General features: G+C 46.3%; 49 protein-coding genes and 1 riboswitch (2 of these 50 cut by a window edge). Of the genes, 24 read left to right on the top strand and 25 right to left on the bottom strand.

Annotated elements, in window-relative coordinates:
* The 4 genes in view from msbA to kdsB are tightly spaced (each overlapping or abutting the next) and all read left to right on the top strand, a layout consistent with a single transcriptional unit that may run on beyond the window.
* A protein-coding gene (gene msbA, locus EWA64_RS13905) for a lipid A ABC transporter ATP-binding protein/permease MsbA (protein ID WP_061893812.1) crosses the window boundary here: on the top strand, positions 1-982 show its 3' portion. Its footprint begins 770 nt before the window's first position; the window shows 982 of its 1,752 coding nt (coding positions 771-1,752); the start codon falls outside the window, past its left edge; the stop codon is at positions 980-982.
* Entirely contained in the window at positions 982-1,989 is a 1,008-nt protein-coding gene (gene lpxK / locus EWA64_RS13910) for a tetraacyldisaccharide 4'-kinase (RefSeq protein ID WP_061893813.1), read from the top strand. The genes msbA and lpxK overlap by 1 nt, the downstream gene beginning before the upstream one ends.
* Positions 1,970-2,149, top strand: coding sequence for a Trm112 family protein (locus EWA64_RS13915; RefSeq protein WP_039425205.1), 180 nt, complete (start codon positions 1,970-1,972; stop codon positions 2,147-2,149). The genes lpxK and EWA64_RS13915 overlap by 20 nt, the downstream gene beginning before the upstream one ends.
* Entirely contained in the window at positions 2,149-2,907 is a 759-nt protein-coding gene (kdsB, locus tag EWA64_RS13920; protein ID WP_061893814.1) for a 3-deoxy-manno-octulosonate cytidylyltransferase, read from the top strand. The genes EWA64_RS13915 and kdsB overlap by 1 nt, the downstream gene beginning before the upstream one ends.
* Positions 2,908-3,017: 110 nt before the next feature.
* On the opposite strand, the gene EWA64_RS13925 is transcribed toward kdsB, so the two are convergent.
* From EWA64_RS13925 to pflA, 6 genes are all read right to left on the bottom strand, one after another.
* The gene (locus EWA64_RS13925) at positions 3,018-4,532 is read right to left on the bottom strand and encodes a SpoVR family protein (protein WP_061893815.1); all 1,515 of its coding nucleotides are present in this window, start codon (positions 4,530-4,532) and stop codon (positions 3,018-3,020) included.
* An 11-nt stretch (positions 4,533-4,543) separates the two neighbouring features.
* A complete protein-coding gene (locus tag EWA64_RS13930; protein WP_061893816.1) occupies positions 4,544-5,815 on the bottom strand; it encodes a YeaH/YhbH family protein in 1,272 nt (423 codons plus the stop codon).
* 47 nt (positions 5,816-5,862) lie between these two features.
* Positions 5,863-7,797, bottom strand: a complete 1,935-nt coding sequence (locus EWA64_RS13935) for a PrkA family serine protein kinase (RefSeq protein WP_061893817.1) — start codon at positions 7,795-7,797, stop codon at positions 5,863-5,865.
* A gap of 352 nt (positions 7,798-8,149) precedes the next feature.
* Complete coding sequence (locus EWA64_RS13940) at positions 8,150-8,650, bottom strand: YfbU family protein (RefSeq protein ID WP_061893818.1); 501 nt, start codon at positions 8,648-8,650, stop codon at positions 8,150-8,152.
* Between the two features lie 123 nt (positions 8,651-8,773).
* On the bottom strand, positions 8,774-9,442 hold the full coding sequence (locus EWA64_RS13945) for an energy-coupling factor ABC transporter permease (RefSeq protein ID WP_061893819.1): 669 nt from the start codon (positions 9,440-9,442) through the stop codon (positions 8,774-8,776).
* A gap of 37 nt (positions 9,443-9,479) precedes the next feature.
* Positions 9,480-10,220: a pyruvate formate lyase 1-activating protein gene (gene pflA, locus EWA64_RS13950; RefSeq protein ID WP_039433121.1), complete on the bottom strand. Its 741-nt coding sequence runs from the start codon at positions 10,218-10,220 to the stop codon at positions 9,480-9,482.
* A 196-nt stretch (positions 10,221-10,416) separates the two neighbouring features.
* Between pflA and EWA64_RS13955 the strand changes: the two genes are divergently transcribed.
* The gene (locus EWA64_RS13955) at positions 10,417-12,297 is read left to right on the top strand and encodes a methyl-accepting chemotaxis protein (protein WP_061893820.1); all 1,881 of its coding nucleotides are present in this window, start codon (positions 10,417-10,419) and stop codon (positions 12,295-12,297) included.
* A 2-nt stretch (positions 12,298-12,299) separates the two neighbouring features.
* Here the strand turns inward: EWA64_RS13955 and EWA64_RS13960 are convergent, their stop codons facing one another.
* The 3 genes from EWA64_RS13960 to EWA64_RS13970 form a co-directional block, all read right to left on the bottom strand.
* A complete protein-coding gene (locus EWA64_RS13960) occupies positions 12,300-13,280 on the bottom strand; it encodes a lipid A deacylase LpxR family protein (RefSeq protein WP_061893821.1) in 981 nt (326 codons plus the stop codon).
* Positions 13,281-13,419: 139 nt separating this feature from the next.
* Complete coding sequence (gene pflB / locus EWA64_RS13965) at positions 13,420-15,696, bottom strand: formate C-acetyltransferase (RefSeq protein WP_061893822.1); 2,277 nt, start codon at positions 15,694-15,696, stop codon at positions 13,420-13,422.
* 286 nt (positions 15,697-15,982) lie between these two features.
* Positions 15,983-17,530, bottom strand: a complete 1,548-nt coding sequence (locus tag EWA64_RS13970) for a DUF3360 family protein (RefSeq protein ID WP_061893823.1) — start codon at positions 17,528-17,530, stop codon at positions 15,983-15,985.
* Between the two features lie 456 nt (positions 17,531-17,986).
* Between EWA64_RS13970 and EWA64_RS13975 the strand changes: the two genes are divergently transcribed.
* From EWA64_RS13975 to EWA64_RS14000, 6 genes are all read left to right on the top strand, one after another.
* Positions 17,987-19,447 carry a hypothetical protein gene (locus EWA64_RS13975; RefSeq protein WP_061893824.1) on the top strand — a complete coding sequence of 487 codons (1,461 nt, stop codon included), beginning with the start codon at positions 17,987-17,989 and terminating at the stop codon, positions 19,445-19,447.
* 231 nt (positions 19,448-19,678) lie between these two features.
* The gene (locus tag EWA64_RS13980; RefSeq protein ID WP_061893825.1) at positions 19,679-20,449 is read left to right on the top strand and encodes an ABC transporter ATP-binding protein; all 771 of its coding nucleotides are present in this window, start codon (positions 19,679-19,681) and stop codon (positions 20,447-20,449) included.
* 248 nt (positions 20,450-20,697) lie between these two features.
* Positions 20,698-21,468, top strand: coding sequence for an ABC transporter substrate-binding protein (locus EWA64_RS13985; RefSeq protein ID WP_330165273.1), 771 nt, complete (start codon positions 20,698-20,700; stop codon positions 21,466-21,468).
* A gap of 93 nt (positions 21,469-21,561) precedes the next feature.
* Positions 21,562-22,302 (top strand): ABC transporter permease, encoded by a 741-nt coding sequence (locus EWA64_RS13990; protein ID WP_061893827.1) that lies wholly within the window; start codon positions 21,562-21,564, stop codon positions 22,300-22,302.
* A gap of 3 nt (positions 22,303-22,305) precedes the next feature.
* Positions 22,306-22,983, top strand: a complete 678-nt coding sequence (locus tag EWA64_RS13995) for an ABC transporter permease (protein WP_061893828.1) — start codon at positions 22,306-22,308, stop codon at positions 22,981-22,983.
* A 140-nt stretch (positions 22,984-23,123) separates the two neighbouring features.
* Positions 23,124-25,838 carry an ImpA family metalloprotease gene (locus EWA64_RS14000; RefSeq protein ID WP_061893829.1) on the top strand — a complete coding sequence of 905 codons (2,715 nt, stop codon included), beginning with the start codon at positions 23,124-23,126 and terminating at the stop codon, positions 25,836-25,838.
* 65 nt (positions 25,839-25,903) lie between these two features.
* On the opposite strand, the gene xthA is transcribed toward EWA64_RS14000, so the two are convergent.
* Positions 25,904-26,710 carry an exodeoxyribonuclease III gene (gene xthA / locus EWA64_RS14005; protein ID WP_061893830.1) on the bottom strand — a complete coding sequence of 269 codons (807 nt, stop codon included), beginning with the start codon at positions 26,708-26,710 and terminating at the stop codon, positions 25,904-25,906.
* A gap of 210 nt (positions 26,711-26,920) precedes the next feature.
* On the opposite strand from xthA, the gene EWA64_RS14010 reads away from it, so the two are divergent.
* Positions 26,921-29,038 carry a methyl-accepting chemotaxis protein gene (locus EWA64_RS14010; RefSeq protein WP_061893831.1) on the top strand — a complete coding sequence of 706 codons (2,118 nt, stop codon included), beginning with the start codon at positions 26,921-26,923 and terminating at the stop codon, positions 29,036-29,038.
* A gap of 63 nt (positions 29,039-29,101) precedes the next feature.
* Here EWA64_RS14010 and rsmS read toward each other — a convergent pair whose 3' ends face one another.
* The 4 genes from rsmS to dinG are packed head-to-tail and all read right to left on the bottom strand — an operon-like array spanning position 29,102 to position 32,728.
* The gene (rsmS, locus tag EWA64_RS14015; RefSeq protein WP_061893832.1) at positions 29,102-29,269 is read right to left on the bottom strand and encodes a pleiotropic regulatory protein RsmS; all 168 of its coding nucleotides are present in this window, start codon (positions 29,267-29,269) and stop codon (positions 29,102-29,104) included.
* A complete protein-coding gene (locus EWA64_RS14020; protein ID WP_061893833.1) occupies positions 29,266-29,817 on the bottom strand; it encodes a primosomal replication protein in 552 nt (183 codons plus the stop codon). Before EWA64_RS14020 ends, rsmS begins: the two co-directional genes overlap by 4 nt.
* A complete protein-coding gene (locus EWA64_RS14025) occupies positions 29,814-30,596 on the bottom strand; it encodes a TSUP family transporter (RefSeq protein ID WP_061893834.1) in 783 nt (260 codons plus the stop codon). The genes EWA64_RS14020 and EWA64_RS14025 overlap by 4 nt, the downstream gene beginning before the upstream one ends.
* 59 nt (positions 30,597-30,655) lie before the next feature.
* A complete protein-coding gene (dinG, locus tag EWA64_RS14030) occupies positions 30,656-32,728 on the bottom strand; it encodes an ATP-dependent DNA helicase DinG (protein WP_061893835.1) in 2,073 nt (690 codons plus the stop codon).
* A gap of 507 nt (positions 32,729-33,235) precedes the next feature.
* On the opposite strand from dinG, the gene EWA64_RS14035 reads away from it, so the two are divergent.
* Together EWA64_RS14035 and EWA64_RS14040 are read left to right on the top strand one after the other, a co-directional pair.
* On the top strand, positions 33,236-34,249 hold the full coding sequence (locus EWA64_RS14035; RefSeq protein ID WP_061893836.1) for a porin: 1,014 nt from the start codon (positions 33,236-33,238) through the stop codon (positions 34,247-34,249).
* A 62-nt stretch (positions 34,250-34,311) separates the two neighbouring features.
* The gene (locus EWA64_RS14040; protein WP_061893837.1) at positions 34,312-34,977 is read left to right on the top strand and encodes a DUF2057 family protein; all 666 of its coding nucleotides are present in this window, start codon (positions 34,312-34,314) and stop codon (positions 34,975-34,977) included.
* Between the two features lie 4 nt (positions 34,978-34,981).
* Here the strand turns inward: EWA64_RS14040 and EWA64_RS14045 are convergent, their stop codons facing one another.
* Entirely contained in the window at positions 34,982-35,671 is a 690-nt protein-coding gene (locus EWA64_RS14045) for a pseudouridine synthase (protein WP_061893838.1), read from the bottom strand.
* Positions 35,672-35,982: 311 nt separating this feature from the next.
* Between EWA64_RS14045 and EWA64_RS14050 the strand changes: the two genes are divergently transcribed.
* On the top strand, positions 35,983-38,205 hold the full coding sequence (locus EWA64_RS14050) for an NADP-dependent isocitrate dehydrogenase (protein ID WP_061893839.1): 2,223 nt from the start codon (positions 35,983-35,985) through the stop codon (positions 38,203-38,205).
* A 109-nt stretch (positions 38,206-38,314) separates the two neighbouring features.
* Here EWA64_RS14050 and cspD read toward each other — a convergent pair whose 3' ends face one another.
* Complete coding sequence (cspD, locus tag EWA64_RS14055) at positions 38,315-38,536, bottom strand: cold shock domain-containing protein CspD (RefSeq protein ID WP_061893840.1); 222 nt, start codon at positions 38,534-38,536, stop codon at positions 38,315-38,317.
* A 532-nt stretch (positions 38,537-39,068) separates the two neighbouring features.
* On the opposite strand from cspD, the gene clpS reads away from it, so the two are divergent.
* Together clpS and clpA are read left to right on the top strand one after the other, a co-directional pair.
* Positions 39,069-39,389 carry an ATP-dependent Clp protease adapter ClpS gene (clpS, locus tag EWA64_RS14060; RefSeq protein ID WP_061893841.1) on the top strand — a complete coding sequence of 107 codons (321 nt, stop codon included), beginning with the start codon at positions 39,069-39,071 and terminating at the stop codon, positions 39,387-39,389.
* Between the two features lie 47 nt (positions 39,390-39,436).
* Complete coding sequence (clpA, locus tag EWA64_RS14065) at positions 39,437-41,704, top strand: ATP-dependent Clp protease ATP-binding subunit ClpA (RefSeq protein ID WP_061893842.1); 2,268 nt, start codon at positions 39,437-39,439, stop codon at positions 41,702-41,704.
* A 141-nt stretch (positions 41,705-41,845) separates the two neighbouring features.
* Here clpA and infA read toward each other — a convergent pair whose 3' ends face one another.
* The 3 genes from infA to aat form a co-directional block, all read right to left on the bottom strand.
* Entirely contained in the window at positions 41,846-42,064 is a 219-nt protein-coding gene (infA, locus tag EWA64_RS14070) for a translation initiation factor IF-1 (RefSeq protein WP_001040192.1), read from the bottom strand.
* A gap of 81 nt (positions 42,065-42,145) precedes the next feature.
* Complete coding sequence (locus EWA64_RS14075) at positions 42,146-42,844, bottom strand: arginyltransferase (protein ID WP_061893843.1); 699 nt, start codon at positions 42,842-42,844, stop codon at positions 42,146-42,148.
* The gene (gene aat / locus EWA64_RS14080) at positions 42,841-43,554 is read right to left on the bottom strand and encodes a leucyl/phenylalanyl-tRNA--protein transferase (RefSeq protein ID WP_061893844.1); all 714 of its coding nucleotides are present in this window, start codon (positions 43,552-43,554) and stop codon (positions 42,841-42,843) included. Before aat ends, EWA64_RS14075 begins: the two co-directional genes overlap by 4 nt.
* Positions 43,555-43,587: 33 nt before the next feature.
* On the opposite strand from aat, the gene EWA64_RS14085 reads away from it, so the two are divergent.
* On the top strand, positions 43,588-44,043 hold the full coding sequence (locus EWA64_RS14085; protein ID WP_061893845.1) for an outer membrane lipoprotein: 456 nt from the start codon (positions 43,588-43,590) through the stop codon (positions 44,041-44,043).
* Positions 44,044-44,167: 124 nt separating this feature from the next.
* Positions 44,168-45,454 (top strand): 3-phosphoshikimate 1-carboxyvinyltransferase, encoded by a 1,287-nt coding sequence (gene aroA / locus EWA64_RS14090; protein ID WP_061893846.1) that lies wholly within the window; start codon positions 44,168-44,170, stop codon positions 45,452-45,454.
* A 69-nt stretch (positions 45,455-45,523) separates the two neighbouring features.
* On the opposite strand, the gene EWA64_RS14095 is transcribed toward aroA, so the two are convergent.
* The gene (locus EWA64_RS14095; RefSeq protein ID WP_039433146.1) at positions 45,524-45,769 is read right to left on the bottom strand and encodes a YciN family protein; all 246 of its coding nucleotides are present in this window, start codon (positions 45,767-45,769) and stop codon (positions 45,524-45,526) included.
* A gap of 401 nt (positions 45,770-46,170) precedes the next feature.
* Between EWA64_RS14095 and topA the strand changes: the two genes are divergently transcribed.
* From topA to EWA64_RS14115, 4 genes are all read left to right on the top strand, one after another.
* Positions 46,171-48,795 carry a type I DNA topoisomerase gene (gene topA, locus EWA64_RS14100; protein WP_061893847.1) on the top strand — a complete coding sequence of 875 codons (2,625 nt, stop codon included), beginning with the start codon at positions 46,171-46,173 and terminating at the stop codon, positions 48,793-48,795.
* A gap of 507 nt (positions 48,796-49,302) precedes the next feature.
* Positions 49,303-50,520 carry a glucose-1-phosphate adenylyltransferase gene (gene glgC, locus EWA64_RS14105; RefSeq protein WP_061893848.1) on the top strand — a complete coding sequence of 406 codons (1,218 nt, stop codon included), beginning with the start codon at positions 49,303-49,305 and terminating at the stop codon, positions 50,518-50,520.
* Positions 50,510-51,973 carry a glycogen synthase GlgA gene (gene glgA / locus EWA64_RS14110; protein WP_061893849.1) on the top strand — a complete coding sequence of 488 codons (1,464 nt, stop codon included), beginning with the start codon at positions 50,510-50,512 and terminating at the stop codon, positions 51,971-51,973. The genes glgC and glgA overlap by 11 nt, the downstream gene beginning before the upstream one ends.
* Positions 51,974-52,111: 138 nt before the next feature.
* A complete protein-coding gene (locus EWA64_RS14115) occupies positions 52,112-52,912 on the top strand; it encodes an alpha/beta fold hydrolase (protein ID WP_061893850.1) in 801 nt (266 codons plus the stop codon).
* A gap of 7 nt (positions 52,913-52,919) precedes the next feature.
* Here the strand turns inward: EWA64_RS14115 and EWA64_RS14120 are convergent, their stop codons facing one another.
* From EWA64_RS14120 to torD, 5 genes are all read right to left on the bottom strand, one after another.
* Positions 52,920-53,234, bottom strand: a complete 315-nt coding sequence (locus tag EWA64_RS14120) for a putative signal transducing protein (RefSeq protein WP_082796635.1) — start codon at positions 53,232-53,234, stop codon at positions 52,920-52,922.
* Positions 53,235-53,237: 3 nt separating this feature from the next.
* On the bottom strand, positions 53,238-53,927 hold the full coding sequence (locus EWA64_RS14125) for a TVP38/TMEM64 family protein (protein ID WP_061893851.1): 690 nt from the start codon (positions 53,925-53,927) through the stop codon (positions 53,238-53,240).
* Positions 53,928-54,078: 151 nt separating this feature from the next.
* Entirely contained in the window at positions 54,079-54,672 is a 594-nt protein-coding gene (locus tag EWA64_RS14130; protein WP_061893852.1) for a TfoX/Sxy family DNA transformation protein, read from the bottom strand.
* A 118-nt stretch (positions 54,673-54,790) separates the two neighbouring features.
* Positions 54,791-54,880, bottom strand: a riboswitch (cyclic di-GMP riboswitch).
* A 191-nt stretch (positions 54,881-55,071) separates the two neighbouring features.
* Complete coding sequence (purR, locus tag EWA64_RS14135; protein WP_061893853.1) at positions 55,072-56,076, bottom strand: HTH-type transcriptional repressor PurR; 1,005 nt, start codon at positions 56,074-56,076, stop codon at positions 55,072-55,074.
* Positions 56,077-56,380: 304 nt separating this feature from the next.
* Entirely contained in the window at positions 56,381-57,025 is a 645-nt protein-coding gene (torD, locus tag EWA64_RS14140; RefSeq protein WP_061893854.1) for a molecular chaperone TorD, read from the bottom strand.
* 238 nt (positions 57,026-57,263) lie between these two features.
* On the opposite strand from torD, the gene torR reads away from it, so the two are divergent.
* A protein-coding gene (gene torR, locus EWA64_RS14145) for a two-component system response regulator TorR (RefSeq protein ID WP_061893855.1) crosses the window boundary here: on the top strand, positions 57,264-57,671 show its 5' portion. 306 nt of this gene lie beyond the right edge of the window; the window shows 408 of its 714 coding nt (coding positions 1-408); it begins with the start codon at positions 57,264-57,266; its stop codon lies beyond the right edge, outside the window.

Consider the following 57,671-nt stretch of genomic DNA (forward strand, 5'->3'; position numbering starts at 1 on the left):
GATTGCATCGGTTGCCATTGTTGTGGTGCTTTATTTGGCGAGCGTTGACTCAATAAAAGAGCAACTGACCCCTGGGACTTTCACCGTGGTTTTCTCTGCGATGTTTGGTCTCATGCGCCCGTTAAAAGCGCTGACAAGTGTCACTTCGGTGTTTCAACGTGGTATGGCTGCGGCGCAGACGCTGTTTGCGTTGGTGGATATTGAACCGGAGAAAAACCACGGAACTCATACGGTAGAGCGCGCCGAAGGGTTTGTTGCGGTAAAAGATATCTCGTTTACTTATCAAGGCACGGAAAAGCCGGCGCTGCAGCATGTCTCTTTTGATATACCGAAAGGCAAAACGGTAGCGTTGGTGGGCCGATCCGGTTCAGGCAAAAGTACCATAGCGAATCTATTCACCCGTTTTTACGATGTCGATGAAGGCTCTATCGAGTTGGATGGCGTTGATATTCGTGACTACGAACTGAAAAATTTACGTACTCACTTTGCTTTAGTATCACAAAATGTCCACCTATTTAATGATACTTTGGCGAACAATATTGCCTATGCCGCGGAAGAAAAGTATAGCCGTGCCGATATTGAGCGTGCCGCTGAACTGGCCCATGCGATGGAGTTTATCTCCAAAATGGAACATGGGCTCGATACGGTTATCGGTGAAAATGGTGCCAGTTTGTCTGGGGGCCAGCGTCAACGGGTTGCTATCGCACGGGCATTGCTGCGAGATGCGCCAGTACTGATCCTCGATGAAGCGACTTCTGCTTTGGATACCGAATCGGAAAGGGCGATTCAATCTGCATTAGATGAGTTGCAAAAAGACAAAACGGTTTTGGTCATTGCGCACCGTTTGTCAACCATTGAACAAGCAGATCAAATCTTAGTGGTTGATGACGGAACCATTATCGAGCGAGGCTCGCACGCTGAGCTGATCGCCAAAGATGGCGCTTATGCCCAGTTGCATAAGATTCAGTTTGGTGACTCCTAGTGGTCGAAAAAATTTGGTTTGAGAACCACCCGATCAAGTATCTATTGTGGCCGCTGCTGTGGCCACTCTCTTTGTTGTTTGGTGTTATCAGCCGTCGTAAGAAACAGGCTTATCTGCTTGGTAAAAAAACAGCCTATAGAGCACCTGTACCAGTGGTGGTCGTGGGCAACATTACGGCGGGTGGCAATGGTAAGACCCCAGTTGTGGTTTGGCTGGTGGAAGCGTTGCAACAACGAGGCTTTAAACCCGGCGTTGTTTCACGCGGCTATGGTGCTAAAGCGCCAAGCTATCCCTTGCTCGTCGATGAAACGACTTTAACCGCACATTGTGGTGACGAACCCAAGCTGATTTTCCAACGTACAGGCGCTCTTGTGGCGGTTGATCCCAATCGCCCTCAAGCGGTAAAAGCGCTTCTAAGCCAAGGGGTGGATGTCATTATCAGCGATGATGGCTTGCAACATTATGCCTTACAGCGTGACGTCGAATTCGTTGTGGTTGATGGACAGCGACGCTTTGGCTCAGAGCAGTTGATTCCACTTGGCCCACTGCGCGAACCCGTTTCACGCTTGCTTAGTGTCGATTTTGTCATCACCAACGGTGGTAAGGCTAAGCCGGATGAAACTGGTATGACACTAGCGCCGGGAAAAGCTATTAACTTGCTTACAGGAGAGCAGGTAGAAGTGCAATCGCTCGCCGCTCTGGTCGCTTTTGCTGGCATTGGTCATCCGCCGCGTTTTTTTGCCACTTTAGAGCAGTTAGGCGCTAAATTGGTAGCCACCCAAGAGTTTGCTGATCACCAAGATTTTGAGCACAAAGCGTTGGAGAAACTGGTTATTCAGGGTGAAAACGTCATAATGACAGAAAAAGATGCGGTCAAGTGCCGCCAATTTGCCCAGAAGAACTGGTGGTATTTACCGGTATCGGCGCAGTTTGATTTGCACAAAGAACAACAGATTTTACAAAGAATAACAGAGGTTATAAGAAAGTATGGATCACCGTCTGCTTGAGATTGTTGCGTGCCCAGTATGCAAAGGAAAATTAACATTCGATAAAGATAATCAGGAGTTGATCTGTAAGCTCGATCGTCTCGCCTACCCAATTAAAGAGGGTATTCCTGTATTACTTGAGCCAGAGGCTCGCAGTATGGCCATGGACGAGGGGCGCTAATGTCATTCACGGTTGTTATTCCTGCTCGTTACCAGTCTAGTCGTCTGCCGGGCAAGCCACTGGCGGATATTGCGGGTAAACCAATGATTCAGTGGGTTTACGAACAAGCGATCCAAGCAGGTGCGCAAGATGTGATTATTGCGACCGATGATGAGCGTGTTGCTGATGCTGTTGTTGCTTTTGGTGGCAAAGTCTGTATGACGTCACCGAATCATGAGTCGGGTACCGAGCGCCTTGCGGAAGTGGTGAAAAGCATGGGCATTGCCGACGATCACATTATTGTGAATGTGCAGGGTGACGAGCCGCTGATTCCACCAGCGATCATTCGTCAAGTGGCGGATAATTTAGCCGCGAGCACTGCGCCTATGGCGACTCTTGGCGTTGCGATAACCAACGAAGAGGAAGTGTTCAATCCCAATGCGGTGAAGGTCGTAACAGACAAAGAAGGCTATGCGCTTTATTTTAGTCGCGCAACCATTCCCTGGGATCGCGATGCGTATGCGCGCGGTGAAAAACTGCCGCCTCAGACATTGATGCGTCACATTGGTATCTACGCTTACCGCGCAGGTTTTATCAATACGTACGTTAACTGGCAACCAAGTTCATTGGAAAAGATAGAGTGCCTCGAGCAACTTCGCGTGCTCTGGTACGGTGAAAAAATTCACGTTGCACTGGCAAAAGAAGCACCACCAGCGGGCGTGGATACCCCCGCAGATCTTGAGCTTGTAAGGCACATTGTTAGCCAAGCAAATAAGTAAAATTTAAAAAAGCCTAATGTGTAGTACGTTAGGCTTTTGTTTACTCAATCGTGCAGAAAACAGAATCACACAATGAGCGCTTGATTGCTGAATAAATGACTCGTGTGTCTCTACTCCTTGGCAGGGCACGTAGCCAGAACTTCGCGATGTCCGGATTCCTTCACTTCTTCCAAAATCACTTCAAAGCCCCAAATTCGATACAAGTGTTTTAGCACTTCTTCATAGCTTTTATCCAGCGGAATCCGATTGTGCGGCACATATTGCAGTGTCAGCGAACGGTCACCACGCACATCGACATTGAAGACCTGAATGTTGGGCTCTAGGTTAGATAGATTATACTGTGCGGCCAATGCTTCTCTGATTTTTCGATATCCGCTATCGTCATGAATTGCATTCACCTCAATAAAGTTTTTACGGTCGTCATCTTGAATAGCAAACAGTTTAAAATCGCGGATGATTTTAGGTGACAAGTACTGGCTGATAAAACTCTCGTCTTTAAAGTTATGCATAGCGAAATGAACGGCGTCTAGCCAGTTGCTGCCAGCGAGTTCCGGGAACCACTCGCGGTCTTCGTCGGTGGGTTCTTCACAGATACGTTTGATGTCTCTGAACATGGCAAACCCGAGTGCATACGGATTGATACCACTGAAATAGGGGCTGTTATAGGGGGGCTGAGCGACCACACTGGTATGACTGTGCAAAAATTCCAGAATGAACTTATCGGACACTAATCCCTCGTCGTATAGATGATTCAAAATCGTGTAGTGCCAGAAAGTTGCCCAGCCTTCGTTCATCACTTGAGTCTGTTTTTGCGGATAAAAGTATTGGCTGATTTTTCTCACAATACGCACAATTTCACGCTGCCACGGTTCAAGCAATGGCGCATGTTTTTCAATAAAGTAGAGAATATTTTCTTGCGGTTCACTGGGGAAGCGAAGCTGATTGCGTTCTTCTTTGGCTTTTGCTTTTGGCACAGTGCGCCACAATTCATTGACCTGTGATTGCAAGTACGCCTCACGCTCCTCTTGACGAGCTTTTTCTTCATTGATCGAAATCTTCTCTGGCCGTTTGTAGCGATCAACACCAAAATTCATCAGTGCATGGCAGGAATCAAGCAGTTTTTCCACTTCGGTTTCGCCATACTTGATTTCGCACTCAGCAATGTAATTTTTGGCAAAAAGTAGGTAGTCAATGATAGAACTGGCGTCGGTCCAGGTTTGAAACAGATAATTACCCTTAAAGAAGGAGTTATGCCCATAACAAGCGTGTGCCATGACCAAAGCTTGCATGGTGACGGTATTCTCTTCCATCAAGTAGGCGATACAGGGGTTGGAGTTGATCACAATCTCATAGGCTAAGCCCATTTGTCCGTGTTTGTAATTTTGCTCAGTTTGAATAAATTTTTTACCGAACGACCAGTGGTTGTAGTTGATTGGCATACCGATGCTTGAATAGGCATCCATCATCTGCTCTGAAGTGATCACTTCGATCTGGTTAGGATAAGTGTCCAGACGATAGTGCTCTGCCACCCGCTTTATCTCTTGATGGTATTGATCCAGCAAATCGAAAGTCCAGTCAGGGCCATCTGGTAAGGTTTTACGCTTTTGCTTAGTTTTGGTTGTCATGCGCAGTCCTCCTATGCCGTCTCTTTCTGGAACAGCTCTCTAAATACCGGGAAGATATCCTCTACTGAGCGGATATTCTTCATCGCAAAGTTGTCGAAGCTTTCTCCTAATTTTTCATATTCGTGCCAAAGAGTTTGGTGAGAACGTCGCGTAATTTCGATGTAAGCGTAGTACTGGCAGTTAGGCAGCAACTTATTGGTCAACAGTTCACGGCAACGTGGTGAATCGTCAGCCCAGTTATCGCCGTCGGAAGCTTGTGCCGCGTAAACGTTCCATTCACCAACGGGATAGCGTTGCTTGACAATGTCATCCATCAATTTGAGAGCACTGGAAACAATGGTTCCCCCAGTTTCCTGAGAATAGAAAAACTCATGTTCATCCACCTCTTTGGCCTGTGTGTGGTGACGAATAAAGACCACTTCAACATTCTCATAAGTGCGAGTTAAGAACAGATAAAGCAGTACATAAAAGCGCTTTGCGATGTCCTTAGTTGCTTGATCCATTGAGCCTGAAACGTCCATCAGACAGAACATGACGGCCTGGCTCGATGGCACGGGTTTTTTCTCATAATTCTTAAAACGCAGATCAAAGGTGTCAATAAAAGGGACCGCATCGATGCGCTTTCGCAACTCTTCAATTTCTTGTTTAATACGCATCTCTTCCAGTTTTTGAGCCGGCTCCCTATTTTGGATGCGTTCTAGTTCCTCTTCCAATTCTTGCATCAGGCGCTTCTTACCCGCGGTCATCGCGGTGCGACGAGCCAAAGACTGTTGCAGAGAACGAACAACAGAAATGTTGGATGGAATGCCGGCAGTTTGGAAACCTGCTCGGTGTTTTTTCCACTCGGTAATTTTATTGACTTGGTTTTTCTTCAGGTTGGGCAGCGCCAGATCTTCAAACAGGATGTCGAGATACTCGTCTTTTGAAATCTGAAAGACGAAATCATCTTGTCCCTCACCGTCGGCGCTTGCGTCACCTTCACCGGAACCGCCACCGCCTTGTCCTCCTTTTGGCCGTTCGATCTTATCGCCAGTGATAAATTGGTCGTTTCCCGGATGTACACGCTCGCGTAGTCCGCCTTTCCCCTGATGGAAAATAGGTTCTTTGATATCTTTGTGCGGAATGGCAACATCTTCACCGGTCTCGGTATTGGTGATTGAGCGGCGATTTACTGCATCCGCAACAGACTCTTTGATTTGCTCTTTGTAGCGTCTCAAGAAGCGCTGTCTGTTGACAGCGCTCTTATTCTTGCCATTGAGCCTCCGGTCGATAAATTGCGCCATGAAATTCCCCTCTCCATGTTCCACAAGACCTAACTCATTGCTCTGGGTTAGGACGATTTACGTACACGCAGGTACCACTCGGAAAGCAGGCGTACTTGTTTCTCGGTGTAGCCTTTTTCCATCATACGAGCAACGAAGTCGTCGTGTTTCTTCTGATCGTCAGAAGAGGTTTTCGCGTTGAAAGAGATAACCGGAAGCAGATCTTCTGTGTTGGAGAACATTTTCTTCTCGATGACGGTGCGCAGTTTTTCGTAGCTGGTCCAAACCGGGTTTTGCCCATTGTTATTGGCTCGGGCACGCAGAACAAAATTGACAATCTCATTGCGGAAATCTTTTGGATTGGAAATGCCCGCGGTTTTCTCGATTTTTTCTAACTCGCCATTCAGGGCAGAGCGGTCGAATAACTGGCCAGTTTCCGGATCACGGTACTCTTGATCTTGAATCCAGAAATCGGCGTAGGTGACGTATCTGTCAAAGATGTTCTGGCCATATTCAGAGTAAGACTCGAGGTAGGCAGTTTGAATTTCTTTGCCAATGAACTCCACGTAGCGCGGGACGAGGTAGCCTTTGAGAAACTCTAGGTAACGATCCGCCGTGTCTTGTGGGAACTGCTCCCGTTCGACTTGCTGCTCAATCACATAGAAGAGATGGACAGGGTTTGCCGCGACTTCGGTGTGGTCAAAGTTAAACACACGCGAGAGGATCTTAAAGGCGAAACGGGTAGAAAGACCTTTCATCCCTTCATCGACACCCGCGTAGTCGCGGTACTCTTGATAACTCTTCGCTTTTGGATCGGTATCTTTCAAGGTTTCACCGTCATAGACGCGCATTTTTGAGTAAATCGACGAGTTTTCTGGCTCTTTCAAACGAGACAGAATACTGAACTGAGCCAGCAGTTCGAGCGTGCTCGGTGAACAAGGTGCTTTGGACAGTTCGGAGTGCTCAAGGAGTTTCTGGTAGATTTTAACCTCTTCTGAAACACGTAAGCAGTAAGGGACTTTGACGATATACACCCGATCAAGGAACGCTTCATTGTTTTTGTTGTTTCTAAAGGTTTGCCATTCTGACTCGTTCGAGTGCGCGAGAATCATGCCATCAAATGGAATGGCTGACAGTCCTTCAGTACCGTTAAAGTTCCCTTCTTGAGTTGCGGTCAAAAGTGGATGCAACACTTTGATCGGGGCTTTAAACATCTCGACGAATTCCATTAAACCTTGGTTCGCTTTACACAACGCACCGGAGTAGCTGTAAGCATCCGGATCGTCTTGCGAATAATGTTCAAGACGGCGAATGTCGACTTTACCAACCAAAGAGGAAATGTCTTGGTTGTTTTCATCACCTGGTTCGGTTTTGGCAATACCAATTTGGTCGAGAATGGAAGGACGCACTTTCAGCACTTTAAATTTGCTGATATCCCCCCCGAATTCGTGCAAGCGTTTTGCTGCCCAAGGCGACATAATGGAGCGCAAGTAGCGTTTTTCAATACCATACTCCTGCTGTAGGATATCGCCGTCCTCGTTGACATCAAACAAACAGAAAGGATGGTCATTCACCGGGCTACGCTGCCCGTCTGCACTCAATACGTAAATGGGCATTTGTTGCATCAAGGCTTTGAGCTTTTCCGCCAGCGATGATTTACCACCGCCGACTGGACCGAGCAAGTAGAGGATTTGTTTGCGCTCTTCTAATCCTTGCGCAGCGTGTTTTAAGTAAGAGACGATCTGTTCGATCGCGTCTTCCATGCCATAAAAATCCTTAAATGTTTTGTAGCGTGAGATGACACGGTTAGAAAATAGTCTGCTGAGGCGAGGATGATGTGAAGTGTCGATCTGCTCTGGCTCTCCGATCGCCATAAGAAGTCGTTCTGCTGCATTTGCATAGGCACTTTTGTCATCTTTGCACAGCGCAAGGAAGTCTTGTATCGACATCTCTTCGTCTTTTGCTGCTTCATAGCGAGCTTGATAGTGGTCAAAAATACTCATGTCACATTCCCCTTCTTATTCAGTCTGCTGACGAACGTTGGCAAATATCGTCCCTTCTCAAGGATAAGCCTAGACCGCGATTTGCAATTTTGCTTAACAATTATGTGTTTATTTAAAAAAATACTTGTTGAGATGCGGTGTTGATCGCCTCTTTCCATGGTGCTCAAACAGATTGGATTCAGGAAGAATATAGGTTCTTAAGGTGATATTTTTGGCGCCAATCTTCCTAATTCGAAGTGCGAAGGGTGACGTTTAAAGGAGTAAAAAGATGTGGTTTGATGTGGCAAAGAACAATGGCTAAAAAACAAGGCTGGCCCAGTTGCCAGCCTAGGAGAAAATGGTTTGAGTTCGTTTATGCACTGAAAATTTGGCGCAGCTCCGTCGCAGATAGATGGTATTGGCGAGGGCATTTTTTCCAGCTCACCAACATTCGGCGGTATTTTTCTAACATCGGCATTTGACTGTTGAAATGGTGGTCTGCTTTATCAAATTGAGGATATAAGCCTTCTGAGTCGACAAGGAAACGCACGTAGTGGACCAATTGAGCTTCTGATGCGATGTCGAAACCTAAGAACTGCAGTCGACGCTGATCCACCTCTGCACGTTCGCTATCAGAGAGCATTCTGTTTGATTCCTGCATGGCGTGATACATCTCCATAATGTCGATCACTTCTTTGCAGTGTTGTTCCGAAATGCAGCCAAAATCTTTGTTTAACTCACGCATTTGTAGCTCATAGCCGCGTTCAATAATGGTTTTCAAACGTTGGTAATTGGCCGCATTGGTTGGGTCGAGCTGTGACATGAGTTTGTACTGATTTGATAGGATCAAACGCTGTGTGTTTGACATTTCCATGGTGACCTCACTGAAGATAATTTTATTGTGTTGTTGAAGTTAGGTTAGCGGAACATCACACGATGAAACATGATCTCAACACAGATTTAATTCGAAAAATACAAATTATGTTTGTCGATTTGTTCAGTGTTTGTGGTAATGGTTGAAAATGTAATCATGGTCGGAGAAGACCCTTAACCACTCGGGCTTGAACACACAAAGTACGGCAAGTGACATGCCGTTTAGTAAGGCTTCTGGAAAAGCGAGCAGAGGGACCAAAATGAAATAGTTGTCCCAAATGGTTTGCCAATCATAATGGCCAGACCAAAGGTGATAGAGCGCGTTAACCATCAAATGCAAGCTGCCAGTGATAGCTGCATTGAGAAAGCCAGCGATAAAAATAAAGACAAAGATATTGCGTGGCAGGTAGTGGTAACTTACCCAAAAAATCAGATAAGAGATGGTGATAGGAAACAGCACCGACAGCGTGAGGTATTCGGGAATAGCTGAAAGTGGCATGTCACTGGTTAAGGCTAGTCCGAAGGTGACAGGTAGACAAATCAGAAAAGCCATTCGCCAACCGAACATCATGGTCAGCGTGGTGAGAGCGAGAAAATGAACCTGCAGCCCATCTTTGATCCCAGCTTGTGTGCGCCAGAGCAAAAACAGGATAAAAATAACGGCAAAAGTGAGATGTTGAAAACTCTTTTCATTGAGCAACTTAGGCAAAACAACGCGCTTGAAATCTGCCCAGCAGAAACGCCAGCCAATCATAATCGTTAGGCCTGAGCAGAAAAGAGTAAATACATCCATGTATTAAAATCCGTGAGAAAGGAATGTCTGTACGGCGTTAGTATTTCACATTGCTGTGGTACTGAGACAAAATGGCCACCATCGCATCCATCGTTTCTTTGGGCGGTGGATTGACCCCCTCCAGAGGATAATCTTGTCCCATTGCTTCCCATTTGTGTGCGCCGAGTTTGTGGTAGGGCAATAGCTCTACTTTCTCAATATTGTCCATGTCTTTGATAAAGGCACCAAGCATATGCGCAGCTTCAGGATCATCGGTATATCCGGGTACGATAACGTAACGGATCCAAGTCTTTTGGCCGATTTTGTGCAGGTAGCGGGCAAAATCCAGCGTACGTTTGTTCGATACGCCGATGAAATCGTGGTGGATTTCATCTTTCATGTGTTTAATGTCCAACATCACCAAATCGGTGGCGTCCAGCACCTCATCAATAACTTCCGTATGTTTGCGCACATAACCGTTAGTATCTAAGCAAGTGTGAATACCTTCCGCTTTAGCCGCACGAAAAAAGTCTCGCACAAACTCAGGTTGCAACATGGCTTCGCCGCCTGAACAAGTGATTCCACCGCCAGAAGCGTTCATAAAATGTCGGTAGGACTTTGCCTCGCGGATGATCTCTTCCACAGAGACTTCTTTACCAATGTGAGTGTCCCATGTGTCACGGTTGTGGCAATACTTACAGCGCATTAAACAACCTTGCATAAAGACAATAAAGCGAATACCAGGGCCGTCTACGGTACCGCAGGATTCAAATGAGTGAATACGACCAGTTGTTGACATGAGTTGCTCTCAATTCTTACCAAATTCTGGCTGTCATTTTATTACAAAAACTAGGGTTAAAACAGTCTTAGTCGGTAAGTGCGCATGGCAGCAAATTTGCTTCATGAAGATGACAGTTTGCAGAATTGTTATTATGTTATAAAAGTAACCGCTTTTGGGTGTAAAAATAAACAACTATGCTGTAGGGATGTAAACCATGAATACGCTTGCGCTTTCTCAAAAACACAAGATTCTGTTGTTTTTGAGTGTACTTATTTTGGGATTTGTTGCTCTTGCTTTTTACACGTCCAAACAACTTGGCTCAATGACGGAGCAGTATGCGAAAAGCAGTCTGGTTTCAGAGGGGGCCAGACAAATCGCCAAAACTCAGGTTGAACTGCTTTTGTTGTCGGGGAAACTGCGTCAAATGAGCTTAAGTCAGGTGGCTGAAATCCGGGGGGATGTACAGGCGCTGAATAAAAATGTTCAAGGTGCGAGCGATACATTGAGTCAATTTGCATTGAATTCACAAGCCAGTTCGATGAAAACGGCGATTCAAGAGTTTGAGCAATCGCTGGCCCCTTGGTTGGAACTTCGCTCTGAAGTGGGTTTTTCCGTTGAAGAAGGCAAACTTGGGCGAATGAAAGAGTTAGCCAAAATCATTGAAGCAAAAATAGCGGAAACGGGGATGGTGACCATCAACTCAGATTTCCAAGAGATGATAAAGACACAGCAAAATTATTTGTTACAAGCAAACGAACAAAACTTGAAGTTGTTTAATCGCTCTATGGCCATGTTTGTCAATGTTTCTAACAGTTACGGTATGCTGAACTTGTATGAGAAAGAGATAGAGGAGTTCAAGTCCACCTTTGCAAGAGTCAGTGAGCTGTTGCAGCAACTAAGCTCGATTGAACAGCAACTCGCTTCCACTCAGCAGGCTTCTTTACAGCAGATCCAACAAGCGTCTGAAATGTTAAGTAGTATGGCTTCCGATTACCAAAACAGAGCTGCTAATTATTCCGACAGCACCAAATGGTCGGTGTTGATTGCTTCCGGCGCATTGGCCCTGTTGACTATCCTTATTTTTGTTAACTTAAGTTCATCTCTGACAAAAGCCCTCGATAGAATTAGCCAGATGATCCAAGCCATCGCGCAAGGGGATTTGTCTCGACGTTTGGAAACTAGCCAAAACAGCCAAGATGAATTTAACCTGCTCTCTCAGGCGGTGAACAAAAGTTGTGAGAACTTAGGTGAACTGGTTTCTGGCGTACAGCAGAGCAGCTTGTCTCTTGCCAATTACGCGGGCGAGCTGAGAACTGGTCTGGATAATCTTGCTCGCCATCAAGCGGACATTATGGGACAAACGCAGTTGATCGCCTCTGCCACCGAGGAAGTCAGCGTTACAACTAGCGAAGTTTCCAGCTCGCTCGAATTTGTTTCTGAGATCAGCAAAGCTTCAAACCAAGCGGCGGAAGAAGGCGGAAAAGTGATCGCAGAAGCGATAGGTTCTCTTGAGCAGGTGGCAGACATTCTGCACTCTGCTTCTGGACACATTACCCAACTTGAAGAAGCGTCGGCGAAAATAGATTCTGTAATGGATATCATTAATGGGATTGCAGAACAGACGAATCTGTTGGCGCTCAATGCCGCGATTGAAGCCGCTCGCGCCGGTGAGCAAGGGAGAGGTTTTGCGGTGGTGGCTGATGAGGTACGAAGCCTTGCGGTAAGAACCGTTGATGCCGTCAGTGAAATCTCGGGCACGATTGAGACGATGAAAAACGAAAGTGCCGAGGTGATTCAGTACATCAGCAACTCAGGCAAAACCATCGAGAAAGGGCAGCAGAAAGGACACGAAGCGATCAATGCGCTCAAACACATCACCGACAAAGCTGATGAGGCTAGCCAGCAAACCGAAGTGATCTTTAGTTCGATGAAAGAGTTGGCGACGACCAGTCAATCGATGGCCGATAGCATGACCCAAATTTCCCATGCGATGCGAGAGTTGGAGACCAATAACCAAGAGTTGCGGGAAGTGAGTAAACTGGTTGACAGCCACTCCCGCACACTCAGTAACGAATGCCAGAATTTTAAAATTTGAGTTTAGAAAAAGGCGTACATAGAAAGTGCGCCATTTCCATAGATGGTGTGAGGCGACTCAAGGTAGTCTGGTGTTTTCACTGCCAACGTGAAGCTAAAACCCAAGGTGCGATTGTACATGGCGATCCCCGCAACCGCAGTGCTTTGCCAGTGTTGTAGTGTGGTATCGTACGCATTGCTCGGCTCTGGAATGCCTGAGCGCTCACCTTCAATACTCAGGTCATTGAAACGGTATCGGCCAGCAATACCAGAGAAGAGAAACCAGCCGGACGAGGTGTTACCCAGCATGCCAGCATTAAACGGCCGCTCCACACTGATGTCGGCGGCTGCCATCGACTGGCTGAGCTCCGAGCCATAACGGAACATTATCCCCGCAGAGACATCACTGCGAAAGGTACTGGCGTTCACTTCAACTAGGTTAGAGATTTCCCACTCTTTGCTGTCCTGAAATGGTTCACGCAGCAAGTTATCGAAACGTTTATAACCAACCCCAACAGTAAACTGATTGTCGACCTGATACTCCCATCCTTTGGGCTCAGTTGAGCCAGTGATGCTATGCACTAGGCGCTGCGCTTTTTCCGATAAAGCATGTTCGCCGGTGGTCCCAAGCGTTAGGTTATAGCGTACAGACTGTTGCGGATTCAGACTGAGGTAGTTGAGTTCGGTATGAAAAAAACCGGCGTACGGGCGATCATTGGCGATCGGCTCCGTGGCACCAATATCAGATGGTGTCCACATTTTGTGGCCGATTAGCCACTCAAATTTATCAATCGAGCTGCCATACTTCTCTGACAGGCTCATCCACGAATACTGTCCCTCACTACTTAACGCCGATGTGGTATAGGAGAGATATATGCCATTGGTATAATCTTGATCGACGCCGAAAATGCCATCGTTATCAAGACTAAATGCGAAAGTGTGGTCGACGGAAGCGACTGCCATTGGAGAGAGCAGTCCAAGCGAAAGGTAAGTAAGTAATCTCATAACGTCACAACAGTTTTTCGCCTCATCATACTGCAATATCCTGCTATCTCCCAGAGGTAGCTTGGCTTGTTGCGAAAATTAGTGAGCAAAAACAAAAAGCCGGCGCATAAAGCGCCGGCTTGGATATCACATTTGAATCTTATAGAGATTCAGTGAAAGTACGTGCGATAACGTCAGCTTGTTGCTCTGCAGTTAGAGAGTTAAAGCGAACTGCGTATCCAGATACACGGATAGTTAGCTGAGGGTACTTCTCTGGGTGCTTAACTGCATCAAGCAGAGTGTCACGGTTTAGAACGTTAACGTTCAGGTGTTGACCACCCTCGATGCCTGCTTCGTGATGGAAGTAACCATCCATTAGGCCAGCAAGGTTAGCGCGTTGAGCGTTCTCATCTTTACCTAGTGCGTTAGGTACGATAGAGAAGGTGTAAGAGATACCGTCTTTCGCGTGAGCAAATGGCAGTTTACCTACTGAAGTTAGTGACGCTACAGCACCTTTTTCATCACGACCGTGCATTGGGTTTGCACCTGGTGCAAATGGAGCACCTGCGCGACGACCGTCTGGCGTGTTACCAGTCTTCTTACCGTATACCACGTTTGATGTGATAGTTAGGATAGACTGAGTAGGAACAGCATTACGGTAAGTATTTAGCTTACGGATCTTGTTCATGAACACTTCAACAAGTTCACAAGCGATATCATCAACGCGAGCATCGTTGTTACCGAATTTAGGGTAGTCGCCTTCGATTTCGAAGTCGATTGCTACGCCATCTTCGTCACGAACTGGTTTCACTTTCGCGTACTTGATTGCAGAAAGTGAGTCAGCTGCGATAGACAGACCTGCGATACCACATGCCATTGTACGGTATACGTCACGGTCATGTAGAGCCATTAGTGCCGCTTCGTAGCTGTACTTGTCGTGCATGAAGTGGATTGCGTTTAGTGCAGCAACGTATTGCTTAGCTAGCCAGTCCATGAAGTGGTCTAGGTTGCTCCACACTTCGTCGAAGTTTAGTACTTCTGAAGTGATCTTAGGCATTACTGGGCCAACTTGCATTTTTAGCTTCTCATCAACACCACCGTTGATTGCGTAAAGCATCGTTTTTGCAAGGTTTGCACGAGCGCCGAAGAACTGCATTTGCTTACCAACAACCATTGGAGATACACAACATGCGATTGCGTAGTCGTCAGAGTTCATGTCTGGACGCATTAGGTCGTCGTTTTCGTACTGGATTGAAGAAGTATCGATAGATACTTTCGCACAGAACTTCTTGAAGCCTTCAGGTAGTTGCTCAGACCAAAGTACAGTGATGTTTGGCTCTGGAGAAGGACCCATAGTGTATAGAGAGTTTAGGAAACGGAAGTTTGAACGCGTTACTAGCGTACGACCGTCAAGACCCATACCACCCATAGATTCTGTTGCCCAGATTGGGTCGCCAGAGAATAGGTCATCGTACTCAGGAGTACGTAGGAAACGAACCATACGTAGTTTCATTACGAAGTGGTCGATCATTTCCTGTGCATCAACTTCAGTGATCTTACCAGCCGCGATATCGCGCTCGATGTATACGTCTAGGAAGGTAGAAGTACGGCCTAGAGACATAGCCGCGCCGTTTTGAGACTTAACAGCCGCTAGGTAGCCGAAGTAAGTCCACTGGATAGCTTCTTGTGCAGTTTCAGCAGGACGAGAAATATCGTAACCGTATTTCGCAGCCATTTGCTTCATTTGACCTAGAGCGCGGTGTTGCTCTGCAATCTCCTCACGAAGTTGCATTGTCATTTGAAGATCTTCGCCGTTTTCAAATTTTTCCTGTAGAGACTTGAACTGAGCCAGTTTGTCCTTCATTAGGAAGTCGATACCGTAAAGTGCAACACGACGGTAGTCACCGATGATACGACCACGGCCGTAAGCGTCTGGAAGACCAGTTAGAACACCAGACTTACGACAAGCTAGGATATCTGGAGTGTAGATATCGAATACGCCAGCGTTGTGTGTTTTGCGGTATTCAGAGTAGATTTTAGAGATTTGAGGGTCTAGTTCACGACCGTAAACTTTACAAGAACCTTCAACCATGCGGATACCACCGTTAGGGATGATAGCGCGTTTTAGAGGTGCGTCAGTTTGTAGACCAACGATAGTCTCTAGATCTTTTTCAATGTAGCCTGCATCGTGAGCAGTGATGGTAGAGATCAGGTCAGTATCGAAATCAACTGGAGCGTGAGTCGAGTTCTCGATTTTGATACCTTCCATTACTTTAGCCCAAAGCTTGTTGGTTGCTTCAGTACCTTCAGAAACTAGGAAAGATTCGTCGCCTTCGTACGGAGTGTAGTTCTTCTGAATGAAATCACGAACGTTTACTTCGTTTTGCCACTCACCTGCCGCAAAACCTTCCCAAGCTTTAGCAAATTGCTCTGCCATGACATACCTACCTTTTTAGTAGAAAAAACACGTACTGTTGTGACTGTTGAGCCAGCCATCCTCTTGTGGAAGAGGCCCAGTACACTCTTATGAATAACAATATCTATCGGTTTTTGAGCTCGCCAGAAAGCGATAGATATTGTCACTGTTTTTGTTGGCTATCTTGATGACTTGGCTTTAGGTTAAGCTAAAAAATTTTTGCAAACCTTAAACTAAATCAATAAATCCTCAAAAAACTCAATAAAATTTGGGTGGTGACCAGCACCACCCACACTTTATTTTAATCTTACAGCCAAGCTTTGATGCCATATTGGCTTTCTAGCATACCGACTGCAAGCATAGCAACCAGACAGATAATCAGCACGCCGCCAGGGATAACGACTTTGTCAACAAAAGAGAGTTTAGATGCACGCTCTTTGTCACCAATCAAGCCATTGTTGTCCAGAAGCATGGTCAATGCCCAAGCCAGCACAGGGTTAACCACCGCAGAACCAAAGATACAGATGCCCGCAGCTTGAGAATCTTTGGTGTCTTTCACCATCTGCATACCTGCTTCAAGCAGCGGTAGGAATACACCAACGAGAAGCGCACAGCGCATGACTGGTGGCCATACTGCGACGTCCATTGGGAAACCAAGAACGGCGATAGTCATAACCAGAGTACCTAGAATGATCGCACCTGCAGGAATTGGACGTTTTGCAATTGCTGCTGGAATCATGTACGTCCCCCAAGACGAAGTGATGTTGCCGCCGCCCAGTGCGGTACCAACCATCTGGCGGATAGAACACATGGTCATGGTGTCGTCGACATCCATCAGTACTTTTTCTGTCTTCTTAGGATAGTTCAATTCTTGGAAAATACGGTGGCCAAGGAAATCTGGAGACCACATCGCTACCGCTAGAATCGCAAATGGTAGAGAAGCAATAAAGTGCTGCAGATTTGGCAAGCCGAGTTGCCAGCCAGTCTCAGTGCTACCCCACCAGTAAACTGGGTTTAGGTTAGGTAGGCCCATCTGTGTTTCAAACTTCAGATCGAAACCTGCACCTAGAGCAAGTGCAATCACCAAACCTGTAAACGCACAGACAGGAATGGCCAACCAACGTAGGTTGAGTTTTGCCAACAGCGCATAGATAACAATGTTAACGCCAAGTACCACCAAGCCAATGTAACCTAGGCTACCCGCAGCAATGTCTGCAGATTGTAAACCGACGGCCCATTCTTGGATTGACGTAATTTGGCTCATCGTCCCGGTAAAGCCGAGGAAGATCAACAAGCCACCTGCGGTACCTTCGGAGGTGAGGTTCACCAGCTTAGAGCCGCCTTTGAAGTAGCTCAGAAGCAGACCAAAAACGCCGAGTAACAGTGCCAATGCAAGAGGGTGAGCACCGGCAAGAGCGATCGCGCCGATAAGAGGGATCATTGGGCCGTGGTTACCCGCTAGGTTGGCTCGTGGATTGACAAAGCCAGAAGCGATAACACAGAAGAACAGGGCTGGGAACAACATTTCCACACGTGCAACTTCGATAGCGAATTCTTTACCTAAGTTGATGTGATCCCAAGCTTGAGTTAGGCCATCAGCCCAAGACATCATTACCGCTGAGTACATCGCGATGATGCCGATAGTGCCTGCGAGTGCTGGAACAAGGTCTTCAAGTTCAAAACGGAAGTCACGACCAGGAAGGTTTAGACCGAAGCGACGTGGCTTCATGATCTGCAGTTCGTGGTCTAAGTAGTCTGAGCGGCTGGCAAATTCAGACGCGGGACGGTGAAGCTCTTGATAGCTCTTTGTCTCGATATCTGAATCAGAGTGCACTTTATTCACTGCGTCTGACATAGATTCCTCATATATTTAAAAAGTTAGTAATTCTTTCTCAATTCCACACGCCGGCTTTTTGCAGGCCGTTTATGCTAGCTATTATTAGGTTTATTGTTGCACGAGTGCTACGTGCCTAAGCATAGCTAAATTTTTAATCAATGATGACTTGAGATCAGCCTCATCTTTGCCGCGAGTCTAGCAAGTTAACCCTTTGGGATGATTGATTTAGATCACTGAAAGAATTGATGTGAAAGAAAACTACGGAAAGTATCTCAGTTGCGAAAAAACCATGCTTTTTATATGTAATTTGCTTTCATAAGTTACGTTTTTTAGAAAATTTTAAACACTTATGCATCAAGGTGAGCTTGTTTGTTCACAATTTGGACATTGAAATGCAAGAAGTTGGCGCTAATTTTGCTATTGTTCGTTGAGTGACGTTTAATTGGCGAAACTTTGCCGTATCAGGAAGAGAAAATGAAGAATCTAAAACTATTGCCGCTTGTAGCGATGATTTCTGGCGTATTGGTTGGCTGCGGCGGTGGAGGCGGTGGCGGTGGTGGTGGCGGTACACCAACGACAACTTACACATTCACTTTTGTTACCCCGGTTACGAAGAACCTATCTGATAATGGAACCTGTACCATCTTTGACAAGTACCAAGAGAATTCAGTAGACAAGGTACTTAACTACCATTCGGTAGGGACATCGTTGGATAGTAAAATTGTCGGTTTTTACTCTGATGCCTCGGGTATTCAACAAGGCAATTTGATCAATGCGACGAGCGGTAAGCTGTCATTGGTGCTGCAAACCATACCAGACGATGGTTTCTTTACAATTCAAGAGGCGAACGGTACCGTCATCAATGCGATTACTTTCTCGAAAGCGGCTCTAACTTCAGACAATAAAATGGCAACAGCTTACTTGTCGGTTGAATCAATAGTAAATGATTCTCTATGTTTAACTGGAAACAACGATGCTACGACAACAAAAAGTGTTCTAGAGTACCTAAATGCCGATGATACGACAGGCAATCCAGATGTTACTTATTATTTTGATTCGCAAGTAGAAACAGTTACGGGTACTAACCCTAAATTGACTAGCGGGAAGACGTTAAAGGCACTATCTGGCGAACAGACAATGGTCGCTCAGTACCGTACGGCAGAACGTAGTCAGCTATTCCAATATGGTTTTGAAGGGTGGAGTGAAAACAGGATGAAGTTTGCGGGATCCTCGTCTACGCCATCCTTTAATGCATCATTAATTAATTTTTCTAACATAGAAATTTTTTCAAACTACAAATCTTACCAATATCTGCTTGCTACGGTAAATCGTGGAGATGTTTACTATCATCCAACTGAAACAAGCGGAGATACATGGTCGTTCAAGGTTGACGGTACGATAGACACAGTTGGATGGGATGCGAGCTATTTTGATACAATTAATACTGATTGGGAGTTGGTGGTAGACGATAACTCATTGTTTATGCTCTCAAATACTAACAATACCAAGCCATCGATTTCCAACCAAACTATTGATATTAGTAGCAGCATAGGACTAAGTAACGAAGTAGGTTTGCAACGTTTGAGTTATCAACAGGGCACCACTGTTGGTACAACTCCTTATGTTTTGAGACACACTTTGTATACATTGATTACGCCGTCGGTACGAGTGCCTAATCTAAACTATGATAGTGTGCCACCAGCTGCGGCCGCTGGACTAGTGATATCCTCAGCATCGAATATATCCCAAGATTATCTGCTTGCTGAAGAGCAAGACGATCTGTCGCTCAAAGGTTTTATGTCTGGTTTTGGTAATGGTAAAGGGCTAGATACTTCGGAAGATGTGATGGGCATAGCGGCAAACTTGAAAGATGTGCGTTCTGCATACAACACCATTTCAACCACTCGTTCACTACTATTAAGTAGAGATGATTAACATTTTTATATCTTTGTGAAGCCTCCATCTCGGAGGCTTTTTTTTACTCTCTATGCAGGTTAAAAAGAATAATTTGCTAAATGGTGAATAAAAATACATTATTCATTTCTAGTTATTCGAATTTTTCAGGTTAATAAATTGTTGCGGGCAAATTGATAGAATGCTAGCTTGTAACTCAATAAGAGGGCGGAGTGCCCCGGCAGTGACAAAAAATACAGGGAGTAGAAGCGCATGCAAGATGTACCAGCGCTGGACATTAAACAACTGCACAAAACTTTTGGTCAGAACGAAGTGCTTAAGGGTATTTCACTTTCTGCGCATAAAGGGGACGTCATATCCATCATCGGCTCTTCCGGTTCCGGTAAGAGTACCTTTCTAAGATGCATTAATTTGCTTGAAACGCCAACCGCTGGGGAAATTTGGGTTAACGGAGAGTTAATCCAGATGAAAAACAACCGCGCAGGCGAATCTGTCCCAGCCAATGAGAAACAAGTGCAACGTATCCGTTCACGTTTAGCCATGGTTTTTCAAGGGTTCAATTTATGGTCACATATGACAGTGCTGGAGAATGTGATTGAAGCGCCTGTGCATGTGCTTGGTGTGCCCAAAGTGCAGGCGATAGAAAACGCAGAGATGCTGCTTAAGAAAGTCGGCCTTTATGAACGTAAGGATTACTACCCGGGGCATTTGTCTGGCGGTCAACAGCAGCGTGCCGCGATTGCTCGCGCTCTGGCGGTGGAACCAGAAGTGATGCTGTTCGACGAACCGACTTCCGCGCTCGACCCAGAATTGGTCGGCGAAGTATTAGGGGTGATGCGTGATTTGGCCGCGGAAGGGCGAACCATGCTCGTCGTGACGCACGAGATGGCGTTTGCTCGTGATGTGTCAAACCACGTGATGTTCCTTCATCAAGGGCTGGTGGAAGAACAGGGGAACCCAGCTAAACTGTTTACAAACCCAGATTCAGAACGGTTAAAGCAGTTTATCTCATCTATTTATTAAGGTTTTGCTTGCTGACTGAAGCAAGAAAGATAGTAATTGCTAGAACCTAGAACCTAGAACCTAGAACCTAGAACCTAGAACCTAGAACCTAGAACCTAGAACCTAGAACCTAGAACCTAGAACCTAGAACCTAGAACCTAGAACCTAGAACCTAGAACCTAGAACCTAGAACCTAGAACCTAGAACCTAGAACCTAGAACCTAAACACAACATCGCAATATAAAGAAAACAATCACAGGAGTATGGATATGAAGAAGTGGTTACTCGCAGCAACTTTGGCCGCCACAGCGGTATCGGGTATCGCACAAGCGAAGGATTGGAAAACCGTGCGTTTCGGTATTGAAGGGGCTTATCCTCCGTTTAGCTGGACAGAAGCCGATGGTTCTCTGAAGGGTTTTGACGTGGATATGGCGAATGCCCTGTGTAAAGAGATGCAGGTGGAGTGCAAGATAGTCCCACAAGATTGGGATGGAATTATTCCTTCGCTGCTTGCTCGTAAATATGACGCGATTATCGCGGCGATGTCGATTACCGAAGAGCGTAAAAAGAAGGTCGATTTCACTGGTAAGTATGCGCAGATTCCCAACAAGTTTATTGCTAAAAAAGGTGCAGGCTTAGATTTCGCTAACCTAGATGGAGTGAAAATTGGCGTGCAACGCGCAACCACTCACGACAAATACCTTACTGACAATTACGGCAGCAAAGTGGATATCGTCCGTTACGGTTCATTTGATGAGGCGTATCTGGATCTGGCCAATGGCCGTGTAGCAGCGGTACTCGGGGATGCGTCGGCACTCGAAGAAGGTGTGCTCAACAAAGCGGGCGGTGACGCTTATGAGTTTGTTGGCCCGTCGCTGATGGATCCAAAATGGTTTGGTGAAGGCATGGGTATCGCTGTACGTAAGCAAGACAAAGATCTCACTAAGAAACTGGACGCCGCTATCGCCTCTCTACGTGAGAAAGGTGTTTATCAGCAAATTGCAGCCAAGTACTTTAAGTACGATGTTTATGGCAACTAATACCAGCCGATAACACCGATACCTGATTGCCGGTTCGTTCCTGGATGTACCCGGCAATCAGGACTCTGGATTCTAGGGATTAGGAACTCACCTATGCTGGATTTACAAGGATATGAAGCCTCAATTCTTAAAGGGGCACTGCTCACTATTGAAGTGGCACTACTCTCCGTGCTCTTAGCGATGATACTTGGCATGCTGGGTGCCTTGGCGAAAATGGCCCCGTATCGCTGGGCAAGAGCAATCGCGACACTCTACACTACCATCATTCGCGGTATTCCCGATCTGGTTCTGATGATGTTGATCTTCTTCGGCGGACAGATCTTTCTCAATAATTCCCTTTACGCCATCAACGAATGGCTCAATGGCTGGTTTGCATCCAGCGATCCGAATCACGAATGGGTCTCCTACGTCCCTGATTACTTAGATGTCAGCCCATTTATTGCGGGTGTGCTAACCATTGGATTTATTTTTGGCGCTTACATGGCTGAGACATTTCGTGGTGCCATCATGGCGGTGGATAAAGGCGAGCTTGAAGCCGCCAAAGCCTACGGTATGAGCGCAACCTTGGCATTTCGCCGCATCTTGTTGCCGCAAATGATCCGTCACGCACTGCCCGGTTTTGGCAATAACTGGCTGGTGCTGCTAAAAACCACCGCTCTGGTGTCGATTATCGGTTTGGAAGACATGGTGCGCATGAGCTCTCTCGCCGCGGGTTCAACAAAGATGCCGTTTACTTTCTACATGGCGGTTGCGATTATTTTCTTGTTTTTCACCAGTATTTCAACGGGACTGTTGAAAATTGTCGAACGCAAATTCAGCATTCATGCGAGGTAGAATATGGATTTTTCTTTAATCTTAGACAGTTTTCCCGTTTATCTTGAGGGGTTGTGGACCACAGTGTGGCTAGTTTCTCTCTCGCTGGTGATTGGTTTGAGCTTGGCGATCCCACTTGCGGTGGCGAGAAACAGCCATAACCCGTTGTTACGCTTGCCAACTTGGGGCTATATCTACTTTTTCCGCGGTACGCCACTGTTGGTGCAGCTTTACTTGATCTACTACGGAATGGATCAGTTTTTCCCCGTCAAAGGGACGTTGTGGGAATATGCTTGGTTCTGTGCACTGGTCGCCTTTGTGCTCAATACCTCGGCTTATACCGCTGAGATCATTCGCGGTGCTATCAACGGCTTGCCGAAAGGCGAAGTCGAAGCGGCCAAAGCCTATGGCATGAGTACTTGGAAGACCTACCGTCGAGTGATTTTGCCAAGTGCGTTGCGCCGCGCACTACCGGCTTACAGCAACGAAGTGATTTTCATGCTGCATGGCAGTGCAGTAGCGGGGATTGTCACCATCATGGATCTGACAGGGGCAGCGCGTCTGGTCAACTCCCGCTATTACGCGCCATTTGAGTCGTTTTTGACCGCAGGCTTTTTCTACATGATGCTAACGTTTTGTATTTTGTGGTGTTTTAAAAATGCCGAAAAACGCTTTTTGGCCTATTTACGGCCATTGAGTTAATCGTTTGAAAACGGCGCTTGTGAGTGCCGTTTTTTTCATTCTGTTAGCTTGCTTCAGAGTTTGAGATGCCAAATATCCTCATTATTGTTGTGGCGTAGCTGATAAGTAAACTCTCAGCAAAACAAAAGCGAGAGCAGTGGATGAAGAAAATCGGTTATTTGGTCGCCGTTTTGGCGATGTTAACAGGCTGCGGTGGTGATAATAGTTCATCACCAGCACCAGAGATTCAGTCTGAAGTTGAAAAGGCGTTGCAGTCAGGAAATGCGCTGTTGGTGTCGGATCCGAATGTTCTGATCTCAGCGGCGAGTCGTTGGGTTGAGCGCAATACGCAAACCTACAATCAGCTCTGGGCTGACTTAGCCAATGAGGCTGAGCAACTTTATTGGGACCCAACCCATGATGCTGCGGTGTTAGCGCCGACCTATGGCTTTAATGATGTAATATTGCAGACCAATAAAGCGATGCAATCGGGCTATCCGGATCAAACCTTAACCTTAGGAATTGGCGGTTTGACCCCATCGGGCAACCGCTATGCGGCGCTTGGTAGCAATCCGTTTCGCACCGCGCAGCGTTTTCCCACGTCGGTCAATCAAGCGATGGAAAAGTGGTTAGAGAATGTGATCACTTGGCTAAACCAAGGCCGTTTTGCGAGCAACAGCAAGGTGGTTTTAGCACAGCTTGACCAGTCCTATTATTTCCCGGATGAACAAGCAACGCGCAATTGGCTTACCGCCAAGTTTGCCGATGGCGTGACGTACAACGCCGCCAACCAATGTGACGGGGAGAAACTGCTTGCTTGTCTTGATGAAAAGCCTGATCTGCTCATCTTGTCCCAACATCTCAACGATGGAGATAGCATTCAACCAGTGGTGCAGGGGCTAGCGTATGCACTGAAAAATGACATTCCGGTGCTCTATCTGCACTGGGACGGCGGGATGACAGAGCTCGGTACGGCGTTGTTTGAGCAATTGCACATTCGCTATGTGGGCGATAACTACTGGCGCAAACTAGGGGTTGTGGATTGGCAGCCGAATCAATTGCGAAATCGTGTGCCGGAAGAGATAGCAACACAACTGGCGTTTTTACAGCGCTTTGCCAGTAACGGCTTTGATGTCGATCTCGCGCAATGCGATGACAAGTCTTGCGAGGCGACGGCAAACATGGATACGCAGTTTTATCCGGTAGCGAATCAGCTGCGCGCCCATTTGCAGAGTCTCGATAAAGCGAAAATTGACCTGTTTGCCAGCGACTATTACGAATATGAGAAATTAATCGTGCTTTTGGCGGATCGCTACCGTCAGGATGTGCGTTTCCCGATGGACAAGCTCACTACGCCAAGCGCAGATTTTCTGCAGTCTTACTTTGCTGACTACATTCAATACCACTCTCGTAAGATCAACCCCAAACAGCCAGATATGGGCAATTTTAGTCGCAGTGAATTTGGAGATAATGTCGCTCGCGTTGCCAAATCCGTTTCGTTGTTGTCAAAGCGTCACTTTCGTGCCGCGGGCGTATATGCGTTACCGGGAGAAAGCTTTCAGGTGACGCGCCGAGACAACAGCGCCGTTAAGGTATCCATCGCCATCAATTCTCTTCGAAGTGGCGCAACGCATGAGTTTTCTAAAGAGGGTTACAATCGCCCTAAGCATTTGACCTCGACCACCTATGAAGTTAAGTCGGGTGAGACCATTACCCTGACATCGGCCTACGGTGGTCCGATCCAAGTCCATTTTGATGGTAACGACTTGCCTGTTGAACTCACTTTTTCTCATGTTGCCGAGCATCCGGTTTGGCGCAGCAGCGAAGATAACGTGCGTTTCGCGATGCAGCTGCAACAAGGAGAATTTGATTGGGCGGAGCTCATCACGCCTGGGTTCGAAGTGCACTCGAAACGCGACAAAATGTTGCAATCCATTTCCGCCTCGGACTGGGGTGGTGATGCAGCGGCAATGGCACAAGCGACAGAGCAATACGTGCACAATTACCCTCATGCTCTGGCGGGTTTTCAAGGCCCGGGGATTGATGTGATTGACGAGGTCCAAGGCTACGCTGAGCAAAAGGGCTGGCAAGTTGAAACCATTGATGTTGTTAAGCACATGAACGCAGACCAAGCGACTTGTGGTTATGGTTGTTCTGGGAACCCTTACGATGCGTATTGGGCGTTTAGTCCGCTTGGGCATGGAGATTTGCATGAGCTTGGGCATGGCTTGGAAAAAGGCCGCTTTCGCTTCGCGACTTGGGAAGGGCACTCGACCACCAACTATTACTCGTATTTTAGTAAGTCACGTTTTTTCAAAGAGACGGGCAAAGAATCACAATGTCAGTCGCTCGATTTCAAAGGCTTATTTGAGCTGTTGCAGCAAAGTCGTTCACAAGCCGATGCTAATGCCTTTATGGCAGCCCAAGATCAGAGCAGTTGGAGTTGGGGTGCGCGTGTTTATATCCAGATGATGATGGCCGCGCAGCAGCAAGGTGTGCTGCAAGATGGCTGGCATCTGCTCGGACGCTTGCACTTGATTGAGCGAGAGTTTAATCGCCTTGCTGCAAGTCCAGAACTGTGGGACAAGCAAAAAGCCACGATTGGCTTTGAGCAATATAGCTATGACGAGGCTCAAAGCATCAGCAATAATGACTGGCTGTTGATTGCAATAAGCTACGTTTTGCAGCGGGACATGCGCCAGTATCTTGATATGTGGGGGCTCACGTTTAGCAACAAAGCCAAAGTTCAGGTGGCCAGCGGCAACTATGTGCTGATGCCGATGAACTACTTTGTCACCTCAAATACGGGATACTGCACCAACGAGTTTGCCACACAGATGATCACGGTTGATGGCACGACAGCTTGGCCACGCTAGTGCTTAATAGAGAGGAAAGCAAGAGGGAGCCGTTGAGCTCCCTCGTTGTTATTCATCACACGGAATTAGTTAAACACCGCCCAGATTGGCGCATGATCTGAGGGTTTGTCGATACCGCGCAGCCCATAGTCGACATCCGATTCCACACAACTGCTGGCGAGAGACGGGGTTGCTAAGATCACGTCGATACGCAGACCGCGATTATCATCAAATCCGCGAGAGCGATAGTCGAACCAAGAGAACTTGTCGTCCACCGTTGGATGAAGTTGGCGGAAGGTGTCTTCCAACCCCCAATCGAGCAAGGTTTTTAGCCATTCGCGCTCTTCTGGTTGGAAAGAGCACTTGCCTGTTTTTAGCCAGCGCTTGCGGTTAACTTCACCGATGCCGATGTCAGCGTCAATCGGGCTGATGTTGATATCCCCCATAACGATCAATTTTTCGTCGCTACTGTGGTGGGTATTTAAGTAGCCCATGAGATCTTGATAAAACTGGCGTTTGTAAGGATATTTAGTCTCATGTTCAACGTTGTCCCCTTGCGGAAAGTAACCGTTTAAAATCGTCACTTTCTCGCCATTTTCATGTAAAAAAGTGCCGATAATCATACGCTTTTGGTGATCATCGTTGTCCGTTGGAAAGCCTTTTTGCAGCGACAGCGGTTCTTGTTTACACAGCAGAGCGACACCGTAGTGTGCTTTCTGTCCATGGAAATAGACTTTGTAGCCCATGGCCTCAACATCAGCGACCGGAAAGGCTTCATCGTGTACCTTAATCTCTTGCAGACCAATGACATCGGGCTGATGTTTATCGATAAGGGCTTGCAGTTGATGGAGGCGAGCACGCAAGCCATTGATATTAAAGCTGACTACTTTCATTATTCTTCCTGGTTCGGTTGTTTTATCTGATGTTACCACCGATACTTTCGACATCAAGTCATGTGTCAGTTTGAGCGCCACTTTTCTCTGTCGTACCCTTACGGGATACAATTGTGTAACAAATGTAATTGATATTGAGGTCGGTTATGCTTTAATGAAACCGAAATAAACCATTTCCTTCCCTCCATTGTTTGCGAATAAGGATGTAGTATGCGAACTCTTTCTGTGCAGTGGAAAATTACCCTGCTGTCCGGTGTCTGCTTGTTGCTGACCTCCCTCTCTTTGATTGGCTTTTCGGTCTATAACGCGATTGCCAACCAGCAAGTGCTTAAAGCGCAAAGCAGCTTATCGGTTAGTGAAAAGTCGGAGCAATTGGTTCAGACCCGTGCGCTGCTCAATGCTACTGAAGTGTCTGAATATCTTACGGAATCTTTATACCGTGCTGAGATGCTCGCGGCGAACGCCCTTTTTTACAAGACCAACACCGAAGAAAACTTTGGAGAAAGTGAAGCGCTGCGTACCGCGTTAGATGAAATGGTGCGTAAGTCGGTCATCAATTTTAAAACCATGCAAGGCGCCTATTTGGTTTTCAAACCCAACATGCTCGATGGTGAAGATGCGAACTACGTTAATGCTGAGTACGTCGGTTCCAATGAAAAAGGGCAGTTTGCTCCTTATTGGAAGCTTGCCGCGAATGGTGAGAATGTGTTGGCCAATGTTCTGTCAGAGAAGGTGCTCAGCGCCGATGAAAATAGTGAGCGCTTTTTGTGTCCACTCAATTCTGATGCCTCATGCATCACCTCGCCAAGAATGGAAAGTTCACAAGAGGGAAATTTCCTTACCACCTCCATTTCGGTGCCGATTCTTCTGGATGGAACATCGATCGGTTTTATGGGCATTGATGTTCGTCTAGATCCTCTGCAACAAATCGCCAATGATTCTGACGCCAGTCTGTTTGGTGGTGCTGGACGCGTGAGCATGGTCAGCTTGGATGGCACGTTGCTCGCCAGTGATGATGACAACAAGCCAGTTGGCCAGCCATTTTCCAGTCAATACGTTTCTGCCAATTTGCTGACTGATATGCTCTATGGTGGTGAGGCACAAACAAACTGGAGCGAAGACGGCCAGTGGTTGATTGTGTTTGCGCCGTTGACGATTGCAAACCAAACGTGGGGCGTGATTTTTGAGATGCCACGATCGGCGGTATTGGCAGACGCAGTTACCTTGGATGAGATGATCAGCCAGAAAGTGTTCGAAGGCATCAAGTTTGAACTGCTAGTGGGTGTATCACTGGTCATCTTAGGCTTATTGACAGTCGCCTTCGCCGCTTCACGTCTCGTACAACCGATAAGATCCGTGGCGATGAGATTGCAAGATATCGCCTCAGGTGAGGGGGATTTAACTCAGCGTCTCGAAGTGAAAAGTGGTGATGAGATAGGCCAACTTGCTGGCAGTTTTAATGCCTTTTTAGAAAAGCTACAGCGAACGATCCGTCATGTAGTGCAAACCTCTGAGCAACTTGCAGAGCAGACACAGGGCGCAAAACGGGCGGCGGTTGAAACTCGTTCAAGCAGTGAGTCGCAATTTCGCGAAGTCGATTTAGTGGCGACAGCCGCAGAGCAAATGACGCAAACGGCAGGCTTGGTGGTGCACAATGCCGAAATCGCCGTAGACGCGGCCAATCGGGCAAGTGAATCAACCAGTAATGGTCAGCATGTGATCGAACGCTCGGAGCAGGAGATGGGTAAACTGGTAGAGCGGATGATGCAGGCTGTGCCGGTTGTTGAGGAATTGGCTCGCAACAATGGCAATATCACTGAGATTTTGACCGTGATTGAGGCCATCTCAGAACAAACCAATTTACTGGCTTTGAATGCGGCGATTGAAGCGGCTAGAGCCGGAGATCAAGGGCGTGGTTTTGCGGTTGTTGCCGATGAGGTGCGCAATTTAGCCAGCCGAACTCACGACTCGGTGGGCGAGATTCGCCAAGTGATTGAACAGGTACAAACGGGGACGACGGCGGTTGTTACGACCATTACCCAAGCGAACGAGTTAGCGCGTGAAACCTCAGTGCAGGTGAAAAATGCCGTGCTTGAACTGCAAAGCGTGTTTGAGTCGATTGCCGCGATCAACGATATGAATAGCCAAATCGTTAAGGCGGCGGAAGAGCAGCAACAAGTCTCGGCAGAAGTGAACCAAAACGTGGCCAATATCCGCGATCTCAGCGGGCAGATCTTATCTCAGGCGGGGGAATCTGAGGCCGCTGGGGCCCGAATGGAAGATCTTTCCCGCCAGCAGCAAAAGTTAATGTCGCAATTTAAGGTTTAACAATCAAGTTAAGGTGTCACGATCAAGCGAGGTGGATTTCGCTTTTCCTCGCTTTTATTACCGTTAAAGCTGCTGGGTTTGTAGTTTCCGCTCGATATCTTGTTGAACGATCTTCAGCGCCGCTAGGGCGATTTCTGGGGCAATTTCGTTACTTTCTAATAAGTAGATCAGGTCAACCGCCAGTTTGATCTCCTCGGGTGCCTGCTCAAGGGGAGGGTGAATATTGCTCATTGGTTGTCTTTCTCTTGGTCAGTTATCTGGTTTTCAATCTTCACTATTGCGGCTTGGCAGCGTGCTAAACGCTGCTCCGCCACCAATAACGCTTGCTGCGCTTGTGCTCTGTCTGGAGCTGATGCCATAACCAGCGCGCGCTGTTTTTCCGTTACTAACTCTCGCAATCTCCGTCTCCATTCTTGATGCTGAGCCAATTCTTGGTACAGGAGGTTGATGGGCTTGCGAGAATAATTCATCGCTACCGAGGCATCTTTGCGAGTCACTTTATCAGCAAGAAGCTCACGTGATATCGCGGCAAGTTGGGTCAGTAGTCGTTCTGAGAGAAATTGTGCCCGCTGCGAGGTTAGTATCTGTTCATTTTGCTCGCGCATCAGGGTCTCTAGCGTCGCTTTGGCTTCTTCAACACAAGGGGTGAGCACATGTGCTCGGCAGCTAAACAGTTGTTCATCAAACAGTGGGGCGTGATGTTCACCACGCAGACTATCCATCTGGGTGGCCTGCACGGCCATTTGTTCAAGTTTTTCTGCCACTTCCTTTAACTTCATAAGCTAACAAACCACGCGTCATAGGCGAGTTTAACTGCCAAAATGCTGACCACGGTGACAAAAACCGGGCGGATAAATTTTGCGCCAAAGTGAATAGCAGAGTGAGCACCAACAAACGCACCAGCCATGAGACAAACGCCCATAATCAGGCCTAACCCCCAATTAATATGGCCCAGCATGGCGAAAGTTACCAAAGAGGTCAAATTGCTAGTGAAGTTCATTGCTTTGGCAAGCCCAGAGGCCAAGAGGATATTGAGTCTGTAAAGCGCCATGGAGCTGACTGTCCAAAACGCGCCCGTTCCTGGGCCTGCCACGCCATCATAAAAACCAAGCACGAACCCTTGCCCATATTGCTTTTTATTGAGCATAGGGCAGGGGGCGGGCGTTGCACTGTTGCGATTGGCATCGGGCGTTTTATGCAAAATGGTGTACAAGGCGGCAGCAAGAATGATCAGCGGTAGAAGTTTTTCCAGCCAATCCGTGCTGATAGCATCGACCACCATGGTGCCGACAGTAGCGCCCACCAATGTAGCGATAAATGCTCTTAGCCAACATCGTGGCTTGAAGAGACGTTTTCGATAATAAGTAAAAGCGGCGGTGGAAGAGGCAAATGTCGCCGCCAGTTTATTAGTACCCAGCGCAATGTGCGGTGGGAGTCCGAGAGAAAGTAGCGCGGGAACGGTCAGCATACCGCCCCCACCCGCCACCGCGTCAATAAATCCTGCGACAAAGGCCACTAAGGCCAGCACCGCAAGCACGGTGGGATCCAAAAATTCCATAGGGTCTTTTACTCATCTTTCTTATTTTGTTTGTCATGCAGCAAGGTAGTTACTGATCATTATTCAATAACGCGTTTAAAAGGTGGTAGAGAATCAAGCAACGCTTTGCCATAACGCTTAGAGACGATTCGCCTATCAAGGATGGTGACTGTACCAGAATCCCGCTCTTTGCGCAGCAATCGGCCAACCGATTGAATCAACTTCTTACTCGCCTCTGGAACCGTAATCTGCATAAATGGGTTACCGCCACGAGATTCTATATACTCTGAGTGTGCTTGCTCGACAGGGGAGGTTGGTACAGCAAACGGTATCTTGGTAATCACTAGATTCGAGAGCAGCTCGCCCGGCAGATCAAGCCCTTCCGAAAAGCTGCCCGTGCCAAAAAGGACGCTGGTTTTACCTGATTCAACCAACATTTTATGTTTTTTTAGAATCTCGCCGCGCGAGCTTGAGCCTTGTACTTGCAGCGCCCAGCCTTGTTTTACAAATAAAGATTCAAGGTTTTCAGCCACTTGATTCATCTGCTTATAAGATGAGAATAAAACCAGATTCGCTTGTTTGTCTTTTAAATACTTAGGCAAAATTTCGCTAAGATATTCCGTAAACTGCGGGGCTTGTGGTTCGTAGCGAGTCGCTGGAACAATCAGTTCAGCTTGGTTTTGGTAATCAAATGGAGAAGCCAGCGCCAGAAATTGCGTGCCGGAATCTGGGCTTTGATCGATGCCTGCTTGAAAACAGAAGTATTGGAATGAATTCAACGCTCGCATAGTGGCAGAAACCAACACCGCACCGACACAGCGACTCCAAAGCTGCTTATCAAGTTGCCAGCCCACTTCCAATGGCGAAACACTGACAATGAAATCCCCTTCACGATCAGGATGAACTTCCAACCATCGTGCAAGCGGAGCACCTTTCTCACGTGTTGGCTCGGCCATGAGCTTCCAAACTTGGGCGAGATTCTCTGTCCGCTGAATATAAAAGCCGAGTTCTGCCAAGGCAGGTTCGGCCAGTTTTGCCGAAAGTTCGCCATCTTTAACTCGTTCCGCGACAAGATCGGCAATTTTGGCAAGCGATTGATTGGCTTTGTGACTAAAAGTTTTGAGTTCTTTCGACTGCTCTTCCAACCAAGTGGGTAAGATGCCGTGCTCAAAACGATAGATACCATCAATAAAATGGCTCGCATCAAACTGTTTGACCAGTTGGTTTAAACTCGGAATCAGGATCTGTATCGCTTGCTGAAGCTCATTGTGAAATCGACCGACTCTTTTTCCATCCGCCAAAGAGGTCAGTTTTGTCACCGACTGGTTAAGGCGCTCTAACCATGTTGCAGCACCTTTTAGGCTTGCAGCGGCAGAGGCATGGTCTCGCGCAACATGAGGCAAATGGTGGGCTTCGTCGAACACATAAATGGTGTTTTCAGGTTCAGGTAAAATCACACCGCCACCGAGATCGGCATCGGCCATCACAAGGCTATGGTTAGCAATAATGACGTCGTTTTTATCCAGCTCAGAACGGGCTTTTTGAAACGGGCACTGGCGATGGGCTGATAAGCTATTGTTACAGCTGTGCTTATCACTCACGATACTTAGCCAGAGCGAGTCGTCTATTGGTTTGGGCCAACTGTCTCTGTCGCCATCCCATTTCCCCTCAGCCAAGCTGCGGAACATAGTCTCAAGAAGTTCAATGTCCTTTTTCTTTGGCTTACTTTCAAACATTGCCAACTGACTTCCGTCCGATCCACAGGCCGCCGCGAGCTTCTCTGCGCAACAGTAGCGCTGGCGGCCTTTCGCTAAAATAAAGGAGAAATTCTGATCCGAAATTCGTCTAAAAAGTGGTAAGTCTTTATTGATGAGCTGCTCTTGTAAAGCAACGGTGGCGGTCGAAATAACCACTTTACGGTTATTCATTACCGCGACAGGAATCGTGGCCATTAAATACGATAACGATTTACCAATCCCCGTTCCGGCTTCCGCCACGATGATACGGTTAGACTTGTGATAGCTTCCACAAAGTGTTTTTGCAATTTCTGCAACGAGGTAGTTTTGTGCTCGTCGAGGGATAAAGTTTTCCAATTGAAATTGCAGATTTTGATAACTGGCGCGAATGGATTTTTGAATTTTACTGGTTAGCATACTGTGACCTGTGTTCAGACCAGCTGATAGTAGCACACATCACTAACAGAGTCGTACTTCACGAAATTCGCTGCTTTTAGAGAAAATGTCGATCTTCTTCACAAAAAAAAACTGAACCTTCATAAACTTATAATTAATTTGTCTAACAAAAAATATAAAGCTCCATGCTTGGTGTTTTCATGGAATTAAAATCTATAAATTGTGTTTTTAATGTTAACTGGTAGTATTTTACTCTTTAATGTTGCCGTATTTCAAATGTTGATGATGTAGAGGTAGGGCTTGGAACTGCCTCGAAAAATGGTTACAAAAACATGTAAAATATTGATTTTTATTGTTATTTATTTTTGTTTATGATTTTTGGTGGTGGATTTGACAGGCAGAATAATCTTTTGCAATCTAGCTTATGAAATTTACAGATGCCGACCACGGGCTTGCTTAGGTCGGCATCAATTACAAAAGGGAATCGGGCAAGGATATCCCAAACTAAGAAAAGGCAGTGGATTAATTATGAAAAAGACTCTAGTAGCACTAGCTGTTCTAGTAGCAGCAGGTTCTGTAAATGCAGCTGAAGTATTCAAGTCTGACGAAGGTTCTGTAGATTTCTACGGTCAACTACGTCAAGAACTGAAAAAGAATGACGACAACGACGCGACACTGAAATCAGGTTCTTCTCGCGCTGGTGTTAAAGTGAACTACAAGGCTTCTGACGACCTTAGCGTTCTTGGCCTGATTGAATTCAATATCAACGATACTGCTGCATTCACTACTCGTAAGCACACTGTTGGCCTAAGTGGTGATTTCGGTACAGTAACGGTTGGTAAAGACAGCATCCTGACTGATGATGTGTGGGGCGCGGAAAACTCATACTTCTACGGTGGTACCAGTGTTCTACCAGAAGCGGATGGTTTCGGCGTAAACTGGCTACAACAAGCAATGGTTAAATACGTTCTTGAAGCTGAAGCTGGTTGGTTGAAAGCAGCGTACTCTTACGACAACGGTGATGCGAACCCAACTACATTTGAAGTATTTGCAGGTACATCGTTTGATGCGATCTCTGTATACGGCGGTTTCGGTCTAATTACAGATAAAACTACTTCAACCACTAGCTACGGTGCAGCAATCGATCCTGATACAGGTATGGGTACTGCTATCAAATCTACTAAAGACAGTGAAATCAAGCATGTAATGCTGACTGTTTCCTATGCTGCGGACAAGTTTGACGTTGGTGCAACTTACTGGCACGCAGAGAATGAAAACAAAAAAGTAAACTACACGCTGGAGACTGACTCTCTAGTTATTGCTGGGTCATACAAAGTAGCAGACAAGACCAAAGTTTACGGTGGTTATGAGTTTGTTGGCGATTACCAAGCGGCAGACAAAGACTTCACCAACCTATACGCTGGTGTTGAGTACAAGCTGTCTGGTTGGGCTCGTGTATACGCAGAACTCGCACTGCAAGATGACGACAACAAAGCAGATAAAGAAAACAACTACGGTATCGGCGCTCGCGTGTACTGGTAAGATTGTTTAGCTAGTTTTATTAAAGCCCAGTGTATACTGGGCTTTTTCTTTTGGAGGTTTGAATGTTTTATCGATCATTCGCAATGTTAGCCGCGTTGGTGTCGTTTAATGCTTTTAGTAGCGTGCAGCTTCGTATCCCCGAGGGCGTTGATCTGCTTTCAGTTAATATGAGCGAACCAATAACTGAAGGGGGGCTTTTTTCCAGCTTCAAAACTACAAAGCTAGAAAATGGTATTAACCAAATTGTATTTCAGTATAAACCCTCCTACGACGTGAAAGACGAAGTACGCAAGGTGTACAGTGATGTTATTATTGCGAAGTTTAGTGCCGAAAATGAAACGTTAACATTATCCGTGCCCAAGTTTAGGAGCTACAAGCTTGCCAAAGAGAGCATCTCCCCATTGCAATGGGAACTGCTAAATAGTCATGATCAGGCGGTTTCTGTGGCAGAAGATGTACTCCAGTCGGATGGGATTCAATGGGGTCGAGATTATTCCGAGGAGGCTAAGAACTACAACATCTCTGGTGGTATCGCCAGTGTTGCGGTTACGTACGTGACGGCTAACCAGCATCAGCAGTCAGTCGTTAATCCTCAGCTCGCAAATAAACAACATGTGGTAACGCAAAATGCCGCAGACAGTACAGTGCTGGATATTATGAAAGCCACGTATCAAAAAGCGTCATCGCAAGATCAAGAGGCGTTTAAGCAGTGGCTACTAGCGCAGTAGTCCTTTAACTTTTGGGTAGTTCAGTCCACTCTCCAGGCTGTAATTCACCCAGTGTCATCTCACCGATTGAGTAACGAATTAGACGCAGTGTCGGAAAGCCAATATGAGCCGTCATGCGTCTGACTTGTCGGTTGCGTCCTTCGATGATGGTAATGACCAGCCAAGTGGTAGGAATCGAGGCTCGAAAGCGCACAGGGGGATTTCTTTCCCACAACTTAGGCTCTTGCATGATCTCTACTTTGGCGGGCAAGGTCATCCCATCTTTAAGTTCAACGCCCTGGCGAAGGGGCTCGAGTTGTTCCTCTGTCGGAGCTCCTTCTACTTGTACCCAATAGGTTTTCGGCGATTTCGATTGCGGCTGTGTTAACTTGGCTTGCAAAATGCCATCGTTAGTGAGAACCATCAGTCCTTCACTGTCTCTGTCAAGCCGACCTGCGGCGTACACCTCTTTAATTGGGATGTAGTCAGCGAGCGTTTTTCTTCCGTCTCCGTCGGTAAATTGACTCAGAGTGTCAAAAGGCTTGTTAAACAAAATCACTTTGCGTTCGGCCGTTTTTAGTGCAGCTTTGGGCTTTTTATTCGCCCGACGCAGCTTCATTGAATCAGATGCCATGCCTTTCTTGGCGTGTTTAAATCGCGATTCTGCCTGTTCGCTCTTAGAGCGAGAGGAATGACGACTAGAACGGAATGACATGTTAACCACCTTGCAAAAATGTAAATGAACTGTGTGTATAAGTTCCAACTTATTCTGAAATCAGCTATGATTTGCGCGCCTTAGACTAGCAAAAGCGTCAGAATGATAGACTAATTCGCGCGATTTGTTTAATTATAAACGTGCACTCATGGATTTAGAGCGACAAACTCAAATACGCATTTTCGAAAAGAACAATCGAGTGCCAAACGGCGATTTGTACTTGGGGAGACACTGATACTCAGTTTAGTGCAAAGCGCGTCAATTCCACACGCCATGGGTTACTGTGGCGTACCGAAATATAGGGAAATTTCATGCCTACAGAAAAACCTACAATTGTCTATACCATTACCGATGAAGCACCAGCACTAGCAACCTATTCTCTGTTGCCTATCATCCGCTCGTTTACCGCATCGTCGGGTATTAATGTTGAAACCCGCGACATCTCTTTGGCTGGACGCATCATTGCAAACTTCCCTGAGCATTTAAAAGCCGAGCAGCAAATCGGTGATGCACTGACAGAGCTAGGCGAACTGGCACAAACAGCAGAAGCGAATATCATCAAACTGCCCAATATTTCTGCTTCGATTCCTCAATTGAAAGCGGCGATAAAAGAGTTGCAGGACAAGGGTTATGATCTGCCGAATTACCCTGAAGAGCCAAGCACCTACGAAGAAGAAGCCATTAAAGCTACCTACGATAAAATCAAAGGCAGTGCTGTAAACCCAGTGCTTCGTGAAGGGAACTCCGATCGCCGTGCACCACTTTCGGTGAAGAACTATGCGAAGAAAAATCCCCATTCAATGGGCGCATGGTCATCTGATTCAAAGTCGCACGTTTCCAGCATGGACGAGAAAGATTTTTTCGGCACTGAAAAGTCAGTCACGGTGAATGGCGCAACTAAAGTAAAGATTGAGTTTGTTGGCCAAGATGGTAGCAGCAAGGTGTTGAAAAAAGAGTTCGCACTGCAAGATCAAGAGATCATCGATAGTGCGGTGCTGAGTAAAAATGCGCTAGTGACTTTTTTTGAGAAAGAGATCGCCGAAGCAAAAGCTCAAGATGTGCTCCTTTCTCTGCACATGAAAGCCACCATGATGAAGGTCTCCGACCCGGTTATTTTCGGTCATGCAGTGAAGGTGTACTACAAAGAGGTGTTTGATAAGTACGGAGAACTGTTTGCTAAGCTCGGTGTGGATGTGAATAACGGTTTAGGCGATGTGTACGCTAAGATTGCCTCTTTACCGAATGCGCAGAAAGAAGAGATTGAAGCTGCCATCGCGGCCGTTTATGAGAAACAACCTGCACTGGCTATGGTTGACTCTGACCGTGGTATTACCAACCTCCATGTACCAAGCGACGTTATTGTTGACGCTTCAATGCCAGCGATGTTGCGCGCTTCGGGGCAAATGTGGGGACCTGACGGCAAACAAAAAGACACCAAAGCGATGATCCCAGATCGTTGTTATGCTGGCGTATACCAAGCCGTCATTGATTTCTGTAAGCAGAATGGCGCGTTTGATCCTACGACAATGGGTAGTGTACCAAACGTCGGATTGATGGCGCAGAAGGCAGAAGAATACGGTTCTCACGATAAGACCTTCATTCTCGATGCAGCAGGCGTAGTACGTGTGGTTAATGAACAAGGTACTGTGCTTCTTGAACAAGTGGTTGAGGAAGGTGATATCTTCCGTATGTGCCAAGTTAAAGACGCACCTATCCAAGATTGGGTGAAGTTGGCGGTGACACGTGCTCGCGCGACAGGCGTTCCTGCGGTATTTTGGCTTGATCAAGAGCGTGCTCACGATGCAGAACTTATTAAGAAAGTCACTACTTACTTGGCAAATCATGATACTCAAGGTTTGGAAATTAAGATCTTGTCGCCAGTAGAAGCTTGTCAGTATTCGTTGCAAAGAATGAAAGCGGGCCAAGATACTATTTCAGTCACGGGGAACGTACTACGTGACTATCTAACGGACTTGTTCCCAATTCTAGAACTAGGTACGTCGGCGAAAATGCTCTCAATCGTCCCGTTGATGAACGGCGGTGGCTTGTTCGAGACGGGTGCTGGCGGCTCAGCACCAAAACACGTGCAGCAAGTGCAAAAAGAGAACCACTTACGCTGGGATTCTTTGGGTGAGTTTCTTGCGCTGGCAGCTTCGCTTGAGCATTTGAGCGTGGTCACTGGCAACAAAAAAGCACAAGTTCTCGCCGATGCGTTGGACAAAGCGACTGGAGAGTTTCTTGATACCAACAAGTCACCATCACGCAAAGTGGGTGAGCTTGATAACCGTGGAAGTCACTATTATCTTGCAGCTTATTGGGCAAAAGCACTGGCGCAGCAAACGGTAGACCTTGAGCTAGCGACTGAATTTGCTCCAATTGCGAAGGAGTTAGCTGAGAAAGAAGAACAAATTGTGTCTGAATTAAATCGCGCGCAAGGTGTGCCGGGGGATTTAGGCGGTTACTATCTGTTTGATGAGAGCAAAACGTCAGCTCTTATGCGGCCTAGCCAAACGCTCAATAGTGTCATCGGCTAATGAACGATGACCTCTAACGCATAAATTAAAAACCCGCTCAAATGACTGAGCGGGTTTTCTAATCTTGCGTCGCACTTAAAGAACAAGTAGTGCTGTGATAGCCAGTCAATTACTTGCTAGCGAGCGCCTCAATCGGTACAACACTGCTTGCGTGGCATCCTTTAGGACCTTTTTCTACCTCATATGCGACTTGTTGGCCTGCTTTCAGAGTACGATAACCGTCCATCTGAATCGTGGAGTAATGGGCAAAAATATCACCATCCTCTTCATCTGAACAAATAAATCCAAATCCCTTGGCGTTATTGAACCACTTTACTGTACCTGTAGCCATGCTATACATCCCTCATGCATTTTTGTTACTGATGTTGTTAAACCAATCTAAGCCCACTAAAGACAGATGGCTTATTTAGCGTTCACGCTAAATGTAAAAAATAATGGTGAATTTTTTCAAACTGATGTTGCAGGATTTGCGTTTTGCGAAATCAAACATAAAGTGAAGAAAAAATCACCACCACTCGACAATGTAGTCAATGATTGGTCGTAGTCAATAGTAAAAATGTATAAATAACAACAGAATTGCAAACAGGTCACCTTTATGGTTAACATTTCTGCAAATGTCTCGTGTTCAAAAAGCCATCATAAACCGTGTTTTGTGTTGACGGTTGCTTTTTTTATCATCAAACAGCTTGCACAAGTATCGTTGTCATCTTCTTTTTATTTGCAGCGACCCTAGAGGTGCATTAGTCTCTAAATGAGGAATACGAATTCGCACGCCCTGACTGACTACAACCTACTGGCAGCTTATGATAAAGTGTTTCAGGTGTCTGATTTCCTGTAAAAGTTCCCAACGTTGTGTTTAGGCCATGAGTAAAAAATTTGAATGGGTCACTCCGGACTCAGATCTTCTGGAGCTAGAGAAAACCAAAATCCAACCGCCCAAAATGTATAACGTTTTGTTAAATAACGATGATTATACGCCGATGGATTTCGTGATTGACGTACTTGAGCGATTCTTTTCGCATGATCTGGACAAGGCGACGCAAATCATGCTCAAGGTCCATTATGAAGGAAAAGCAATTTGTGGCACGTATAGTGCAGAGATTGCAGAGACGAAAGTCGCGCAGGTTACGATGTACTCAAAGGAAAATGAGCATCCGCTTCTGTGCACCATGGAGCAAGCGTAACAATAAGACTTGCTCGAGCAACCAAGTTGTTCTTACGGGAGGTACTTATGCTGAATAAAGAACTGGAGTCGAGCCTAAATGGCGCTTTTGCTCGTGCTCGTAACAAACGACATGAGTTCATGACTGTTGAACACCTCCTGCTGGCATTGCTAGAAAACGATGCTGCTAAGGAAGCCCTTATTGCTTGTAAAGCGGATCTAGACGCTTTACGCCACGAACTCGATATATTTATCGACCAAACTACGCCCCTTATCCCAGAGAGCGATGAAACCCGCGAAACTCAACCTACTCTCAGTTTTCAACGAGTTTTGCAACGTGCTGTCTTCCATGTGCAATCCTCAGGAAGAAGCGAAGTCACTGGTGCTAACGTACTTGTCGCCATATTTAGCGAACAAGAATCTCACGCCGCTTATTTGTTGAAGAAAAATGACATCTCTCGTTTAGATATCGTTAACTTTATTTCTCATGGCATCACAAAAGCCACAGGGGCCAGTGATGACTCCTCTCCGGATTCTTTTCACTCAGATAGTACAGAAGAAACTGGTTCAGATGAACGCCTTGAGAGTTTTGCCACCAATCTGAATCAGGTGGCGAAAGAAGGGCATATTGATCCACTGATTGGCCGAGACAAAGAGTTAGAACGGACAATCCAAGTGTTGTGCCGTCGTCGTAAGAATAATCCTCTGTTGGTTGGTGAAGCAGGGGTTGGAAAAACGGCCATTGCGGAAGGACTGGCATGGCGTATTGTCGAGGGAACTGTACCTGAAGTAATTAAAAACAGCGTAATTTATTCGTTGGATATCGGCTCCTTGTTAGCGGGTACCAAATATCGCGGTGATTTTGAAAAACGCTTCAAAACTATTTTAAAACAGCTTGAGCGTGAGAAAGACGCAATTCTGTTTATTGATGAAATACATACCATTATTGGCGCAGGTGCCGCTTCTGGCGGCCAAGTTGATGCCGCAAACTTAATTAAACCTTTGTTAAGTAGTGGCAAATTACGTTGCATCGGTTCGACGACTTATCAAGAATACAGCAACATTTTTGAGAAAGAGCGTGCTTTGTCGCGCCGATTCCAGAAAATTGATGTTGTTGAGCCCTCGCTAGATGACACGACGAAGATCTTGATGGGCTTGAAATCAAAGTATGAAGCGCATCATGATGTTCGTTATACCAATAAAGCACTACGAGCAGCAGTGGAATTGTCTGCCAAATACATCAACGAGCGTCATTTACCAGATAAAGCGATTGACGTTATCGACGAAGCAGGCGCAAGAAGTCGTTTAACCCCAGCCAGTCGCCGCAAGAAGACGGTTGGTGTGGCTGACATTGAGGCCATGGTGGCAAAAATGGCTCGCATTCCCGAGAAGTCTGTTTCCTCATCCGATAAAGACATCCTGAAAAATCTGGATGATAAGATGAAGATGCTTGTGTTTGGTCAAGATGCAGCCATTGATGTGCTTTGTGAAGCAATCAAACTGAGCCGTGCAGGCCTTGGTGCCGATCATAAACCCGTCGGCTCTTTCTTGTTTGCAGGCCCGACTGGTGTCGGTAAAACCGAAGTGACCGTACAGCTATCGAAACTTTTAGGGATCGAGCTGCTGCGCTTTGATATGTCAGAGTATGGTGAACGCCACTCAGTCAGTCGCCTAATCGGCGCGCCTCCGGGTTATGTAGGCTACGATCAGGGCGGCTTGTTAACCGATGCAGTATTGAAGCACCCTCACTCAGTGGTGTTGTTGGATGAAATTGAAAAAGCGCATCCTGATATCTTCAACTTGCTGCTGCAAGTGATGGATAACGGCACGCTTACGGACAACAATGGCCGTAAAGCCGATTTTCGTAATGTCATCTTGGTCATGACAACCAACGCCGGTGTGGCTGAGACAGAGAAGAAATCCATTGGTCTAATTCAACAGGATCACAGCCCTGATGCGATGTCTGAGATCAAGAAAGTCTTTACACCAGAGTTTCGTAACCGTCTCGATAATATCATCTGGTTTAATAGCTTGGATGAAGCGATTATTCATCAAGTGGTCGATAAGTTTATCGTTGAGCTGCAGGTACAACTTGATGCACGCGGTGTCTCTTTGGAAGTCTCTGAGGATGCTCGTCACTGGTTGGCTAGTAAAGGCTATGACAAAGCGATGGGGGCACGCCCGATGGGCCGTGTGATTCAAGACAAGCTGAAAAAGCCGTTAGCAAACGAGCTACTGTTTGGCTCGCTGATCGATGGTGGTACAGTGAAAGTGACGCTTGAGTCCGATGAACTTCAATTCGAGTACTTAACCACGCGAGAAGAAGCAGTTCATTAAGCGAAAGCGCAAGTTAACCAAGCAGGCCCCGGCCTGCTTTTCTTTGTTATTGAACGTAGAAGAAGCGTTCCCTAGTGTGCATTAGACAAACAAAAAGCGGAGCTTCTGGCTCCGCTTTTTGTTTGTATCCGATAATCGTGATTAACGGGCACGGAAGACGATGCGGCCTTTGGATAGGTCGTATGGAGTCATCTCTACAGTTACTTTGTCACCCGTAAGGATACGGATGTAGTTCTTACGCATCTTGCCGGAAATGTGCGCAGTAACAACGTGGCCGTTTTCTAGCTCAACACGAAACATAGTGTTAGGTAGAGTATCAAGGACGGTACCCTGCATCTCAATTACGTCTTCTTTAGCCATTTAATCCTCTTAGAAACTTGGCGATTTTTTAACGGGCTAATTCTGCCGTCAAAAAGCAAATATGTAAACTTGGGGCGTATTCTACCCTTGCCAACGCTGATTTACTAGTTTTTGGTGACGCTCAAAACGAACTTTATAGTTCATCGCTTCGCATTCATCAATCTGATAACCAAGGTAGAGCCACTGCTTATGTTCTTGCTGGCAGTGCTCGAGCTGGAACAAAACCGCAAGGGTGCCAAGGGAAAGCGGATAATCGGGATCAAAAAATGTGTAAAAGGCGCTAGCGCACTGCTCCATGATGTCAGTAGCCGCAATAGCCAGAAGCCGTTCTCCTTCATAAATATGAAGATACAGGGTGGTAACCCACTGACTGCGGGAGAAGTGGGCGAAATCCTTTTTCTGTGGCGGATACATAGTGCCGTGTTTGTGACGAGCGGTAATATAGCGGCTATACAAACTAAACCAGTTACTATCCATGGATTTTTTGAGGCACCAGCTCAGTTTTCTGGACTTTTTTCTCAAGCGCTTCTGGCTTTTCGACAGCACAAAATCGGGAACGGCAACGCGGATGGGCTTGCACGCTTGGCAAAGATCGCAGTGTGGCTTGTAAATCGTGTCACCACTGCGGCGAAATCCGTTCGCGAGCAACACTTCATAGCTTTCTGCGGAATGCATTTCTGGTTCTAAGGCGACAGCGACACGTTCTTGACGCTCTGGCAGATAACTGCATGGATGGTTGTCTGTGAGCCCTATTTTTATTTGGTGAATATCTGAACTCATTTATCGGGTTCCTCCAACCATTGTGGCAAAAAACAATTCGCTGCAAGCGACTGTTTCTTTAAGCATAGCAGGCGTTTTAGAAATTCCTCGCGCGGAATAGTAAAGGCGCCGAGTGAGTGAAGGTGAGGATTCATTACCTGGCAGTCAATCAGCTTGCCGTGATGGCGGGCGAAATGGTGACAAAAATACCACAGGGCAATTTTGGAGGCGTTGCTGCGAGTGCTAAACATGGATTCACCACAAAAAAGCTGCCCAACTGAAATACCATAAAAACCACCGATCAACTGGCCATCTGCCCAAACTTCTACCGAGTGACAAGCACCTTGTCGACTAAGTAGCGTATAGGCCTCGCGCATTTCTTCGTTAAGCCAAGTTTCATCAGCAGCGCGAGTGGTGCCGCACATGTAGATAACTTGCTCTGTCGCCTGATTAATACTGACTTGGTAAGCCGCTTTCCTTTGGAATTTTCTCAGGCTTTTGGCTGGAGAAAAGGTATTAGGGTCAAACACTGCCCGCGGTGAAGGACTCCACCACAGAATAGGTTCACCTGGCCCATACCAAGGAAAAATACCTTGCTGATACGCATTAAGGAGTCGTTGTGGTTGTAGGTCGCCACCAAATGCCAACAACCCATTTGGGTCAGCAAGTGCACTTTGTGCTGGTGGAAAGTCTAAACTTTTTCTATCGAGTTCGGTCAGATAAATAGCCATAAACGGTGTGTCATCAGGAGTTGGGGGTAAATTATGAAAAAATGGTTATGGTGTCTATTCTTCTTTCCTTTTTTGGTTAATGCGTCCTATGAGAGGAATGTAGCAAAGCCCGTGAACAAAGTCATATATGGCGAGGTGCAATCCGTTCGCTATATCACGCATCAGGAGGTACAACGTTCACAAGGCAATGGCTGGAAGACGCTGCTAGGAGCAACCATCGGCGGGTTAGTGGGCAATCAGTTTGGTGGCGGCAGTGGCAAGGAGGTGGCGACTGCAGTTGGAGCGCTGGCGGGCGCAGTAATTGCACATAATCAGAGCCGTAGTGAATACCAAGTGGACTACCAGTTGGTTGAACTGCTGATTCAAAGTGAGCAAGGTGTTTTGATCAATGTTATTCAGGATGTTGATAAAAACATGCTTTTCAATCCCGGAGCGAAGGTGAGAATTCTCTATTTTGACCAAGGTGTTCGGGTAGATCTGGCGATGTAAGAATGAGTATTTATTCACGGTTTAGCACTGGTTTTATGTGGGCTTTTTGGTTAGTCTGAATCCACGAAGAATAAAGTGATGCTCTCAGTTGAAGGCAACTGAAGCTCAAGGATCGTCTCAATTAATGGAAAGCCTTACGTTACAACCAATTAAGAAAGTTAATGGTGAAGTGAACCTGCCGGGTTCTAAAAGTGTTTCAAACCGTGCGCTCCTGCTCGCCGCACTCGCGCAGGGGACAACAAGACTGACCAACCTGCTTGATAGTGATGATATTCGTCATATGCTCAATGCGTTGAGCAAGCTAGGCGTCGATTACCGACTCTCCGACGACAAAACCGTTTGTACTGTGAATGGATTGGGGCGTCCATTTACGGTGACAGAGGCAACAGAGTTGTTTTTGGGTAATGCCGGCACGGCGATGCGTCCACTTGCCGCCGCCTTGTGTCTAGGTCAAGGTGAGTATGTACTTACTGGCGAACCGCGTATGAAAGAGCGTCCCATTGGTCATTTAGTGGACGCGCTTCGAGCGGCGGGCGCAGATATTCAGTATCTGGAGAATGAACACTTTCCACCGCTTAAAATTAAGGCGACTGGATTGAAAGCAGGGACGGTCAGCATTGATGGCTCTATTTCCAGCCAGTTTTTGACGGCTTTTTTAATGTCAGCGCCGTTAGCTGACGGTGAAGTGACCATAAAGATTGTGGGTGAGCTGGTTTCGAAGCCGTACATCGACATCACTCTGCACATCATGCAACAATTTGGTGTTAAGGTGATCAACAAGGAATACCAAGAGTTTGTTATTCCAGCAGGGCAACAATACCTTGCGCCGGGGGATTTCTTGGTGGAGGGGGATGCGTCTTCTGCTTCGTACTTTCTGGCCGCCGCCGCGATAAAAGGTGGAGAGATTAAAGTCACCGGGATCGGTAAAAATAGTATTCAAGGTGACATTCAGTTTGCGCACGCGTTGGAAAAAATGGGCGCGGAAATTGAGTGGGGCGACGACTATGTGATTTCTCGCGTGGGCCAATTGAAAGGCATTGATATGGATTACAACCATATCCCCGATGCAGCCATGACCATTGCCACCACAGCCCTGTTTGCACAAGGGACGACGGCGATTCGTAACGTTTACAATTGGCGAGTAAAGGAAACGGATCGTCTTGCCGCTATGGCAACAGAACTGCGTAAAGTCGGGGCGGAAGTCGAAGAGGGCGAAGACTATTTGATCGTTAAACCAACCAAGCAACTCAAGCATGCGGCGATTGATACTTATGATGACCATCGAATGGCGATGTGTTTTTCACTCGTGGCACTTAGCGACACGCCTGTGACGATCAATGATCCTAAATGTACTTCGAAAACGTTCCCAGATTATTTCGATAAGTTGGCACAATTAAGCGAATTGGCATAAAGCAGTCGGCAAGTGCTTTGTCATTTCTAAAAATAGAGCCTTGGTTTAAACGCCAAGGCTCATTGTTACTTATTTGAGGGTGAATTTTTTTGACAACTCGTGCGCTAGGTATTTGAACATATTAAATACAGCAGTCGTTTGTGGTGTTGGTAGACCATCTGAGTCTAAAAAATACTCTCCTTTGAAGATCAAAACGTCTTCTTTTTCTTCCACACTTGTTGCGCGCATGCCTGCAAAATAGTCTTCATGTTCCTGAATTAGGTGATTTGCGATGAGTAGCAGCTCGAATTCTGAAATAGGTTTTTTCTCGGTCATTTAGTTTTATCTCTTGGGAAACAGCAATGTGAATAGTCTAGAGTGTGCTGAAACGATTTCAACGTTTATTCCAAACAAGGATGGCTAATAGCGGTAAAGAACTTGGCCCTTACAAGCATGGTTTTGTGATGTACAACATAAAAATCACTTTTATATTCGCATCGCTATTTATCCACTGCTTAGTATACCGACCTAAATTTAGGCACTTGTCGATTCTGTTGTGCCCAGAGGCGATGGCGACCAATTGTCGACCAATCGGATCTGAAATTTAAAAAAGCAGTTGATCTTCTTTTGATATCGCACAATAGTAAAAAAAGAAGTTTCATAATGGTACAGCGTACCGATTATTGTTGGCTATCACTGACAATAATGACATCATTTTTAAGGGCGTTAGAGTCAATATGGGTAAATCTCTCGTTATAGTGGAGTCGCCAGCCAAGGCTAAAACGATCAATAAGTATCTTGGGAAAGACTTTGTTGTGAAGTCCAGTGTCGGTCACGTGCGTGATCTACCAACGGCTGGGCAAAGTACGGGTGAGAAAGCGGCTGCCATTTCAACTAAAGGCATGAGCGCAGAAGAGAAAGCTCGTATTAAGCAAGAGAAAGATCGTAAATCGTTGATCAAAAAGATGGGGATCGACCCATATCACGGTTGGGAAGCGAATTATCAGATCCTTCCGGGCAAAGAAAAAGTGGTGAGTGAGCTCCAAAAGCTCGCGAAAGACGCTGACTTTGTCTACCTCGCAACCGATTTGGACCGCGAAGGGGAAGCTATAGCGTGGCATCTTCGTGAGATCATCGGTGGTGATGAAGCGCGTTACAAACGAGTGGTGTTTAACGAGATAACCAAGAATGCGATTCAGCAGGCGTTCCAGCGCCCTGGTGAGTTGAATATGGATGGCGTAAATGCCCAGCAAGCTCGACGTTTTATGGACCGAGTGGTGGGCTTTATGGTTTCACCATTACTGTGGAAAAAAGTCGCTCGAGGCTTATCCGCCGGACGAGTTCAATCGGTAGCGGTGAAGTTGCTGGTGGAGCGTGAACGCGAAATCAAAGCGTTTGTCCCCGAAGAGTTCTGGGATCTGCACGCGAATACCATGACCGCAGATTCGGCCGCGTTCAAACTCTTGGTCGCGCAAAAATCTGGTGATACCTTCCGTCCTGTGAACGAAGCGGAAACGCAAGCGGCGATGGCCGTTTTGCAAAAAGCTCAATTGGAAGTTTGCAAACGTGAAGATCGTCCAACGAAGAGCAAGCCATCAGCACCTTTCATCACCTCCACCTTGCAGCAAGCAGCGAGCACACGCTTAGGTTACGGGGTGAAGAAAACCATGATGCTCGCGCAGCGTTTGTACGAAGCGGGTTACATTACTTACATGCGTACAGACTCGACCAACCTAAGTAGTGAAGCGGTGGAGGCCGTACGCGGTTACATCGTATCTGAGTTTGGTGAACGTTATTTGCCAGCCAATCCGCTGGTTTACGGTAGCAAACAAGGCGCTCAAGAAGCGCACGAAGCGATACGTCCATCCGATGTCCAAATTAAATCTGATGATTTAGAAGGGGTTGATAGTGACGCTCATAAACTCTATTCGTTGATCTGGAACCAATTTGTCGCCTGCCAAATGACCGAAGCGGAGTACGATTCGACGACCGTGAGTGTCAAAGCGGCTGATTACACGTTGAAAGCCAAAGGGCGCATTCTCAAATTTGATGGTTGGACACGCGTACAAAGACCGTTAGGTAAAAACGAAGACACGATTTTACCTGCAGTTCAAGTTGGGGAGAAACTAACGCTTGAATCGCTTGAGCCGAAACAGCATTTTACTAAACCACCTGCGCGATTTACCGAAGCCGCGCTAGTGAAAGAACTCGAGAAAAGAGGTATTGGTCGCCCATCAACCTATGCGTCGATCATTTCAACGATTCAAGATCGCGGCTATGTCAAAGTGGATCAACGTCGTTTCTATGCAGAGAAAATGGGTGAAATTGTCACCGATCGCTTAGACGAAAGTTTCAAGGACTTGATGAATTACGATTTCACCGCTCGGATGGAAGAAAAGCTGGACCAAATTGCCGAAGGTGATGTGTTGTGGAAGGCTGTACTCGATCACTTCTTCTCTGATTTTACTCAAGATCTTGAGAAAGCAGAGCAAGAAGAAAGCGAAGGCGGGATGAAATTGAATCATATCGTCATGACCGATATTCAATGCCCGACCTGTTCGCGCCCTATGGGAATACGTACCGCGTCAACTGGTGTCTTTTTAGGCTGCTCAGGCTATGCACTTCCGCCAAAAGAGCGTTGTAAAACCACGATTAACCTCGGTGATGAAGACGGCATTATCAACGTTCTTGAAGAGGATGTTGAGACTGCTGCCCTGCGCGCGAAGAAACGTTGTCCGATTTGTGAGACGGCGATGGACGCCTATCTGATTGATGATAAGCGGAAAATGCACGTATGTGGTAACAACCCAAACTGCGAAGGCTACCTCGTTGAATACGGTGAGTTCAAAGTGAAAGGGTATGATGGCCCAGTGGTTGAGTGCGATAAATGTGGATCTGATATGGTGCTGAAAAATGGCCGTTTCGGTAAATATATGGATTGCACCAGCGAAAGTTGCAAAAATACGCGTAAGATCCTGAAAAATGGAGAAGTAGCGCCACCGAAAGAAGAGCCAGTACATTTCCCTGAGTTACCTTGTAGTACTTCAGATGCTTACTTTGTGCTGCGTGATGGTGCCTCAGGTCTGTTCATGGCGGCGAGCAATTTCCCCAAATCTCGAGAGACGAGAGCGCCATTGGTGTCTGAGTTAGCGCGTTTTGTTGAGCGCTTACCTGAGAAATATCAATACTTGGCTACGGCACCGACGCACGATCCCGATGGCGTAGAAGCAGTAGTGCGTTTTAGTCGTAAGAGCAAGGAAAACTACGTTCGAACAGAAGTAGACGGTAAGCCAACAGGCTGGACCGCGCTCTACGATAACGGGAAATGGGATATTTCAGATAAGCGTAAGAAAGCGAAGTAAACCACTCGTCAATGTAATAATAAAATCAAAGAGCAGCATCGCTGCTCTTTTTCGTTCCAATCCTACCGCCTACTCGCAACGACCATTGCATCATATGTGTCTTGCGGTGCTAGGCATTTTCTCGGTTTGCAAGCTGTCATTTCTTTTTAACACCGATTTCTTATCTTGTTCATCATTGAGTAAACAGGCAGGTGTCGGTAATCTGTGAGCCAATTGTTCCACTTATGTAACTAAACACTCGTTTGAGTGTGACTTGGCTAACGTCTTCCCAACGTAACGGTTGTACTGTACACACAATGCCACTTTTGAAATTGTATTTTATTGGCAATGAGATACCTTATACAAAAGCATGAAATAGTCATGTAACGCTTGAGCATATTGATAAAAATGAATGATAAAGCTCAGGAAAAATAAATTTAAAACAAATAATTATGCTCAGTTACTCCCCATAAACTATTTAAGTAACTGAGTCATCTTTCCAGACTATAACGAAATGGAGAACAACGAATGGCTGGTGTTTTGGGAATGATTCTTGCTGGTGGTGAAGGCTCAAGATTACGTCCTTTGACGGAATCGAGAAGTAAACCTTCCGTCCCTTTTGGCGGTAGCTATCGTCTTATCGATTTTGCGTTGAACAACTTTGTTAACGCTGATCTGATGCGCATCTACGTATTGACTCAATTTAAATCACAATCTCTATTCCATCATATGAAGAAGGGATGGAACATTAATGGCATTACGGATCGCTTTATCGACCCGATCCCTGCACAGATGCGGACAGGAAAACGTTGGTATGAAGGAACCGCCGACGCGATTTACCAGAACTTACGTTTTATGGAGCTTTCTGAGCCTGATCAAGTGTGTATCTTTGGTTCAGACCACATCTACAAAATGGATATCAAGCAGATGCTTGATTATCACAAAGAGAAAAAAGCGTCGTTAACGGTTTCGGCATTGCGCATGCCTCTTTCTGAAGCGTCACAATTTGGTGTCATCGAAGTCGATGCTGATGGCCGCATGATTGGCTTTCAAGAAAAACCACAGAATCCGAAGTCTATCCCTGGAGATCCTGAGCATGCATTAGTTTCAATGGGTAACTATGTGTTTGAGGCAAAGGTACTGTTCGCGGAATTGATTGAAGATGCCGATGATGAAGAGTCATCGCACGATTTTGGTAAAGACATTATTCCGAAAATGTTCCCACGTGGTGATGTATTCGTCTACGACTTCAGCTTAAACCGTATTCCTGGAGAGAAAGAACAAGTGTACTGGCGTGATGTCGGCACGATTGACTCTTACTGGCAAGCGCATATGGACCTTTTGAAACACGATGCGCCGTTCTCGCTATATAACCGTAAGTGGCCGCTACATACCTATCACCCACCACTACCACCAGCGACGTTTACCGACTCGGCTAATGGTCGCGTGCAGATCATTGATAGTCTGGTCAGCAATGGTAGTTATGTGCGCGGTTCAAGAATTGAAAAATCTGTCTTAGGTTTTCGTAGCAACATCGCTTCAGCGTGTGACATCAGTGAATGCATCCTGTTAGGCGATGTGAAAATCGGCGAGGGTTGCGTGTTGCGCCGCGTGATCATGGATAAAGAGGTCGATGTGGCACCTGGCACGCAGATTGGTGTGAACTTACAGGAAGATAAGAAACACTTCCATGTATCGGAAGAGGGCATCGTAGTGATTCCAAAAGGAGCTCGTGTTGGCTACTAGCAACTTGTCTGTTTTGTTTGTTGCTTCTGAGGCTGAAGGGTTGATCAAGAGCGGTGGCTTGGCGGATGTCGCCAGGGCACTGCCGGAAACCTTGGTTGAACTTGAGCAAGACGCTAGGCTGGTTATTCCGGCCTATTCAGCGATAGATGGTCTTGCTGACGATGAAGTGGTGTTGGAGAGTCAGTTGGATTTCTGGCCCCATACCTCTTATCAAGTTAAGCAGCGGATGTTAGGTGACTTACCCGTCTATCTGATTGCGTGTACTGCGTATTTTGATCGACCAGCCATGTATGCGGAAAACAATCAATCTTATGCTGATAATGGCGAGCGCTTTGCCTTTTTCAGTGCCGCTTGTTTGGATATGTTGCCTAAGATCGGTTTTCGTCCACACATAGTGCACGCCAATGACTGGCATACTGGCTTAGTCCCATTTCTGCTCAAGTATCGTTACGCCAACAACGAGTTTTTCGCTGAAACACGCAGCGTCCTCTCTATCCACAATGCTGTGTTCAAAGGTGTTTTCAGTTATCAAGAACTTCAGTGCTTGCCTGAGTTTCATAGCCGATATGTCCCTGAAGTGGCGGTGAGTGCAACTCACATCACTATGCTCAAAGCAGGAGTGATGACCGCAGATAAGATCAATGCGGTCAGTCCTACCTATGCAGAAGAGCTTAAAACCGAACTGGGTAGTCATGGCATGGCTTGGGAGTTTCAATACCGCGCTGTGGATTTGGTGGGCATCTTAAATGGCTGTGACTATTCGGCTTGGAATCCTCAGACCGATGCCTTCCTGCCGACGCGCTATGAAGCGACCTTGCACAGCATGGAGCAAGGCAAACGCGACTGTAAAGCGGCACTGCAACAACAAGTCGGGCTTCCCGTCAAAGACGTCGCGATGTTTGGTATGGTGTGCCGGCTGACCCATCAAAAAGGGGTACACTATCTGTTGCCGATCCTGAGTGAGTTTTTAAAGCATGAAGCTCAATTGGTGATTGTCGGTACTGGCGATCCACTACTGGCGATGGAACTCAGAGATGTAGCTGCCCGTTTTGCTGATAAGCTTGTCTTTGTCGAAGCATACGATAATCAACTTGCACACTTGGTCGAAGCGGCTGCCGATTTCTTTCTGATGCCTTCTGAGTTTGAACCATGTGGTTTAAATCAGATCTACAGCATGGCCTATGGCACCTTGCCAATCGTTCGTGGTGTGGGTGGTTTGAAGGACAGTGTGAATGATTACGACGCAAATCCTGCCGAGGCAACTGGAATTGTTTTCCAAGATCCAACCCCTCAAGCTCTGTTGATCAGTATGCAGCGCGCTTTACTTCTCTATGCACAAAATCTAGCGGAAGTCCGCCGGGTACAGTTGCAAGCGATGCAGCAAGATTTTTGCTGGAGTAAGGCTGCTCAGCAATACTTAAGCCTTTATAAAGCGGCGCTAAGAATTGGTTAACAAAGTCAGAAATTGAGTAAAAGGCACGCTTTTACGTGCCTTTTTGCTTTTTTTATTCCAACGCAAATCGCTATTGAGCCTTTCTATGGTAGGATTTCCGCCCTATAGTTAGCTAAGAGTGAATGAGCGGTATAATCCATGCCTCAAACGTTACTGTTTCATAAAACCTATTTACATCCAACCAGCCAGGAGTGGGTGGTTTTTGTCCATGGTGCGGGAGGTAGCTCCTCAATATGGTTTAAACAGATAAAAGCGTATAAACAACACTTCAATCTGTTATTGGTGGATTTAAGAGGACACGGAAAATCGAATCAGTTGTTTAAAAATCTGATGAGTAGCCGCTACACGTTTAAAGCGGTGACGCACGATATCCTTCAGGTGCTTGATCATCTGAAAATCCACTCAGCTCATTTTGTCGGTATGTCGCTTGGCACCATTATTGTTAGAAATCTTGCAGAGATGGCAAGTGAACGTGTGAAATCGATGGTACTTGGTGGCGCGATTACTCGCTTAGACGCTCGTTCGCAGTTTTTGGTGTCACTTGGTAATGTGGGTAAACACATTCTTCCTTACATGTGGCTATACAAACTGTTTGCCTATATCGTGATGCCGCAAAGGAATCAACAAGAATCTCGGCACCTGTTTATCCGTGAGGCCAAAAAATTGTGCCAAAAGGAGTTCAAGCGCTGGTTTATCCTAGCGGCAGAAGTTAACCCACTGATGCGCTACTTTAAAGAAAGAGAGCTGCCTATCCCGACGCTCTATTTGATGGGCGACAAGGATTACATGTTTATCAAGCCAGTAAAAGAGATGGTCGCAGTTCATAAACAGAGCGAACTGTTGGAGATCCGCGACTGTGGACATGTTTGCAATGTCGAACGCCCCGAAGAGTTTAATCGCTATTCAATCAATTTTATTCGCAGACAAATTCCAATTTAATCTGTGTTTAACTGCTGGTGTCGGGTTCGCCACAACACCAGCAGAGAGCAAATTGCCCCTCATTTTCCTCACCGCAATTTGAACAGCACCAATAAGTAGAAACGCAGGATTGGTGCAAGTACTGGCTAACGATTTTCATTGCTGCCTGGTATTGCTGAGGTTCATGTATCCATATATAGGGGTCGCTTTCACTGGTCGCAGGTAGCTCACCTTTTAAACCGAACAGATTCTCTCCCCGTATCTCACACTCGATATTCTCACTTCTCAATAGTTGACAGACGATATGTGCCTCAACAGGAGAATTGGCAGTAAATACACGCATCTTTTACCGTTCACTCTCTACAGTAGACTGAGGGCGATATTTGTTCATCAACCATTTCACTACCATAGGAAAAAGCCCAAGTAATAGAAACGACAGCAAAACGGCAGGTGAAACGATCCCGGAGAGTGAATCGATCTCGGCGATTTGTGTTCCGGCGTTTAGATAGACAACCGTGCCGGGTAGCATGCCAATTTGACTGGTTAAGTAAAAGCGACTGGCAGGCATTTTACTGAGCCCCATCAGAAGGTTGATTAGAAAAAAAGGAAACACGGGGATTAGTCGAAGTGATAGCAGATAGAAAGAACCATCTCGCTCAACACCTTGATTAATGGCCTGTAACTTATCAGAAAATTTCTTTTGCACCCACTCTCTTAGCAAATATCGACTGCTTAAAAATGCCAATGTAGCCCCAACGGTACTGGCGAAAGAGACGAGCAACAAACTAAACCAAAATCCGAACAAAGCAGCACCGAGTAAGGTAACGACAGTGGCTCCGGGGATGGAAAAAGCAGTCAGAGCAACGTATAGAAAAAAATAAGTGATTGCGGCCGTTAGCCAATGTTGGCTGATAAAGTTGCTAAGTAATTGCTGTTGAGCTTTGGCATTTTCTAAAGTGAGGTAGGGCGCAAAGTGATAGAGTAAAATAGCCATCACACTGACTAAAAGAAGGCCAAAAAGCAGTTTTTTGTTCATCGTATTTTCCAAGTTAAATTCTTTAATCTAAGACAGGAAAAAGCACAAAAAAATTTCATACAAAGCGAAAAAACTAAGCACAGCGTTGAATACGCCGAGTAAAGAAAAAGCCACTTCATTGTGAAAGTGGCTTTCAGAAACTTACTCAAGCTTAAGAGGAAAGCTTGTTGACTAGCTCATCTCGGCGCTTTTGAGGAATGACGCTCCAGTGTGTCCCATTGATAGCGCCTTCTAACGCCCACAATAGTTCAAGGCTAACACTTCCACTGTGCGTGTTTTTGATCGCTTCATAAGCACCAACAGAGCCTTGAATTTCCAACTGCTCAACCGTTTCAATACCTGCTTTTTTCAGCATACGCTCAGTTGCCAGCCTTAGATTTGGTAAATCTTTCAGACGATCGGGTTTGGCAACAGCTTGAAGCTCTTTTTCTTTTCGGGCGCTGTCCAAAGCTTGTCTTGCGACGCTCATCAATGCCGTCTTGTTGTCCCAAAGTGAATCGGTTACCGCGTAGTATTTGGTAACAACAGGGAAGCCACGTTTTTTGTAAACATAAGGCCTAAGGCCCTGTTTTTCGAACAATGAGGTTGTATTTTGATCCGCGCGAATATGGAGCTGATCTTTGACGACCAATGCAAACATGGTCTCATCTGCAAAAAGGCCGAATCCGCCAAACATAGAGCGAGATTTTATCGCACCAAGTTGCTCAAAAAGCTTCATCGAATCTTTGAGTATCGGTTTATCCATGATGTGTTATCTCGGTGTAATTACAATTACGCCACCCATAAATCAGGTCCGAGAGATTAGCAAACCAATGCATACAAGATGTCATTAGAGAGTCAACTTAATGTAATGCATTTTTGCCATCGGGAACCCCGCTACCTACCAAAACAGTATTTGGTTTAGGCCGGAGGCTTTGCGTCCCACCCTTTCAGATGGTTTGCCCTGTGCGTGACAGCTAAAGGATACGATTTCTATTGGACTAACATCACATTTTAGGATTGAAAGTGTGATCTTGGTTCAGGTAATAGTTTGCGGGAAATGAGGAAAAACTCGTGTGCGACAGTATCTGGTTATTTGTCACAATAATGATTTTGTTTTGACACAAAAAACAGACGCCGAAATGGCGTCTGTTTTTTAACATTCTCAGTTCAGTTTTTTAACTGTGTCGCGGATAACGATTTCTGGATGCATCTCAAAAATGCGTTTATCGTGCTCCTTGTCTTTAATGCGTTCTAGGAGAATTTCAAATGCATTTTTACCCACACGGCGCTTTGGCTGGTGAATCGTGGTAAGCGGTGGAGAAAAGTACTCGGCCAGTTCTATGTTGTCGTAACCGATCACTGATATGTCGTCGGGAATACGAATGTCGAGTTGTTGTAAACGGCTCATTAGACCAAGTGCCATAGTGTCGTTAAAGCAGAAAATCGCGGTTGGGCGATCGTCCCAAGAGGCAATCTTATCGGCGACCAGTACTGCAGTGTCACATTCAAAATTACCTTCTAAGATCCAATCTTCGTTGACCGCTAGGTTCGCTTCTGCCATTGCGCGTTTAAAGCCAAGAATTCGCTCCTGACACGCCGCTTTTTCAAAATGACCGCTCAAGCAGGCAATCTTGCTGTGACCGTTATCAATCAGGTACTTGGTTGCGAGATAGCCACCTTCTTCCGAGTTATCGATGATCTTGTCGGCTTGTGAGCTAATTGGACCCCAGTCCATGATTACTTTTGGAATATCGGCGTGTCTATCGAGCATTTCACGCAGTTCTTCGGTCAGATCTGAACACATCACCAAGATACCGTCGACGCGCTTTTCTGCCAGCATACGGATATAGTCGCGCTGCTTTTCATAGATGCCACCGGTATTACATAGAATCAAGGTATAACCTTGGCGGTAGCAGTAGCTTTCTACGCCATCAATCACTTCAGAGAAAAAGAGGTTAGTTGACTGAGTAACCAGCATGCCAATGGTGCGAGTTGTATTGCATTTCAAACTGCGTGCGACGGCGCTGGGCGCGTAGTTGAGCTCATCCACCGCTTTCATTACTTTTTCTTGAGTTGCTTCTGCAACAAAGCGGGTTTTGTTGATCACGTGTGAAACGGTCGTGGTTGATACGCCGGCTAAACGTGCGACATCTTTAATTGTGGCCATAGTCTTGTCCTGTCCAAGGTTACCGCGGGAATAGTTGGCCGGGTAACGCTCTTGCTACCTTTCTTTGCATCGGTCTTGAACATGGAAAGAGACCCAAGAAAAGCAGCAGCTTAGCTAAAAAAACACAAAAACCGCTGTTTTTCAGCGGTTTGCATTAAATTCATATTTTATCGTTTGCGGTCTCAATTTTATATCGAGATACGTCAGCAGGCAACCAGCTCAGCACGCGAATATTGTATCCGTGTTCACACTTTATTGGTTAAGCTTCACTCGAGTGATTGCTCTATTGATAAGCCTGTAATTATTATCTAAGTAAATAGTCACTGTCCAGTTTACAAAATGCAATTAATAGTTTTGCGACACTGGCATAGAAGCCAAATTGGTCGTGTTGAATACACTGCTGGTAAAATTGCGGCAGCCAAGAAAGCAGCATGCTTTCAATAAACTGCTGCTGCTCGGCAAGTGCGGTTTCCATATGGCGCTCTTGTTCCAGCTCATTCGAGCGGATAATTAGATGGCCTAAAAAGTCCAGTTGAATAGCGAGGTGATCCGCAGGTTCATTGATATTTTCGCTCACTTTTACGCCGTGATCTGTCATCAGTTTTTCCATTATTCTGGCAGGTTCAGCGTTGAGTAACCCGGATTGATCGAGATAGATAGAAGCGTAAGGCAAAGCGCCATGTTTTGCGCTTTTCAGAAAAAGGTCGCAAAAGTCTGCGGCCAGTTCAAGTTGAGCATCTTGACGGTCAAGCAGTTTATTCAGTGTTTCCACCAGTTGCTGCGCTTCAATCCGCAAACGGTCATTTTCGGCTAAATCAGAAAGAAATGAGCGAATTTCTGCGCTGTGATATTTGTCCAGTTCGACTTGGTTTAACTCTTTGGCAAAAAGACTCGAAAACCACCAGTAAATTTCGGCACGTTTTTCATTAAAGGTTTTGATTTCTTGCATTTTATTCCTGCTCCTCAAGGCTTCTCTGATTAGTCTAACCAATAAAAATGAACAGCGGTCGCCCTAATTATTAATGGGTTATTTAATTATATGTCACCTTGTAAATGGGCAAAAAATAAGCTTGTCTTGAATCAATAAAACCTGAGATTGTTGGGTTAACTTTGATGTGACGCTAGAAATGTGACTATTTATGAATAGAATAAATCGGCGTAGACAAGAATGACAGAAAGTGGTGTAAATGAGCTATCACGTATTAGTCGTAGAAGATGATGTAGTGACACGAGCTAAATTGGTGGGTTACTTCCAAAATGAAGGATATACCGTCAGTGAAGCAGAAAGTGGAGCAGAAATGCGTGAGGTATTGAACAACCAAGCCATCGATTTGGTGATGTTGGACATTAATCTCACTGGAGAAGATGGCTTGCTTTTAACCCGTGAACTGCGTGGTCAATCGGATATCGGCATCATATTAGTGACAGGTCGCACGGATAGCATAGACAAAATTGTTGGTTTGGAGATGGGGGCGGATGATTACGTGACCAAACCGTTTGAGTTAAGAGAGCTGTTAGTTCGAGTGAAGAACCTGCTATGGCGTATGTCTTTAACCGATACGGCAAAGCAAAAAGGGCGTGCCGACGAGCAGGAG

Origin of the sequence: Vibrio cidicii (assembly GCF_009665415.1) — a bacterium.
Taxonomy (GTDB): Bacteria; Pseudomonadota; Gammaproteobacteria; order Enterobacterales; family Vibrionaceae; genus Vibrio; species Vibrio cidicii.

Coding starts and splice junctions, on each gene's coding strand:
- EWA64_RS13915 (WP_039425205.1), top strand. CDS start 1,970: ATGGATCACCGTCTGCTTGAGATTGTTGCGTGCCCAGTATGCAAAGGA.
- kdsB (WP_061893814.1), top strand. CDS start 2,149: ATGTCATTCACGGTTGTTATTCCTGCTCGTTACCAGTCTAGTCGTCTG.
- EWA64_RS13925 (WP_061893815.1), bottom strand. CDS start 4,532: ATGACAACCAAAACTAAGCAAAAGCGTAAAACCTTACCAGATGGCCCT.
- EWA64_RS13930 (WP_061893816.1), bottom strand. CDS start 5,815: ATGGCGCAATTTATCGACCGGAGGCTCAATGGCAAGAATAAGAGCGCT.
- EWA64_RS13935 (WP_061893817.1), bottom strand. CDS start 7,797: ATGAGTATTTTTGACCACTATCAAGCTCGCTATGAAGCAGCAAAAGAC.
- EWA64_RS13940 (WP_061893818.1), bottom strand. CDS start 8,650: ATGGAAATGTCAAACACACAGCGTTTGATCCTATCAAATCAGTACAAA.
- EWA64_RS13945 (WP_061893819.1), bottom strand. CDS start 9,442: ATGGATGTATTTACTCTTTTCTGCTCAGGCCTAACGATTATGATTGGC.
- pflA (WP_039433121.1), bottom strand. CDS start 10,220: ATGTCAACAACTGGTCGTATTCACTCATTTGAATCCTGCGGTACCGTA.
- EWA64_RS13955 (WP_061893820.1), top strand. CDS start 10,417: ATGAATACGCTTGCGCTTTCTCAAAAACACAAGATTCTGTTGTTTTTG.
- EWA64_RS13960 (WP_061893821.1), bottom strand. CDS start 13,280: ATGAGATTACTTACTTACCTTTCGCTTGGACTGCTCTCTCCAATGGCA.
- pflB (WP_061893822.1), bottom strand. CDS start 15,696: ATGGCAGAGCAATTTGCTAAAGCTTGGGAAGGTTTTGCGGCAGGTGAG.
- EWA64_RS13970 (WP_061893823.1), bottom strand. CDS start 17,530: ATGTCAGACGCAGTGAATAAAGTGCACTCTGATTCAGATATCGAGACA.
- EWA64_RS13975 (WP_061893824.1), top strand. CDS start 17,987: ATGAAGAATCTAAAACTATTGCCGCTTGTAGCGATGATTTCTGGCGTA.
- EWA64_RS13980 (WP_061893825.1), top strand. CDS start 19,679: ATGCAAGATGTACCAGCGCTGGACATTAAACAACTGCACAAAACTTTT.
- EWA64_RS13985 (WP_330165273.1), top strand. CDS start 20,698: ATGAAGAAGTGGTTACTCGCAGCAACTTTGGCCGCCACAGCGGTATCG.
- EWA64_RS13990 (WP_061893827.1), top strand. CDS start 21,562: ATGCTGGATTTACAAGGATATGAAGCCTCAATTCTTAAAGGGGCACTG.
- EWA64_RS13995 (WP_061893828.1), top strand. CDS start 22,306: ATGGATTTTTCTTTAATCTTAGACAGTTTTCCCGTTTATCTTGAGGGG.
- EWA64_RS14000 (WP_061893829.1), top strand. CDS start 23,124: ATGAAGAAAATCGGTTATTTGGTCGCCGTTTTGGCGATGTTAACAGGC.
- xthA (WP_061893830.1), bottom strand. CDS start 26,710: ATGAAAGTAGTCAGCTTTAATATCAATGGCTTGCGTGCTCGCCTCCAT.
- EWA64_RS14010 (WP_061893831.1), top strand. CDS start 26,921: ATGCGAACTCTTTCTGTGCAGTGGAAAATTACCCTGCTGTCCGGTGTC.
- rsmS (WP_061893832.1), bottom strand. CDS start 29,269: ATGAGCAATATTCACCCTCCCCTTGAGCAGGCACCCGAGGAGATCAAA.
- EWA64_RS14020 (WP_061893833.1), bottom strand. CDS start 29,817: ATGAAGTTAAAGGAAGTGGCAGAAAAACTTGAACAAATGGCCGTGCAG.
- EWA64_RS14025 (WP_061893834.1), bottom strand. CDS start 30,596: ATGGAATTTTTGGATCCCACCGTGCTTGCGGTGCTGGCCTTAGTGGCC.
- dinG (WP_061893835.1), bottom strand. CDS start 32,728: ATGCTAACCAGTAAAATTCAAAAATCCATTCGCGCCAGTTATCAAAAT.
- EWA64_RS14035 (WP_061893836.1), top strand. CDS start 33,236: ATGAAAAAGACTCTAGTAGCACTAGCTGTTCTAGTAGCAGCAGGTTCT.
- EWA64_RS14040 (WP_061893837.1), top strand. CDS start 34,312: ATGTTTTATCGATCATTCGCAATGTTAGCCGCGTTGGTGTCGTTTAAT.
- EWA64_RS14045 (WP_061893838.1), bottom strand. CDS start 35,671: ATGTCATTCCGTTCTAGTCGTCATTCCTCTCGCTCTAAGAGCGAACAG.
- EWA64_RS14050 (WP_061893839.1), top strand. CDS start 35,983: ATGCCTACAGAAAAACCTACAATTGTCTATACCATTACCGATGAAGCA.
- cspD (WP_061893840.1), bottom strand. CDS start 38,536: ATGGCTACAGGTACAGTAAAGTGGTTCAATAACGCCAAGGGATTTGGA.
- clpS (WP_061893841.1), top strand. CDS start 39,069: ATGAGTAAAAAATTTGAATGGGTCACTCCGGACTCAGATCTTCTGGAG.
- clpA (WP_061893842.1), top strand. CDS start 39,437: ATGCTGAATAAAGAACTGGAGTCGAGCCTAAATGGCGCTTTTGCTCGT.
- infA (WP_001040192.1), bottom strand. CDS start 42,064: ATGGCTAAAGAAGACGTAATTGAGATGCAGGGTACCGTCCTTGATACT.
- EWA64_RS14075 (WP_061893843.1), bottom strand. CDS start 42,844: ATGAGTTCAGATATTCACCAAATAAAAATAGGGCTCACAGACAACCAT.
- aat (WP_061893844.1), bottom strand. CDS start 43,554: ATGGCTATTTATCTGACCGAACTCGATAGAAAAAGTTTAGACTTTCCA.
- EWA64_RS14085 (WP_061893845.1), top strand. CDS start 43,588: ATGAAAAAATGGTTATGGTGTCTATTCTTCTTTCCTTTTTTGGTTAAT.
- aroA (WP_061893846.1), top strand. CDS start 44,168: ATGGAAAGCCTTACGTTACAACCAATTAAGAAAGTTAATGGTGAAGTG.
- EWA64_RS14095 (WP_039433146.1), bottom strand. CDS start 45,769: ATGACCGAGAAAAAACCTATTTCAGAATTCGAGCTGCTACTCATCGCA.
- topA (WP_061893847.1), top strand. CDS start 46,171: ATGGGTAAATCTCTCGTTATAGTGGAGTCGCCAGCCAAGGCTAAAACG.
- glgC (WP_061893848.1), top strand. CDS start 49,303: ATGGCTGGTGTTTTGGGAATGATTCTTGCTGGTGGTGAAGGCTCAAGA.
- EWA64_RS14115 (WP_061893850.1), top strand. CDS start 52,112: ATGCCTCAAACGTTACTGTTTCATAAAACCTATTTACATCCAACCAGC.
- EWA64_RS14120 (WP_082796635.1), bottom strand. CDS start 53,234: ATGCGTGTATTTACTGCCAATTCTCCTGTTGAGGCACATATCGTCTGT.
- EWA64_RS14125 (WP_061893851.1), bottom strand. CDS start 53,927: ATGAACAAAAAACTGCTTTTTGGCCTTCTTTTAGTCAGTGTGATGGCT.
- EWA64_RS14130 (WP_061893852.1), bottom strand. CDS start 54,672: ATGGATAAACCGATACTCAAAGATTCGATGAAGCTTTTTGAGCAACTT.
- purR (WP_061893853.1), bottom strand. CDS start 56,076: ATGGCCACAATTAAAGATGTCGCACGTTTAGCCGGCGTATCAACCACG.
- torD (WP_061893854.1), bottom strand. CDS start 57,025: ATGCAAGAAATCAAAACCTTTAATGAAAAACGTGCCGAAATTTACTGG.